We start from the raw sequence: 44,411 nt of genomic DNA, 5'->3' as shown, positions 1-44,411 counted from the left end.
AAATCGGAATCGAGAAACCGGGGCAGGTTGAATCCCGCCGATCCGCCGACGATGAAGGCCAGGGCCCAGCGGCTGAGCCAGGACCAGCGGTCGACCAGGCGAGTCAGGAGCAGCAGGCCGAAGACGGCGGGGATGATGTAGTAGTAGTCCGGAGCCCGGCCGGCGGCGCCGGGCACCACCCCGGACATGAGGGAAGGGAACAGCTTGCCCAGCAGGTTCGGCACCAGGTGGTCCCAGAACCCGATGGCCATCAGGTACGCGGCGGACACGCCGACGAAGAGGTGCTCGGCGAACTTGTAGAAGGGATTGTCCCGGTACAGGAAGCTGAGGATCATCAGCGTGAGGGCCGCGTCGATCCAGAGTTGCAGCGTTACGTCCATACACGGTTCCTCTAGCGCCTGCGGCCCGCCCGGTCCGCACGGCCGATGAAGTAGGCCAGGTTACCCAGCAGGACGAGCAGGACGATCAGCACGTGGGTCACTACCTGGGGTCCCATGCGCATGGTGGCTTCCATGGTCGCGTTCCGGTAGGCCGGGTACCGGTCCACGAGGGCGGATTCGTACTCCGAGGCCCCCTTCAGGCCCCCCATCAGGCCGATCAGTTGCTGGGGATAGTACGGATAGAGCTCCGGCGCCACCACGGCCGTACCGCCTCCCATAACGGGAATCCCCGTGATGTCGCCCGCGAACTGGATCCACTCCTTCAGTCCCGGGTCCCCCGCGGTGAGGCTCAGGATGATGGCGTAGTCCACCATCTCGTCCACATCCGCTGTAATGGGAAGATCGTCGAGCGGCGTGCCCTCGGCGTCGGCGTTGACCAGGGTCCTGAAGTTGACGACCATGGTATTGATCGCGCCGCCCAGGCCCGCCTTGTACCCCAGATTTACGAAATCCCTGCCGTATGTCTTGCCCGGGAACTCCACGGGCAGCAGGTTGTCCGTGATCTTCTTGATTTGTCCCACCCCCTCGGGGAACAGGGTGAAGAAGGACACCTCGTGGCCGCGGGCCATCGTGTGCCGGACGAGGGCCTTCGCCATCGGATCCAGCTCGGGGGCCGTATCGGGACCGTAATCGAAGGAAAGGAATACCCGGGAACCGGCCGGAAGGCGCTCCACCGTGTCGAAGATCGACTGGACGATGGGCGTTGGCGCATCCTGGAAGCGGGGTTTCAGGATCAGGGGGATGCACACTGCCGCGCCGATGAGCAGGAATATGATCCGCCGGTCGATCTGGAGGATGGAGTCCGGGATTCTCAAGGTCACTCGCCCCTCCCCAGGTAGTTGCGTTCAATGCCCAGTATGATGCGCAGCGAAGTCGCGATGACACCCAGGGCGATGCCGATCATGATGGCCCGCTGGCCGGCCGTATTGGGCCAGGCCATGATCCAGTTGGCCAGGTTCGGCAGTTCGAGGAATCCCAGGCTTTCAGGCATCCAGGCCGTCAGCCAGGCCCCCACAGGCGTCCTGCCGAGGAGGATGATCATGGCGGCCGACAGGAGAATGGTGGCTTCCTTCGTGCGCGCCCTGAAGGCCCGGTAGGAGGCCGAGGCGACGAAGAAGGCGAGCAGGGCGAACATGGTGGCCGACAGCGGGTTGTACACCCCGTCGAATACGAAGCGCAGCCAGGAACCCGCCGCAAGGATTTCGCCTCCCATGCCGTCCGGATTGCCCACCTTGAACAGGCCGATCACCAGTGTGATGGCAAAACCCGCCAGGGTCACCACGCTGTAGGGCCAGTCGGTGGACCGGCTGGAAACGCGTTTCAGATGAATCTTGAGCAGGCTGCCCCCGCCGAGGATGAAGGCGAAGACCGTGATGATGGCGAAGTAATCCGAAAAGCTCTCGTAGAGCGTATTGAAGGGCCCGCGCGTCACGAAGTACCCGATGATCAGTACGATGCCGATCACGAAAGTGATGATGAGGGGTACACGACGGCGCATGGGATTTACCTGAACAGCCAGAGGACGACGTCTGCTATGTCCCGCACGGTCTCACTACCGGTCAGGGACTCGGCGGTCGTCAGCAGACTGCCTGCGATAATGAACAGAATGGCGATGCCCTTGCCGGCGTCCTGCCCCTTCAGGCTGCCCAGCATGCGCGGCTCCTTGGACAGGTACGCGCTGGCGGCGAACAGTTCCTCGCCGATCAGCGTATAGTCGCAGGCCGCCACGAAAAACGGAAGTTGAGGAGGCCTCGCCGTTCCCGCGATCTGTATGGCGCCGATAGAGTTGCCGGTTTCCGCCAGGATAAGCGATTCGGCGTAGAAACCGCCCAGGTAGAAGCAGGCGGCCGGCCGTTCGCGGACGATGATGCCGTCGACGGCCGCCGCGTAGGCGAACTGTGCGTCGGACACGTAGTGAATGGCGTCCTCCTGGTACGCGTCGGGCCGTCCGGCGGACAGGTAGGACTGCTGCACCGTCTCGCGGGCCGCGCTCATGACGAGAGACTTGCGCACGGGCACGTGCAGCCTGGAATCGTATCCCGCGATGATGGTGGCCAGATGGCCCAGCAGGTTCATGGACGCGATAGTCTGGACGTCGTCCATGTCGTTCAGGCCGGGCACGTAGAGGATGGGCTTGCCCATTTCCGTGGCCCGGCCCACGGCTTCCTCCACCGTTTCCAGGCCGGCGATTTTACGTATGAACAGGGGCCGGCCGGAAGAGGCGAGGATTACGTAAAGCAGGATGGCGCCCGTCAGGATGACGCCGAGCACCAGGGCCTGGGTCCGGTCCGTGTTGAACCAGCCGGATTCGGCCGTATCCTGCGCGAAGCAGGGCAATGCCGTCGACACCAGGGTGATCACCGCGCACGCCAGGATCGTACGCATCGGCAAGATAAGAGGAAAAGCGTTTCGTGTCATACTGACGGACTCGAAAAAGACAATCAGGCCTCCACGATCTCTACGTTCGCGCGGGGTACGGTAACGATTTCGCCGTTCTCCCGGCGGGCTTCCAGTACCCTTGCCATGGCGCCCGTGGGCAGTCTCACGGGTTGTTCGGTCAAGGACGCCACGGTAACGATTTCCCCGAACCAGTGCTGGCGTATGATGCGCCCAGGTCATCGGCCCTCCGGGCCGCCGTCGCGCGGGCCCGGCCGTTCCGAAGCCCCCAGGATAGGTGCACCTTTCGCAATGATCTCGGGACGTATCACGCCGGCTCTGATCTGCGTCGCCCCGCTCATGGAAGCTTCGCGGCCCTGCAGAGACCGGATGAGTTCAAAGGTGCGTTCGGCCATGGGAAGCCGCCCGAAACCTTCGGTGACTACCATGGTCAGGCCGATTTCCTCACCGCCCGTAACGGCCACGCCGATCTGGTACCCCAGCAGGGCGCCGATATCGTGGTACTGCATGCCTCCGACCACCACGCCGGACGCACCCACTTCAATCAACTTACGCAACGCGTCAAGGGCGATCATGGATCCGCCGCACACGATCTGTCCCGAGCAGCGTTCGTCGATCATCTCCCCGGTGATTTCGGTACCGGGAGAATCGACGATCAGGCGTATAGGCGCGTGCACCTCGCCCCCGATTCCGAAGATCCCCTGGATGTATGCGCCTACCGTTTCGACCACGACGCCTTCACCGGGGAGCAATTCGGTGACCCTTCCATTGATGAACGCGTTGATACGCACCGGAGTCGACGGTTCCCGGATGAGTACCTGGCCGGTCACTTCCGATACCATCTCGATCGTACCCCTTACCGGGCAGCGGGCACTGGACTTGAGCAGGCCGAAGATCCCTTTCGACTCGGCGATCAGCTCACCTTCTTCCACCGCGTCGTCCTGTTGTTTCAGCATGCAGTCCGGTACGTCTTCGGGTGCTATGGCCAGCGCATTCGCGACATTGACGTTGTGCACCGGGCCGGGCAGATAGGTTTCCGCCACCACCGTATCGGGTTCCACCCGGTCCCCGACGCTCACCAACACCTGTCCCCGCAGGGGCAGGCGGCGCGTCTTCGGAACCACGGTCCGGGTCGACACCCGCAGACCCGATGTATAGGCATGGGCCATCAATCCGACTCCGGATAGATGTCGAGCGCGCGGTAGCCCCTCTGCAATGTCTCTGCCCTTTCGGCCGCGTCCGGCGGATGTTGAAGCGGCCTGCGGCGGGTGTCGATGATTACGCCCACCGGGCCATTACGCACCGAACGGGTGACCGCCACGCCTTTGCCGGCGCCGACGTCGAAACCACGGGAGGGCACGACCTCCAGAGTGACCTCGTCCGCCTCCCCGGTTCGGATGGCCGTCAGCTCTCCCACAATAGCATCGTGCATACTCTGGGTGTCATCCGCCGTCACCTTCACCGTCACGCAGGGCGAGCCCGGCGAGCCGTTGCCCACGGGCGCGATGCAGGGGCCGAGGTGGACGAGGCAGTCCCGGTCGAAAACCTCCAGCGCCGCGGTTTCATGGACGGTGGAGAGGACGCCCAGGTGGGGCATCATGAAGATGCTGTCGACCGCCAGGCTCGTGATCCCCTCGGGCTGGAAGGCGTCCACCATCATAAGCGCCGCCTGTGAACGTCCCGGCGCGTGGGAAAGTACGCCTCCGCTGCCGATAATCAGATCCAGATTCATCAGGTCGACCAGTGTCTGGCCGCCGGTCTGCTGTTCGAACGTGTCCGAGATCGTCCGTTTCTGCTGCACGCCTTTCAGTTCCACGGCGAACTGCCTGTGCTGTTCGAAGGCCAGCCGCAGCGCCTCGCGGGCGACGGCCTGTTCGATGACCAGTTCCTCCATGGTCTGCGGGATGCTGGTGGGGCGGATCATCTTGTTGCCGAGCCGGTCCTTCAGGTCGGCGTCGGACATCTCAAAGGGAAGCCACCGCGATATGGCATCCAGTCCCGCTTCCGTCAATACGTTGGAGATGCTGTAGCTCATGCCGAGATTGGCGCTCACCGTCCGGTTGAAGGCACCGCCGAAAACGGAAAACACGTCGGTGGTCGCGCCGCCGATATCCACGCCCATGACGTCAATTTCGGCTCGATCCGCGACCACCCGCACCATCCGCCCGACGGCACCCGGCGTGGGCATGATGGGCACGTGCGTCCACGCCATCAGGTCCCTGTACCCGGGCGCCTGGGCCATCACGTGTTCCATGAACAGGGTATGGATCCGCTCCCGGGCCGGACCCAGGTTCTCCGCCTCGAGCACGGGCCTGAGGTTGTCGACCTGGCTGAGTTCCGTTCGCTCGGCCAGAATCCGGGCGATGTCTTCGCGGGCGTCGGAGTTTCCCGCGTAGATGACCGGAAGACTGTAGGCGGCGCCCAGCCGGGGCCTCGGGTCAGCGGCCGAGATCAGTTCGGCCATTTCGACCACGTGGGACTTCGTACCGCCGTCCACGCCCCCCGAAAGCAGGATCATGTCCGGCCGCAGTTGCCGTATGCGCTCGATGCGTTCGTGGGGCAGACGCCCGTCGTTGGACGCCAGGGTTTCCATGACGATGGCGCCCGCGCCCAGGGCCGCCCGTTCGGCGCTCTCGGCGGTCATACTCTTGACCACGCCGGCCACCATCATCTGAAGCCCCCCGCCGGCGCTGCTCGTCGAGACGTAGATGTCCACGCCGCGGTCACCATCGGCGGGCGACACGATCCGTTCTCCGTCGAGGATCTCGCGGCCGGACTGTTCCTCCACCTCGCGCACCGCGTTGAGCACGCCCCGCGTGACATCCTCAAAAGGCGCTTCCACGGTCGTAGGCGCCTCCCCCCGAACGACGAGGCGGTACGAACCGGAACGGCGCTCGATCAGGATGGCCTTGGTGGTCGTGCTGCCGCAATCGGTGGCCAGGATGACCCCGATATCCGCTGGAAGGGACATGGGCACCGTCTACGTCGCGCGGAACGCGGGGCGCCGGGGCGTCGCCGCGATACTAGGATGCATGGTTGTCCGCCTCGGAAGCGTGATGCTCGATGCGCTGGATCAGGAACTCCACGTTCTCCCGGCGCTCGATGGCCTCGGCGATCCGGTCGTATTCCGACGTGTCCACTACCATGTGGATGAATGGACTCAGAAAGGCCATGAACTGGCCGCCCAGGAAGGAAAGGGGTTTCATGGATTCCAGGAACAGGATCGCCGGCGCGGTAAGTTCACGGGCGACCACGGCCTCGGCGATCCGGTCGAGCAGGGCCTGCTGTTCCGCCAGGAACTCTGTTGATTCACGCAATGTATTGATCACCTTGCTGCGGCTGACGCGGCTGGGGCTGACGTGGCTGCGATTGGCACGACTGCGGATGGCGCGATGCGCCAGGTCAGTCTGGCCGGCATTGCCGCCTCAATTTACCACGTACTTCCGGCCCGCGTGGTTGGCGATCCATTCGCGCAGCGGGATATCTTCGGGAAGGGGCGAGGTAAAGCCGTGACCGCCCGAAGGTCCGTCCCCCAGGAGTTGCCTGCGTATGGGGTCGCAGCGGTCCATGTAGTGACCCACCGTCATGTTGTCCCTCGGACGCAGCCAGCGGTAGCTGTAGCCGTAGAACATCACCTTGCGGGTGATTTCGGAATAGTTGATGCCCGAAGCGTGCCATAGGCGGCGATCGAAAAACACGGCGTCGCCGGCCGCGGCCCGGATCGGAACGGCGCCGTCCGGATCCCGTTCGGCGTCATCGGGTAACTCGATCACGTCGCTCCTGTGGCTGCCCGGAATGGCGTGGAAGTTGCCCCGGTCGTTCGTCGTGCAGTCGCTCAGGAAGAAGGCCACTTTTAGCGACACCCGGGGCCGGGGCGTGGTCTCCAGGTCGATATTCAACCGGCCGCTGTCCTGGTGCCAGCCCAGACGCCGTTTTTTGGGTTTCTGATCCGCCGGCCATGATGGCGATACGATCAAGTGGGAATGGTACAGTTGAATGTGCCAGCCGAGAATGCCCCAGACCTTCGGGAAGGTCTTCGGCCAGTCGAGCAGTTCCAGCAGCAGATCGTCCCGGCCGATGATGTCGAAGTGATTCTTGATGCTGTAGGGCCCGCCTCCCATGTTGGGACGTCGTTCCGCGTCGATGCGGTCTGCGATCCGGTCCAGTGCTTCCACCATGTCGCCCGGCAGCACGTTCTCCACGATGAAATAACCCTGTTCATCGAAGAGGCGCCGCTCTTCGTCCGTCAGGCGATTTTCAAGACAGGAAGGGTCCATGACATACCTCCCGGCACGGTTTCTCGAGAAGGGATTCTGGACGGTATTTTAAGGGATACACGGCGCACAGGTCAACCAAAACGGGAGCAGGTGGATAAACGCGCGGTATCCTGTCACGGCACCTGGTGCTCACACCTCCCGAACTACGAATCTCGCCTGGACCTCGGGACTTTCCCTGTACCCGACGCGTATAGCCCGCGCCCTCACCAGGTACTCGCCGGCGTCAAGACGCAGCGGTTCGGTGTACAACAGCCAGTGGGGGTCGTCCCCGGCCTGCAACGTATAGGCAATAGACGCAGCCTGCGTGGCGCAGTGAAGCTGTACCAGCACGGGGCCGTCAAACGAGCCGCCCGCCGTTACCGGTTCAATTCCGGGACTTTCCGAACATATGGGTATGAAGACTACGGGAGCGGTCTCGGGCTGGCGACCGTCCGGATACCAGTTTCCGACCATCTCGCTCTCGGGAATCCGGCCCATGTCGCCCACCTCGTCGAGCCATGCGTCGAGCGCCCTGCGCATCCGCTCCAGGTCGTTCCCGACATGCGGATCCCCGGCCAGATTGCGTATTTCATGCGGATCCGCCTCCGTGTCGTAGAATTCCTCTACGGGTCTCGGGTACCGGAACAGGGCCGACTGCGCTTCGTCCAGCGCGCCTTCCAGGTGCAACCGCCAGATTTCCTGCATGATCGGATGGCGGTTTCGATAGGGGAGCCAGGAAAGATAGGGCAGGTCGGGACGATAATTCCGGATGTACTTGTATCGGCCATCCCGCACGGCCCTGACCATGTCGTAGGACACGTCGTGCCTGTCGCGGCTGGCGAAGACATACTCGCGCGGCGGTTGGGCCTGTTGCCCGAGAAACGCCCGGCCCTGGACGTGGCCTGGAATCTCCACGCCGGCCAGGGACAGCATCGTGGGTCCCAGGTCGATCGTGCTGACCAGGTCTTCGCATACCCGCCCGCCTTCAAGGTCCGGCCCGCGCGCGATGAGCGGCACGTGTATTCCCGCGTCATAGGGCCAGCGCTTGCCCCGGGGCAGGGGGCCGTGGTCGCTCCAGTTGAAGACGTACGTATTCTCGGCGATCCCATCTTCTTCCAACTGGCCGAGAATGGCACCGAATTCCCGGTCGTTGTGGGCGATATGCGTGTACATGCGGGCAAGGGCCGTCCGGACCACCGGCGTGTCGGGCAGGTGGGGCGGCGGCTCGATGGCATTGGGATCGAACTCGGGTGCTGGGCACTTCTCCGGCCACATCCCGCTTTCGTGGCTGCGCATGAGGTTGAAGACCGCGAAAAAGGGCTGCTCCGGGTCGGGCCGGTTACGCCAGTGGGCTTGCTGGCCAAGGTCGTCCCACGCCGTCAGCGGCGGCTCGAACTGGTAGTCGGTCTTGAAGTTGTTCGTGCAGTAGTACCCCGCCGCCCGCAGGTACTCGGTGAAACACTTGACGTAGTGGGGCACCACCGCCGAATAGGGTGTTGGCATCTCCGGGGTATCGGGGTGAGTATGGGTGGTCCGCATGTGATGCGTGCCGATGGAGGTGGCGTACATCCCGGTTATGATCGCCGAACGGGCCGGAGCACATACGCCTGACGTGGAGAAGCAGTTCGTCCACCGGCATCCCCGGGCCGCGAAACGGTCCACGTTCGGCGTACGGGCCACCGGATCACCGTAGCAGCCATAGTAAGGACCAGTGTCCTCGAAGGAAATCCACAGGATATTGGGTCTGGACCGGGAAGGCACGGGGTCCCTCTCATTCCTTCCGTATGGAGTAGATAAAATTCACCTGTTTAATGACAATTGGCCAGGCACGGTTGACAAAGTCGCCCGCACGGATATCAGCCCGCCCCTGTGGATCACAGTCCGGCTATCGTCTCTTCGGCCAGTTGATCGACGACCGCCTTCAGGTCACCGGTTTCCGCATGGGTCCTGAGTTGCCGGTCCGCGCTGCTTCCCCGCTCGAGCATGACCCGGATGTACTCGATCTCCTCCCGGACCCCGAGGGGATCCACGACGTCGTCCACGATATCCAGCAGTTCCTCGATGAGGAATCGCAGGGGCACTTCCTCTTCCTTGCCGAAGTCGACCAGGTTCCCGTCCAGCCCGTCCTTGATCGCGCGCCACTTGTTCTCGGCCACCAGGTCGCGCCGGTAGTACCGCCATGACTGGTTCTCGCGGCGCAGCGTGATCAACTTGGCCGTCACCGCCCTGACCAGGGCCACGATGGCCACCACTTCGTCGATCTTGGTGATGCAGTCGCAGATCCGCAACTCGAGCGTGGGAAAACGGGGATGGGGCCGCACGTCCCACCAGATCTTTGTGGGCTCGTCCATGCAGCCGGTCTTGATCATCGTCTGGATGAAATGGTCGTACTCGTCGGCCGAGTTGAACCGATCGGGTATGCCGGTCCTGGGCAACTCGGAGAACACGACGCTCCGGTAGGATTTGAGCCCCGTGTTGTCGCCCATCCAGAAGGGGGACGATGAAGAAAGGGCCAGGACGTGGGGCATGAAATAGCTGATCTGGTTCATGGTGTCGATGCGCAGTTCCCGGTCGGGTAAGCCGACGTGGATGTGCATGCCGAAGATGAGCAGGCGGCGGGCGACGTATTGCAGGTCGGCGACCAGGCTGCGGTACCGGTCTTTTTCGGTGACTTCCTGCTCCTGCCAGCGGGAAAAGGGATGGGTGCCGGCCGCCACGATCCGGTGGCCGCTCTTTTCCGCGATGTCGGACACCATGCTCCGGAGCCGGGCTATCTCCTTCCGGACTTCCTTGATGTCCCTGCAGACCTCGGTACCCATTTCCACCTGGGACTGAAGGAATTCCGGCTTGACCTGGTCGCGAAAGACCCGCTTCCCCTTTTCGAGAAACTCGGAGATGTAGGAGGTCAACTCCCGCGACTCGGGGTCGATGATTTGGTATTCCTCTTCAACGCCGAGGGTCATTTCTTCTACGGTCATGGTACGAGCCGCCTCAAGTATCCGGGGTCCGGTCTACGGACCGCTGGTAGTACTACCGCCGGTTATCCTGCTGACTGCTACGGGTTGACTGCTACGCTTTTAGTACTGCGCGCGCGACTTCCGCGATCCGAACCAGACGCCCGCGGCTCCGATCAGCGGGTTGAGCCAGTTGAACCATGCCGGATGGAGGGCGCCCGCGGTGGCCTCCATCATCGAGAGGTCGTCGGGACGCGGTCCCGCCGGCATCTCAACCGGCATCAGGGCCCTCACCACCCCAAGCACGATTACGAGGCCGATCAGGATCGTGGCGGCCCTGGTATCGTGCGCGACCCTGGCACAGACTTTTCCGCCGGCACACGCCCCCACGAAGCCTAGCACGAGCGAGCCTAGCGCCCAGCCGGCGGGTACTTCCCACGAACCCGGCTGGAAGGCGTGCGTGGGTCCCACCGCCACCCACAGCAGCGAGAAGAGTACGAAGAGTACGGCGGCCATGGCAATGTAGCCGACGATGGCCGCGAGGATGTTCCTGAGCATTATGTTCCTCCCGGAAAACGAGTAGTGTCGACCAACGAGACCTGAGCCTGAAGTAGGCACGAGTTTCCAACGAGGTGTGAACTTGTCGGCGCTGGAGGCAGGCCCTCGAACCAGTTAGTCGACGGGGCTATGCGATCGTCACGCTTGATCCTTCTCTTCCATAATCTGAATCAAGTTGCCGCATGTATCGTCGAAGATGGCGGTAACAACACTCCCGGCATCCGTTGGCGGCTGTACGAATCGCACACCCTTTGCCACGAGACGCTCGTGTTCGGCTTCGACGTCGTCGACCGCGAAGCAGGTCCAGGGGATACCGTCCTCCACAAGGGCCTGCTTGAACGGACGCACCGCGGGATGGCCATCAGGCTCGAGCGCCAACTCCGTCCCCTCCGGAGCTTCCTCGGATACCACGGTAATCCAGGCGTATTCGCCCAAAGGAATGTTGTGCTTCAATTGGAAGCCAAGCGTTTCCGTGTAGAAGCGAAGCGCTTTCTGCTGGTCATCTACTACGACGCTGGTCAGGGTGATTCTCATTGCTCGATGCCCTCCTCTGTTGCGTTTGAAGTGTTCTCGTCTGTTGTGCCTTTTACATGATTCATTCCCAGTTTAAAGTCTGGGCTGCGTTTTCAATAAGCAAATCGGGAGGACTATCCGGAACTCAAAACAACGGGCTGTCCCGAGTCAATGGATTCATGTACGGCGTCGATGACCCGCATGTTGCCCAAGCTGTTCTCAGGTGGAATCCGGTGCGGCCGACCGGACTCGAGACATTCGCAAAGGTGCCGCAGTTGATTGGTGAATTGAAAGACCGGGGCGAATCGGATGGTTCTTTCTTCCCCGTCGTTTTTCCTGATTACCAGCGCGACCGGGTGATCTTCGTTGTTCCAGGCCATGTCCATCCGCATGTAGCCGTCCGTACCGTACACCTCGAACTCCTGGGATCCGTAGAACCTGAAAGAAAAGGCGCACTGCGCGCTGATCTCGTCGGGGAACTCGAGTTGCGCCAGGACGGACTCGGGCACCTGGGACCGCTGGCCGTAATGGCCGCGCGCCTGGACACGGTCCGGTTCACTTCCCGCAATGAACCGTGCATGATGGATGCAGTAACATCCCAGGTCGTAGGTGGCTCCTCCGCGCTTCTCCCGGTTGAACCGCCAGTTGTAGTCCGGTCTCAGGTTGCCTGGATCCACTGCCGCGGTAAAGGTACTGCGGATCAACTTGACCCGTCCGATCTCGCCGGCTTCGATGAGCTCCTTCGCCCTGATATGGCACGGGTGGTGGCGGAACTTGAAGGCCTCGGCGAGCAGGACGCCGTGGTCCCGCGCGGTTTCGATCATGGCTTCGCACTCGGCCGCCGTCGAACTGATGGGTTTTTCGCAGAGAATCGCCCTGACCCGGCCTGTCCGCGCGGCCCGGATACTGAGATCCGCGTGTGAATCGCCCCAGGTACAGACGGACAGGATGTCGATTTCCTCTTCCTGCAACATGCGCTCCAGGTCGGTGTAACGCCGGGAGACCCCGAAGGTCTCGCCGAACCGGTCCACCGCCTCCTCCGAGACATCGCAGATCGCGGCGAGTTCCGCTTCGGGCGCCTCCCGGGCCGCCCTGCCGTGACAGTGTGCGATGCCGCCCACTCCTACGATGCCCACGCTGAGGGCCATGATGTTCTCCCGTTCGTTCAGTCCGAACGTTTCAAATCAAATACCATCGCCGCCGGTCCCACCAGAAACAAGGCATAGAGTGGCGCGTTCACGATTTCAAACAACCGCAACATCATTTCGGCCAGCGCCACGAGAAAAGCGACCCCGATCCTGCCGCCGCGCGAGGAGACGGAGGTGGCGGGATCCGTGACCATGAAGAAGGCCATGAGCTGGTACATGGGGCCGGTGATAGGCGCGACTTCCGAGAGGAAAGGGGCTCCGGTTAACAAAGACCGCACGTAAGCAAGCGCGACGAACGACACGGCGTAGGTGAAGGTCACGTGAAACCGTTTCGCCCGCCAGAGGATGACCGATCCCAGCACCCAGATCACGGCCATGGCCCACAGGTCGTTTCCCCACTGCTCGCTCAGGGCGGCCACGGTCCCGGGCGCCGCGAAGAGCACCACGCAGATACCCAGATTGGACGGATTCCACAGGTGACGCCCCCGGTAGCGAAGGACATACTTCGACATGATGGAAAGCAGGCTGGCGATGGCGAAGGGCCACAGGTAAAGCGACCTCAGCAGTATGCCGCAGCTGATCCCGGTGATGTACGCGCTCGCGGGATTGAGCCACCTCCCCGTCAACAGGTGGCCCAGGGCCAGCTCCGCCGCCAGGGCCACGGCGATCGCCGTAAAGAGCTGCGACAGGTCGTGGAGGATACCCACGTACATCTGGCCGAGGACCAGGATCAGGGTAATCAGCCCGGACGACAGGTAGCGTGGATCTATATGGAGACTGCCGCTCCCCTGCGGCCCGTCGCTTCCCAGAGTCTCGACCGCCGCGGCCTTCGATTCGCCCATCATCCCTCCGGTTCCATCACCGTGTGAAGCCGGTTCAGTTCAGGACGTTCCAGCGTCTGTGTCGTCCCGCTCGGCCAGCGGATCTCAACGCGTTCGACCACCGTGGCAGCGCCAAGGCCGAAGTGCCGCCTGCGCTGGCTCTGGGCGGCGAATCCGGCCCCGGCCGTCACGACCTGGAGCTGTTGCCGGCCGTCCCAGAATACCCGTATCTCCGCGCCGATAGCGCTTGCGTTGCTGCGGACGCCCCGCAGTTCGACGGCAATCCACGCGTTCTTCAGCTCGACCTCGTTTCGGTACAGGATCACAGGGCCGTTTTGATTGGCCACCACCAAGTCCAGCACGCCCCGGTTGAAGAGGTCGGCAAAGGCGACCCCCCTGCCGTCGTACCGGTCGTTTACGCCGACGGATTCCGCCACGTCGTAGAAGCGCCCGGTTCCGTCGTTCAGGTACAGCCTGGACCGCTCGAACCCCGAAAGGCTCTGATCGCCCATGGGCGCCCAGTTCCTCACGTCCTGGAAGATGTTGTTGTTGCCCATGGCGACCCGCGACATCTCGTACCAGTAGTCTTCCTCCGGATCGGCCGATACGAAACCGTTGGTGACGAACAGGTCCACGAAACCGTCGTTGTTCAGGTCCCCGAACTGTGCGCCCCAGGCCCAGCCCGCATCGGCAATTTCACCTTCCGCGATGTTGACCATCCGGCCGTTTTCCGCGATCAGGTTGCGGCGGAGATTGTTCCCCTGGAACAGGTAGCCGCGCTTCGAGATATTCGTCACGTAGACATCCGCACGGCCGTCATTGTACAGATCGCCGAAGGCCACGTTCATGCCGCTCTTGGAGGTCTCCTCCAGCGAGGTACCGGCGGGCTGCTCGAAACGCTTCCCTTCAATATTGAGGAGGAGCACCTCGGGACCGTAATCGTTGGCCAGGTACAGATCGGGCCATCCGTCGCCGTTCAGGTCCGCCGCACCGACGGACATGGTCCACCGCGTGCAGTCCGCTCCGTAGGCTTCCGTCACGTCCTCGAAGCGGCCGTTTCCCCGGTTCAGGAAGAGGTAATTGTGGCCGCCATTGTTTGCGTATTCGAAACTCTCCTGCATGATGCGCGTCGTCGTAACCTGCCACAGGTCATGGACTTCCGAGAAATATCCACCCACGTATAGATCGATCAGGCCGTCCCGGTTGAGGTCCGTCCACACGGCGCTGTTGGCGTTCATCCACCGGTCCAGCCCGGCGACGCCGGTCGCGTCCTCGAAGGTGCCGTCGCCCAGGTTTCGGTACAGGCGCTGACGGCCCCACATGTAGATGAAGACGTCCTCGAATCCGTCATTGTCGTAATCCCCCCACACCGAGCCCATAGACACGCCACCGTCCCCGTTCACTTCGGCCAGACCGGCCTCCCCGGCAACCTCCGCGAAGCTTCCGTCGCCCAAGTTCCGGTACAGGACGTTCGGCGAACCCTTCCGGCTGCTGGTCACGTACATGTCCTGCCACCCGTCGTTGTCGAAATCCACGACCGAGACGGATGCCCCGAGAGCCGAGATGTGGGGCATGATTGGGGCGAGCTTCGGATCGAGCTGCGGTTTTGCATGGACGAAGTCAATGCCGGCCGCCGCCGTCGCATCTGTCAACAGGAACCCGTACCGCCCCGGGTTTGCCGCGTCTGTCTCACGTACGTCTGGCTCGCGTACGCCTGTCTCGCGCGACAGCCATCGGTCGAGGAAGAAGGGGGAAATAATCAGAATGATGAACAGCGCGGTAGCCGATGTCCGTATCGTACTGGAGGGGGCTGGTGACATGGCCTGAAGGGACAAGATATTCAGCGGGTGGACAGACGGGTATGGCACGTGAATTCCGAATGGTCCAAGTGCCGATTCAAGGTAGAAGCCTGGCACTGGCCTGTCAAGATGCATTGACACGCCGGACAGGAAGCACTATAAACTCACCGACAGCCTGACCCGCGGGTCGATCGAAGTTTTCACGGCGAATCCTACCCTACTGGAGTGATCAATGAGGACTTTCCCTATGCGCGCCATCCCATCGCTTCTTCTGCTTGCCTGCCTGTGTACCCTTTCGGTGCACGTCCACGCCCAGGCCTCCCTGCTGGACCGGATCCAGGAACGGGGCGAGATCCGGATAGGTACGACCGGCGACTACAAGCCTTTCACCTATCTGAATCCGGAGACCGGTACCTACGAGGGCATGGACATCGACGCGGCGCATCGGCTCGGCGAAGCCCTCGGCGTGAGCGTCCGGTTCGTGCCCACGACCTGGAGCAACCTGACCGAAGATACACTGAACGACCGGTTCGACCTGGCCATGGGCGGCATCACCCGGACGTTGACGCGACAGAAGGACCTGGCCCTCACCGACCCCTATGTCACCATCGGCAAATCGCCGCTCATCCGGAAGGCCGACCGCGAGCGTTTCAAGAGCCTGCAGGACATCGACCGGCCCGGTGTCCGGATCGGCGCCAATTACGGCGGGACCAACGAAGCCTACGTCCGTGCCAACATCAGCCAGGCCACGATCGTCATGTTCGAGAACAACCTGGACGTTCAACCGGCCGTGGCAGCCGGTGACGTGGACGTCATGTTCACGGACAACGTGGAAGCGGTGATCTACGCCAGGCAGAATCCCCTGCTTTACGCCCTCGACCCGGACAAGCCGTTGACCCGCGAGGACCTCGGATACATGACCGTCCGCGGCGACCAGCCCTTCATCAACTACCTGAACCTGTGGCTGTACCAGATGGGGCAGAAGGGTACGCTGGACGGACTGAGGAGCAAGTGGATCGGGGAGTACTGATATAGGGTTTTTAACATAATTGTATTGCGATTTCGCCTTTCCCGTCCTATCTTAGGTGCGGCCTTATTCAAATCCCAAATCCTGAACAAGGAGCGAGTCTTTGGCCGGTGCCCCGGACTATAGCGACGATGTATTTTTTGATGACGTCGACCTGGACGCCCACAGCGCCAGCACGGTCGATTCCGAGGCCATCGAGTTCTTCCCCACCGATTACCGCATCGGACGGACCAAGTACATCTTCGTCACCGGCGGTGTCATGTCCGGCGTGGGCAAGGGCGTCTTCAGCGCCTCCCTCGGACACCTGCTCAAGCACTACGGATTCACGGTCTCCCAGATCAAGATCGACGGCTATCTGAACCAGGACGCCGGCACCATCAACCCCTACCGCCACGGAGAAGTGTTCGTACTCGAGGACGGCACCGAGTGCGACATGGACCTGGGCACCTACGAACGTTTTCTCGACGATAATCTGAACCGGAACAACTACATCACCTCCGGCAAGGTGTACCGGATCATCCTCGACAAGGAACGCCGGGGCGAGTACCTGGGACGGGATGTGCAGGTCGTGCCCCATGTGACGGGCGAAATCAAGAACCTGATCCGGACCAAGGCCCACGAGGGACCCTACGACATCCTGGTCGTGGAGGTCGGCGGCACCGTCGGAGATATCGAAAATATCCATTTCATCGAGGCTGCCCGGGAAATGCTCTACGACGAGGGACGGGACAATGTCCTGTCGGTCCACGTCACGCAGGTGCCCTATAACGAGTCCGCGGGGGAACTCAAGACTAAACCCACGCAGCACAGCGTCAAGGCGCTCCTGCAACTGGGCATCCAGCCCGATATCGTGGTATGCCGTTCGGCCATCCCGCTGAACAAGAGCGTCCGGCAGAAGATCAGCCTCTTCTGCAACATCGCCGAGGATCGCGTGGTCAGCAGCCCCGATACGGATTCCATCTACCGGGTGCCCACCCTGCTCGACCGCCAAGAGACGGTTCAGATCGTTGCCGAGAAGCTCAACGTCAATCTCCCGCAGCGTACCGATCAGCGACCGCAGATGTTCGACATTTATCTCAAGTACTTGTCCAGAAGCCACCCCGAAATACGTATCGCCATAACCGGCAAGTACACGGCCCTGCACGATTCATACGTGAGTATCCTGAACGCCCTGGACCACAGCAAGGTCAGCGTGGGTGTGGATGTCACCACGGAGTGGATCGATACGACGGATTTCTCGGCGGACCAGCCGCTCGACGCGGGCATGCTGGACGACATCTCCGGCATCATCGTGCCCGGTGGCTTCGGCGAGCGGGGCGCCGAGGGAAAGATCCGGTTCATACAGCACGCCAGGGAGAACGGCCTGCCGTTTCTGGGCCTGTGCTACGGATTCCAGCTGGCCGTGGTGGAGTTCGCGCGGAACCAGTGCGGACTGCTGAATGCCGCCCACGCGGAATTCGACGCGGAGGCGGAAACGCCGGTCATCTACCTGCTGCCCGACCAGCGCAAGCTGGCTGGAATGGGGGGCACGATGCGGCTGGGCGGACACGAGGTGAAGGTGAAAGACGGCACCGAAGCCCACCGCTGCTACGGATCGGATACGGCCGTGGAACGATTCCGCCACCGGTACGAATTCAACAACCAGTACAGGGAGCTCATCGAGCACAAGGGCATGGTGTTCTCCGGCATGACCCCCGACGAGCAGATCATGCAGATCCTGGAAATCCCCACGCATCCCTTCTTCGTAGGAACCCAGTTCCATCCCGAGCTGACCAGCCGTCCATACAGGCCTCACCCCTTGTTCAGGGGACTGGTACAGGCAGCTTTGGACTATGTGGATTCAGTGGAAAACCGGCAGGTGGCCATGCAGGCCGGACAGGCGGAATAGCAGGATATGACCCGTCCGGTCGGCCTGGCCGCTAAAGGGAAACGGGCCTAGCTGGCCTGCTTCGCCAGCCTGGACTTGATGCGGTCGGCGGTCCGCCGGTGCATCACGCCGCGCTTGACGGCTTTATCCAACCTGGAATGGGCCTGGCTCAGGAGCCCGGGCGCCGAGTCGGCGTCCGAATTCCCGCGCAGGCGCTTGATGGCGGTACGAAGGGCGGATTTGACCGTGGCGTTACGGTGCTGGCGCACGGCTTCCTGACGTAAACGCTTCTTGGATGAAACGAGGGTCGGCACTTTTACTCCCTTTATGATCTGAATCGCTGTAACACCGAATGGCGGGCTGGCCTATCGCGGCCTGCCTTGACGGTTCGCACAAAACCAGCACCATATTACCTGGCGGGTACCCAAATGTCAAGGTTAAATTGACCGCTTTGGCATGATTGCAAGTATCGGCAATCCCGCCGGAATCCGGAGAGCAAACGAGCTTCCCATGACAGTCCAGGCAGTCCAGCGAACGCAAATCAAAGAAAAGCTCAAGTCGCTGCCCGGCAAACCGGGCGTTTACCTGATGAAAGACGCGCGGTCGCGCATCATCTACGTGGGCAAGACCCGCGCGCTGCGCCATCGTATCCGCGCGTATTTTCAGAAGAACCGCCCCATGGACCCGAAGGCGGTCGCGCTGGCCAGCCGGATCCGCGACTTCGACTACGTGGCCACCGAATCGGAAGCCGACGCGCTCCTCCTGGAAGACCACCTCATCAAGGAACACCGGCCCCGGTACAACGTGATGCTGCGGGACGACAAGTCCTTTCCCTTCATCATGCTGACCAACGAGGCCTTCCCCCGGGTCGTCGTGACGCGCAACGTCCGGCCGGACGGGGCCCGGTACTTCGGACCCTACACCAACGTGAAGGCCATGCGGAGGACCATCGATCTGGTCCGGAAAGTGTTCCCCCTGCGCACCTGCCCGAGCGCGAGGGCCTGGCCCTCCATGGACCGGCCCTGTCTCGACTACTACATCGACCGCTGTCCCGGACCGTGCAAAGGCCATATCGACGAGGAAGGCTACGGCGAGATCATCGACCAGGTGTGCCAGTTTCTCTCCGGCAGGACGAAGGATCTGCTGAAACAACTGAAGGAACGCATGGCGCTGGCGTCGGAGCAACTGCAGTTCGAACTCGCGGGACGCATACGCGACCAGATCATCGCCATCGAGAAGACGACGGTCCGCCAGCGGGCCTTTACGAGCAAGGAAGTGGACCGGGACATCATCGGACTCGCACGAAACGGAAACGACGTGTGCGGGGCCGTACTCCAGGTAAGAGAGGGCAAGCTGCTGGGCAAGGAGCACTTCTTCCTGACGGCGCCCGAGGAGGCCACGGAACCGGAAACGCTGGGGGCCTTTCTGACCCAGTATTACCTCGCCGCGCAGTTGTGGCCCGACGAGATCCTCCTCACCGGCGAGCCGGAGGGTATCGAAGCATTCAGGGAATGGACGGCCCGGAAGCGCGGTTCGAAAGTGGACATCGCCGTGCCCCGGCGCGGCGACAAGGCCGCCATGGTCCGGCTGGCGGTCCAGAACGCGGAACTGCAACTGAACACCCACGCGCTGAAGCGGGCGGAATCCAGAGTCCGCCGCAGCATCCCCGCTTCGGTCGCCTCGCTGCAGGAAACCCTCGGACTTGCCGTGCCGCCGAGGCGCATCGAGACATTCGACATATCCAACATACAGGGCTCGGACCCGGTGGCCTCCATGGTCTGTTTCGTGGACGGACGGCCCCGCAAGACGGACTACCGGAAGTTCAAGGTCAAAGACGTGATCGGCCCCAATGATTTCGCCATGATGCAGGAGGTGGTCGGCCGCCGCTACCGGAGACTGCTCGACGAAAGCAAGCCCCTCCCCGACCTCGTGCTCATCGACGGAGGAAAGGGGCAGCTGTCCAGCGTCCGGCAGGTCCTGAACGAACTGGGCCTGGTCGACCTGCCCGTCATCGGCCTGGCGAAAAGACTGGAGGAAGTCTTCCGGCCGGGACAGTCCGAGCCGATCGTCATCCCGCGGTCCTCACCGGCCCTTAAAATGCTCATGCAGGCCAGGGACGAAGCCCACCGGTTCGCCGTCACTTTCCACCGGCAGCGGCGGGGCAGCCGCATGATCCGGTCCGAACTGGACAACATCCCCGGGGTAGGACCGAAGCGAAAACAGCAGTTGATTCTGGCGTTCGAGTCCGTGGAGAAGATCAGGAAATGCACCGAGGAGGAACTGGCGGCGGTAAAAGGGCTGGGCAAAGAGGCGGCGCGGAGAGTGTACCGGTATTTCCATCCGGAAGTATCTTGAATGGTCCGGTCCGGCCTGTGCCGGGCTGGAAGCGCGGCTTGGCGGTGCACGGAATCAGATTGCGCGGGAGGAGGAAGCTGCTTAGTATGTCTGTAACCGTGTCCGGGTTTAAGTTTGAATAATCCGGCGCGATTTTTGAATACTCCAATGGGTTCAGGTGGGCAGGATGGCAGCCGGATCGTTTTTGATACTTTGACAGATGCCTGACGCCTTCGCATCGGCATCGGGTTCCGGAGGATATATACGTGGGCAAGGTTCTCAGGTCGTACGAGTTGCTGGAAGAACGGATGAAGGAAATCTACTTCGATTTCTACCGGGAGACATACCGGGAGGGCACTGCGCTCGACAACAAGACCAAGGAACTGATCGCCATAGCCGCCTCGCTGAGCGCGGGATGCCAGAACTGCCTGGAAGGTCACCTCAAGAAAGCCATGAAGTACGGCGCCGACGGCGCGGAGATCCGGGAAGCCGTGGCCATCGCCGTGGGTGTGGCGGCCGCCACGATCGTGGACCGCAGCGACCTGGCGAATTTCGAGATGAATTTCAATGAACTGCTCAAGAAAGCGGCCAAGGCCGAGAAGGCGGGCAGCAAGGCCTGAGATACCAATGCCCGGATCGGGTCGGATTCGCCGATCCGGGCACTCGCTTTACGGCGATCCCGGGTGTTGATGCTAATAAGGCACGCGGCTGAACAGAAAACGATCTCTCTGAACTGGAGGAAAGTGTGAAAAGCGTATCTACGACGTTCTTGTGCGCCTTGTTTGCCGCGGCAACCGTCCTTTCCACTGTGCAGGCGCAGACCGGGGACCAGGACCAACAGCCCCTGTCCGACGACGAGCAGAAGATCGTCGCCTACATCATGAAGCAGGTCTCGGAGTCCAAGGCCGGCAAGCCGAACTTCGGCCCGGAAACGGCCATGGCCGTGTACAAAGAACTCGGGATCCAAGTCACCCCGAACATGGTGCCCCGCATCCGGGCGGCCGTCGTGACCGAGTTGAAGGCCATCGAGGCCCGGCTCATGCTGAAGGAAGGCAGCGCCGCACCCGATTTCAACCTGCCGGTCCTGGGCGGCGGCGAGGCCAGTCTTTCCGCCTTGAAAGGGAAGGTGGTCGTAGTGAACTTCTGGGCCACCTGGTGTCCGCCCTGCCTCGTGGAGATGCCGGTGCTGAACGAGCTCTACGAGACGTACAGGGACCGGGGGGTCGAGGTACTCGGACTTTCACTCGACGAAGAGGGGCTTCCGGTCACGAAACCCTTCGTCGAAAGGCTGAACGTATCCTATCCCATCGTGGAAGCGGACCGGAAGACCTACCAGGCGTACGGCAACGTGCTTACCATACCCCACACCTTCGTGATCAATCGCGAAGGCACCGTCACGAAACGGTTCGTCAACAACCAGACGAAAGACGAATTCAAGGCCGCGATCAAGGCGGCGCTGGCGGGGAAGTAGGCGGGGCAGCAGGCAGGGCTGAACCCCGGACTGACTACTGGCCTGTGCGGTGCATTTCAATAGCTTCCATGTTCAGCGAGACGCCCAGGCCGGGCCGGTCGGATACACGGATGCGTCCGCGGTCGATCCGTTCCGCGGGTTCGAGCAATTCGTGTCTCCAGGGCACCTCTCCCCAGGCGTATTCCAGGATCTGAAAACCGGGATGGGCGGCCATGGCCTGAACGCCCGCCGCGATGGTCAACGGCCCGAACGGACCGTGCGGCGCGGTAGGAATCCCCCGGCCCTTCGCCATGGCGGCGACCTTCTTCAGTTCCCACAGCCCGCCCACCACCGTTACGTCCGGCATGATGACGTCCATCAGTCCCCCGTCCAGGACGGGCCAGAACCCCTCCCGGTACATCAGGCTTTCTCCTCCCGCCAGCGGTACGTCGATGTGATCCCGGATGACCCGGTATCCCTCGTGGTCTTCGTCGGGTACGGGTTCCTCGTACCAGTACAGGGCCAGGTCCCTCAGCGCGTCAAAGACCTCGCACCCGCCCCTGGCGGTGAAGTGGCTGTGGCAGTCGATCAACAGGGATACGTCCGGACCGATCGCGGCGCGCACCGCTTCCATGCAGGCAATGCCCTCCCGGGCGTCGGAAGCCCGGTCGATACCTGAGGGCATCCCATCGAAGGGGGCCAGTTTCACGGCGTCGAAACCGTCCGAGACCGCCGCTTCGGCGTTCCGGGCGAAGCCTTCGGGCGTCCGGTCCGTCGTGGCCCGGTTGATGTTGGCGTAGAGGGGGATTTCCTCGTGGCAGCGTCCCCCGATGATGTCGGCCACGGGCACGCCAAGGGCCTTCCCCTTGATGTCCCACAGGGCCTGGTCGAGGGCGCTCAGGGCCATCACCTTCGACCGGTCCACGGGCGAAGGGAGGAGCTCGGCCAGGATGCGTTCGATGGCGCCGGGATCGCGGCCGGCCAGCACGGGTTCGACCTGCTGCAGGAAGTCCACGCTCCCGGCCCTGGCGCCGCCGGGATTCACCTCGCCGTACCCAGTGATCCCCTCGTCGGTATGCACCGACAGAAAGGTCCAGTCGCCCCGGTGGTTCACGTGGACGGAGTGGGTCTTCAGTCCGGTTATCTTCACGATCTAACGCTATATTCTGTCATTGATTACTGCAATGCATTTGTTTATATAACGCCATGGCCGGGCCGGTTTATCCAGTGAACCCGGCCGCGTATCAATGAAAACAGGAATACATTTCCGGACAGGGTCCGGCGGCCGACAACGGAAAGCGGGATTGCATCTCCTGACGGGGATCCGGCAGCGGACAACGGATCGATTAGACGAAGGGAGCGGTATGGGTGCGCAACGCGTAGCGGTCATTACGGGGGCGGGACGCGGCATGGGAGCGGCCATCGCGAAGAACCTGGCCGGCCAGGGGTGGGCCGTCTCGCTGCTGTCCCCCTCTGGAGCGGCGGAATCACTGGCCGGGGAACTGGGCGGCATCGGCGTGACAGGGTCCGTCACGGACGAGGACGACCTGGGGAAACTGGTGGACCTGACCATGGACGCCCACGGACGCATCGACGGGGTCGTCAACAGCACCGGGCATCCGCCTAAGGGCAGTCTCCTGGACATACCGGACGAAGACTGGCACACGGGACTGGACATCGTGTTTCTCAACGTGGTGCGCATGGCGCGCCTCGTCACGTCGATCATGATTGGCCAGGGCGGTGGATCGATCGTGAACATCTCGACCTACGCCGCCTTCGAACCGGAACATTACTTTCCCGTATCGACAGCCTTCCGGGCGGCCCTGGCGAGTTATACGAAGATCTACGCCGACAACCACGCCGGAGACAACATCCGGATGAACAACATCCTGCCGGGGTTCATCAACAGCCTCCCGGAATCGGAGGTCTTCAAGTCGCGCATTCCCATGGGACGCTACGGCACCGTGGAAGAGATCGCGGAAACGGCCGCGTTCCTGCTGTCCCCCGGGTCCGGCTATATCACCGGGCAGAACCTGCGGGTCGACGGGGGCATTACCCGGTCGGTCTGAGCGGGATGCGCATCGTGTGCGGTGTACGCATCGATTTCAGGGCGGATTGATCGGGAATCGAATGGAGTCGGCCGGAGCCGTGGAGCCAGCCGGAGCGCCGGGATCGGCAGATCCGATGATCCGAACAGGGAATATCATGAAGCAGGCCTTCCTGGCGTCTTTTCGCCAGAACGGATTTATCAATCTCGGAAAGGTCCTCTCGGACGAGGAGGTGGATCGTTTTCGCGATCTCTTCGACGAGGACCGCCGCCGGTTCCCCTATTTCTGGCATCCCTACGGCCATCACCAGGAGGCCAACTACGACGCGCTCATCACCTCGCCGGCCTTTGACGGACTGATACGCCATCCCGCCATCTACGGCACCATAGAGGAACTGATGGGCGGTCCGCTCTGTTTCGGAGAAATCGGACTGCGGTCCATGGGACCGTACAAGGGTGAATTTCACCAGCGCTGGCACCGCGACAAGGCCCACTGGTTCGACCATCCCCTCCGCATGGACTACATCCAGCTCATGGCCTATTTCACCGACGTGGACGAGAACACCCACTGCTTCTCCATCTCGCCCGAAGGGATAGACGAGCCCGTCCTGAAGGAAAACGGCGCACAGCTGGAACGGGGGGTCTGCGACCTCCACGGCCCCGCAGGCACCTGCGCCCTGTTCAACGTATCGGTGCTCCACACGGCCACCACGCGCCCCACGCGGGCCGTGCGGAAGACCGCGCAGATCTACTACGGCCACCGGAACCGGGATCCCCTAGCCAACGATTCGGGGATACCCGCCACCTTATGGCGAGACAGCGACGACCCGGAGACCCGGGCCTTCTACGGCGTCCTGAACGAACGCACCAGGCTCTACATGGCGGCTTTCGGAGGGTAGGCGGGGAACGCACGCTTTCAGGCCGGAATACGGGAATGTTACTGGATATTTTCGGAGGGATGTTAAAAAAAGCAACACGTCGCTGATCCGGGTTATCTTCAGACGAACTCCAGTTCCCCGGACGACTTCACGCGGCGGTAGTAGCATCCGGTACGGTACCGCCCATCGCTGTACTTCGTGTGACAGGCTCCGCCGCCCCGGGGCGTCACGAGAAAGACCACGGAGTTCTGCTCGCAGTTCACGCGGATTTCATCGATACCCAGCGCGTTTCCCGAGGTGGCGCCTTTCACCCACAGCTCATTCCGCGAAGTGCTCCAGAACGTGGCAATCCCGGTCTTCTGGGATTCGTCCAGGGCCAGGCGGTTGATGTAGGCCAGGATCAACACTTCCTTCGTAGAGGAATCCTGCACGACTACCGGCAGGACATCCTCCCGGATGCCTGCGATCTGCCTGAGTTTCGAGAAATCGAGGGATTCCTTTGTTCCCTCCTCAAGGCGCCCGGATCCTGATGATGTCGCCATGACTACTCCATGTGTTTATGCCGAAATGAAGAAATCGCCCGATTCTATGGTGGCGCTGGACCGAGCGAGCGATGCGCGTCCGGTCTGTGGCGGCGCGCGGCCAGCCGGCCAAATCGGTTGAATCGCTGCTGAGTTACAGCAGATGATCGTCCGCCGCGTGGCTTGCGCCGACTCCCTTCTGCATGCGCATAAGCTGCTTCTGCCGGGGGGACAGCCCTTCGAACCACTCGTCCCGGAAACCGTCGTGGGGGTCGAGCTGGAAGAGGAGCATGGACTTGCGGTAGTGCCCGAAAAGAGCGTGCCGGTTGCGGTCGGTGGTGTTCGCGCCGCCGCCGTGCCAGCACTGTCCGTTGAAGATCAGCACGCTGCCCGCGGAAGCCTCGGGCTGGTAGACGTGCGGTACCTCCATGCCCTCCGGCGGACCGGCCCATCCGCTCTTGTGCGAACCGGGGACGATGCGCGTGCCGCCGATCTCCCCGTCGAAATCGTCCAGCATCCAGATGGTGTTCATCATCACAGGGGAAACCGGGTTCAGCATGTGCTGCGGTATATCGCTGTGAAAATCCTGGAAACCGTCGCCCGGCCGCACGATGCGGGAACTCAGGCTGCCCAGCACGAGGGTCTTGTCCAGCACCCGTTCCAAAATGGGCAGAACGACGGGATGATCGACAACCAGGAGGAATACGGGGTCCAGGGTAGGCAGGTTCCGCACCAGCAGCGAAGTCCCCCCGCGGTTCTCGTAACCGGCCTCGCCGTGCGCCGCAGCGACGCGGATCAACGCCGCACGAAGCGTGCGTACCTGTGACGCCGACAGCACGCCGGGCAGCATGGTAAAACCGAAAGTGTCGATTTCGGCTACGGCCTGATCGAAGGGAGTCAAGTATTCAACTTTACTTTGTTTGAGAGTTCTTAAAAAACTGTTTAACCATAACAATTGCAGCTTCTTGGGTCTTCACAACTCTAAGATTTGCAGCAAAAGGTCGCCCAGGATGGAGTGTGTCCCACCAACTCTTCTCTCCTTCCTGCCTACCTTTACCCGGATCGTGAATGCCAAAACCATCAATGCACCGGTTCCAAACTGGCAAATAGTGATCTATTAGGAACCTCTCTGCTAATGTAATCCATACTGGCTCAACGGCGAGTGATCTGAATGTGAAATGGGACGCCGTGAGGTCACGGACCTGGTTAATGGATTTCAAGTGTTCTCGTATTCGGCTACGCAAACTTGGATAGTATATGTTTATCGAATCGCCCTTTCTTGAACCTGGAGGTACGGCCCTTCCAACATAAATAGGTCTGCTGCGTGAATCCTTGATAGATTTGTAGATTGTTAATTCACCTGAATAGTATAACGAGTAGATCCCTGGTCCATCTATGTTACGAATGGAGTCTTCACTAAGTGGTAAAGTCCCTTGTTTTTCATAGCTTACCACCAAGCCCATCATAAGGTTCTCATATGTCAATGGATCATACAATTCGAGGTTCATGGTTTACGTAACTCCACAATGGATTCATACAACCGCGATCCTTTAGTCGATTTGCCAGCTCGGACTGAGGAATCGACAATGCTACTTCCGACCCTAGACTTACGAGGTGTATGTATTTCAACTGTATCCAAGCCCCTGGTTTCTGCGATTTTAGACAAGAACCTGTCAGTAGGAATAGTAACCCCCTGCAATATGCTGTTTCCGATTACAACAAGTGCAGTGGTTCCTCGGCGCAGGCACCAGTTCGCACCGTCAATAAACCTAACGCAGTCATTTAAATACCTTGTAGCATAATTTGCCCAGCCCGCACCTCCATAGACACCCTTATCTGGATTCTTGCTTCTCACCTCTTCGATCGTTTCCTTGATTTCCGTATCCAGGATTGTCGAATCGAGATCGATTTGTGCTTGATCTCTAGCGTTCTGCCAATAAGTTCCAAAGTTCAAATCCTCCAATCTTTTTAAGTCCCCTGGACTATGACATAGATCCAGCCAGTAGAGATGTGGCCTTGTATTGCGATTGTAATGGTAGTTGTTGAGGTAGGGTGGTGAAGTGACGAGAAGATGTATGCTCTCCGGTTCAATCTTTTTGAACTCTTCAAAGAACGAGCTGTTTATTACAGTGCCATCACTCCTATTCGATCGATTGCGAGACTTACTATACCAATGGGCATCGTCGGCCATTTGCGAGATCTTACCGGCTATTGTTTCTAAGACTGGAAAATCACTGACATCTGGACGGCCCGCTGCACTTTTCCGTCCAAGACTCGGCTCGTATGAGTAGTTTGAATAGTCAACCATCGTCGCGGCAAAAGCGACTCGAAACAGATTTGAAAACTCTGTGTATTTTTCTTGCTTAATAAAATCTTGGCACAGCAGAACCTTTCGTAGGACATTCGGACTAAAAAAAGGTACCCTTGTGCGAAATCCTTTTGGAGCCGAAGCTTTGGGTTGCCAATTGCCGGTTTCAGCATCATTGGAATACTCCATAAATTCAGAGATAGCAACTTGAAGTTTTTGAAGGTCAATATGATGTGACTCAAGCTTGGTTCTACAAACCATTGCGGCATAGGGATTGATCTCAAACCCTATGGTGTCGTGTCCAGAAAGGTCCGCCTCGACAAGAGTTGTCCCGACTCCAGCAAACGGGTCCAAAACTCTGCTAAAATCCTGCAGGTGTCGTTTAAGTGCGTCTTCAACAAATTGGTGCGAATAACCTGCAATCCATGGCACCCAGCGATGTATAGGCACATCCCTATTCGCCATGAAAGCAGGATCTCTGAATCCTTTACTAACTTTTTTGACAGATGTCTTTCCCATCTAAAACTTTACCCCACCTTGCATACCTTAGCACTTTCCTCATTCGGTGATGTATCAACATCAATCGCTACCCAAGGTCCGCTTCAGATAGGCCTTCAGCCGCTCCCAGGCGTCCAAGGCGGGTGCCTCGTTATTCGGGTCTCGATCCACGTAAAGCCAGAACCCGTGGTTGACGTCGTCGTATATATGCACGTCGTTCTCCACGCCAGCCTGGCGGAGCGCGGCGACGAAGCGTTCCACCTGCTCGGGCGAGGGACCGCGGTCGAGTCCGGCAAAGGTGCCATAGACTTCGTGGTGAATCGCCTGGAGACGTTCGGGATCGTCGAGCAACCGTCCATAGAAGATGGCCGTGGCGTCATGGTTCTCTCCGCCCAGGGCGTAGCTCAGGGCGACCCCGCCGCCGTAGCACCAGCCCATGGCGCCGATCTTGCCGTTCACATCGGACCGTGATCTCAGATAGGCCGCCGCCGCGTCCAGGTTGCGGATGATCTTGTCCATATCGCCCAGGGTTTCCCGCACGAGTGCCATGTTCTCGTCGCGGTTGCTCCCCGTTCGGCCTGAATACAGGTCGGCCGCCAGGGCGACGTAGCCTTCCGCGGCCAGGGCGTCGGCTACCTGCCTCACGCGGTCGACCAGGCCGTTCCACTCATGGATCAGGATGACGGCGCCCCGGGGACCAGGACCTTCCGGTTCGGCCAGGTATCCTTTCGTAGCCTGATCTTCGTCGAAATAGGCCAGGTCGCCGCCGCGAGGCGCGCCTGCCTTGCCGAGGATGGCTTCGGGAATCTGGCCTTCGGCCGTGGGCTCGTACGGTATCTGCTGAGCATGGACTACAAGTGCCGCTACAGTGAGAATCAGAACTCCCGCCAACATGCCTGTACTCTTCATCCAGGGGATACGCATCCTGTTTCTCATGAGTGTTCACTCCTTATACAATGCGGCAACCGCCGCCTGACCACCGGGATGCAACCTCCCTGTCCATTTTGGGGTTTCCATCCAAACCGGCTTGCAATATACTAATCGCGCACACGCGAATCAATCGTGAAATCTTACGTAAAACCACCTGTCCTTATCGAGTGACTGCCCTGCAGGAGAACCCATGAAAAACATGCTGAAAGAGAAGCTGCGCAACGGCGAAGTGACCTACGGCGTATCCGTTGGAACCCCCAGTAACGACATCGTGGAACTGGTGTCGAACCTGGCCTTCGACTGGATCTGGTTCGATGGCGAACACGGCCCGTTGAACGCGGAGATCCTGCATCCAATGATCCAGGCGACCCGGGGCCGGGACGTCACCCCGCTGGTCCGCGTGCCGTGGAACGACATGGTACACATCAAGAAAGCGCTGGACATCGGGGCGGAAGGCCTGATCATTCCCTGGGTAAACAACCGCGAGCAGGCGGAATACGCGGTCAGCGCGGCCATGTACCCTCCCATGGGCATCCGTGGCATGGGCGCCCGCTTCCTGAATACCGCCGGCCTGGATCTGGCGGAATACCTCCGCACCGCCAACGAGGAAACGTTCATCATGGTCCAGATCGAGACGGTCGAGGCGGTGGAGAACCTGGACGACATACTCACCACGCCCGGCGTCGACGCCTTCCTGGTCGGGCCGAACGATCTCGCGGCCTCCCATGGCTACGTGGGCCAGCCGACACACCCCGAGATGGAAAAGGTGGTCAAGGGAATCATGGACCGGGGAAAGGAACTCGGCGTGCCCGGCGGATACGCGTTCATCTCGATGGACATCAACCGGAAGCGCATTGCGGAGGGCTTCCAGTGGATAACCCTCGGAAGCGATATGGGTTTCCTGGCCCAGGCGGCCAAGGCGTCGCTCGCCGAGGTCGGAAGATAGCCACAGCGGACGGATACGCGGGTAGTTCCGGATCAGCCGCCAAGCCGGAGTCAGCCAACGTTCCGGGTCAGCCGCCGAGCCAGGGTTGTCCGACGAGCAGGGTTCAGCCGCCGTTCCGGTCTCTGGAAAGTCGTCTGCGAATGGCCATGGCGTGGGCCGACAGGCCTTCGGCGTCCGCCAGTTCGATGGCGGACGGCCCGAGGCGCTTTTCCGCTTTCTCGTTGACCGCGAAGAGACTGGTGATCTTCAGAAAGTCCCGGACACTCAGGGAGGAATGGAACCGGGCACTGCCTCCGGTGGGCATGACGTGGCTCGGACCGGTGACATAGTCGCCCAGGGCCTCTGATGAATGTTCGCCCACGAAGATCCCCCCGGCATTTCGTATCCGGTCCACCAGCGGCCAGGGTTTCGACACCAGCAGGCACAGGTGCTCCGGCGCGTAGCCGTTCGCCAGTTCGACCGCCTCGTCCAGGTCCGAAACGAGTACGATCCCCCCGTTCCCTGCCAGAGACGACCGGACTATGTCCGCCCGATCCAGCTCCCGCACCTGATCGTCCACCGCGGCCTGGACCGCCACGGCCAGCGCCATCGACGGTGTGATCAGAATGACGGTCGCCATGGGGTCGTGCTCCGCCTGCGCCAGGAGGTCGGCCGCCGCGAGATCCGGACTGGCCGCTTCATCGGCGATAAGCAGCGTCTCGGTGGGGCCCGCGAGCTGGTCGATATCCACGATCCCGTACACCTGGCGCTTGGCCAGGGTCACGTAGATGTTCCCGGGGCCCACGATCTTGTCTACGGGCGCAATAGTCCCGGTACCACAGGCCATCGCCGCGATCGCCTGGGCGCCGCCGATACGGTAGACCGTATCCGCACCCGCCACCGAAGCGGCGGCCAGCACCACGGGCGGCACCGCACCGTTCCTCCCTGGCGGCGTCGCTACGACGACTTCGCCTGCGCCCGCGACCCGGGCGGGGATCACGGCCATCAACAGCGAGGAAGGATAGGCAGCCCCTCCCCCGGGCACGTAGACGCCCACACGCTCGAGGGGCCGGATGATCTGTCCTGTACCGCCTTCTTCGTCCCAGTGCGTCCAGGACCCGGCTGGTTGCCGCTCGTGAAAAGTACGTATGCGGCCGGCCGCCGTTTCCAGGGCATCTCTCAACCCGGAGGGCAGCGATGCGGCCGCCTCGTCGATCTCGCTTTGCGGGACCTCGAAGACGTCCGGTGCGCTTCCGTCCAGCAGCCGGGCGTATCGTCTGACCGCATCGTCCCCGTTTTCGCGAACGTCGTCGATAATCCTGGCTACCGCCTGTTCGGCGCTGAGGGGCTCGCCGAACAACGCCCTGTTCCGTTCCTCGATACCGGGAGTCGACACCGCCTCGTTCAGCGGCCGTCTTTTGAGTATGCCCGCCCCGGCTTCATCGGCGGTCATGATCCGGATGTTCATCGGATACACTCCGGTTACAGCGGTTTTGCTTCGTCGAGCATCACTTCGTCGAAGCGGGTTTCGTCACTTCATCGACGCGATTCTCATCGGTTCTAGCGCGCAGTCCGCAGCCGGGAGTCCCGTCTCCCGCTTGGCACGGTCCACCTCCCGCCGGGCGTCATCCATGGACAGGCCGAAGCAGTTGAGCGAAACCGCCACGACCCGGCAGGAAAACAGGGGCCGGGCAACGGTCTCGTGGACGCGTATCATTTCCTCGTAGGACGGAACAGCCACGGGCAGGTTGCGCATCACGTCCCTCCCCGGCTGGTGGCACAGCACCAGGGCCTGCGGCGCCGCACCGTGCAGCAAGCCGAGCGATACGCCCGAATAGGACGGATGCAGAATCGTTCCCTGGCCCTCGATGACGAGCAGTTCCCGGTGCTTTCGTTCCAGAACGAGTCTTTCCACCGCGCCCGAGATGTAATCCGCGGCCACGGTGTCCACCGCGATACCCGATCCCGAGATCATGATGCCGGTCTGTCCGGTGGCCACGAACTCGGCGTCCCAGCCCGCCTCGCGGGCCGCCCTGTCGATCTCGATCGCGGCGATCTTCTTGCCGATGCTGGAATCGGCGCCCACGGTCAGCACACGCAGGTTGGGAAGGCCGTGGACCAGGTGCCGGCCCACGTCCAGGTCGCCCGGCGGCTGCCGCACGTCCCACAGCCGTACGCCTTTCTGTTCGGCGTGTCGTAAGAATGCCTCGTCTTCATTCAGGAACGTGTGGAGCCCGTTCACCACCTCAAGGCCGTGTTCGATCGCCTCGTGGATGACTGCTCGCCAATCTGCCGGCAGAACGCCGCCCGGCGTCGCGATGCCGATGACCAGCGAGGTCGGATCGTAGGCCAGCGCCTCTTCCAGGGTAGATACGATCGGGATGCCCTGCCCGACCTCGAGCAGGTCTTCCGTCTTTTCCCCGGCGTGTACGCTGTCGAGCACCGCCACGGTTTCTTCGGGTTTGTAGCGGATCAGCGACGCGGCCGTCTTGGAGGAGAACGGACCCAGCAGCCCTTCCGTGAGAATGACCATTCGCCTGGTTTTCATTTCCCGGTCGATCCTCAGCTTATCGATTCCACGCGCCCGGACTCCAGGGACGCCGTGGCGGCGTCCAGCACCTTCATCAGGTCCAGCATCTCGCCGGGCTTGACCGCCAGTTCGCCGCCGCACTCCAGCACGGCGGCGACGTTGCGGTAGTAGTCCACCCAGCTGCCTTTCACAGGGTCCAGGGTCCACTCCGTTATCTCGCCGTCCCGTTCCGCCGCAATCCGGACGCGATTCTCCGGCGCTTCCACCGCGGACTCGATTTCGCCCTTCTTCATCCAGTCCTCCTGGGGGTCCAGGCCGGTCTTGACGAGGGCGCCCCGGGTGCCCAGCACGTACCAGTGTGGCTTTGAAATCGGGGAGAGATTGCTGATTTCAATGCGGTACTCGGCGCCGTTCTCGAAATGCAGGGTACAGGTTACGTGATCCTCGATGTCCCCTTCCCAACGGTGTTTGTGTCCCGTGCAGTGGACCGCCGCGGGACGGGCGGCCAGCAGCTGCAGCCCCTGGTCGATCAGATGGGCGCCCCAGTCGTAGAGCAGACCGCCGCTTTTCGCCCGGCTCGTCCGCCAGCCCCTGGAGGCCCTGAACCGGTGCACCGCCCTTTCGACCAGGAAGGGATCGCCCAGCAGGCCGTCTTCCACCGCCTTGCGCACGGTCAGGTAGCCCCAGTCCCAACGACGGTTGTGGAAGACGCTCAGCATGACTTCGCGACGCCGGCTGACGGAGATCATGTCCTCGGCTTCGGCGGCGTTCATGCACATGACCTTGTCGACGACCACGTGTCTTCTGGCCTCCATGGCCTCTATGGCCAGGGCAGCGTGGCTATCGTGGGGCGTGGCCAGGATGATCAGCTCGATGCGGTCGTCCGCCAGGAGATCGGTCAGGGTCTCCCGGGTGTCCACGGACCAGTCCTGTTCCGCCTGCGCCCGGCGTACCGGGTCCCGGCTGGCGACGGCGACGAGTTCCAATCCTTGGGTCCGCGACACCAGGTAGGCGTGAAACAGCCGTCCCGCCAGTCCATATCCCACAATGGCCGTTCGAATCATAACGCGCGTCCCGTACCGATTCCCCGAGAATCGTTTCCGCTTACGCTTATCGTCTTTCGGCCGCCCAGGACAATCAGACCGACGCGTCCGGCGGTCGCGTGACCGGTCCTGCCGGTTCCGCGGGTGACAATATACGGGATGGGCCGGATGCATGGCAAACGCCAATTGGGCAAGGTCAGATTGTGCGTGACATTCGATCTGCGGCGCGCTAAGTTTCCATTTCGCTTGTCCTTATCCGATACATGCCGTAAATGCGCCAGACGAATCACCGGGATTCCGGGACCTCAAGATGTCGACACCGCGACCGAACGTGCTCTGCATCCTGACCGACGACCAGGGCGTGTGGGCGGCGGGTTGCTACGGCAACCGGGAAATCCGCACGCCGAATATCGACCGGATCGCGGAGACCGGGGTTCGCTTCGACCGGTTCTTTGTGGCCACGCCGGTCTGTTCGCCCAGCCGCGCGACGTTGCTGACCGGCAGGATCCCCTCCCAGCACGGCGTACATGACTGGATCCGGGGAGCCAATGTCGGCGAGGGCGCGGCTTCCTACCTCGAGGGAGAAACCGCGTACACCGATGTGCTCGCGGAACACGGTTGGCGATGCGGCCTCAGCGGAAAGTGGCACCTGGGCAACAGCACTCTGCCCCAGCACGGGTTTTCCCACTGGTTCGCCCACCAGTTCGGCGGAGGTCCATACAACGACGCCCCCATGGTGCGGAACGGCATCCCGGCCAATGAGCCGGGTTACGTCACGAACGTCATTACCGACGATGCGCTGGCCTTCATCGACCGCCACACCAACCGGAAAGACCCCTTCTACCTGAGCGTCCACTACACCGCGCCGCACAGTCCTTGGACGGGCCATCCGCAAGAAATCGTCGATTCCTATGACGACTGCCCTTTCGACTCCTGTCCCCAGGAACCCGTTCATCCCTGGGCCGGCGGCCTGACCCGCGAATGCATGGGTGACCGGGAAAGCCTGAAGGGTTACTTCGCGGCCGTCACGGCCATGGACCTCGACGTCGGCCGCCTGCTGGACCGTCTCGAACAGCACGGCATTCGAAACGATACCCTGGTCATCTTCCTGAGCGACAACGGGTTCAGCCTGGGCCATCACGGTTTCTGGGGGAAGGGCAACGGCACCAGTCCGCTGAACATGTACGAGAACCCCATCCGCGTACCCGCCCTGATCAGCCAGCCGGGACGGGTACCTGAAGGCGTCGTGCAGCCTGCTATGATCAGCGCCTACGATTTCATGCCCACGCTGCTTTCCTACCTGGACCTGCCCGTACCCTGGGAGCGCAACCTGCCCGGACGAAACGCCGTGGACGCCTGGATGGGCCGGACGGACTGCGACGGACAACACGATGCCGGCCGGGACCATGTCGTAGTTTTCGACGAATACGGCGGTACGCGCATGATCCGCACGGAATCGTGGAAGTACGTGCACCGGTATCCCGGCGGACCGAACGAGCTGTACGACCTGGAGAACGATCCGGACGAACGGGCAAACCTCGCGGACGATGCGGGTTACGCAGCCAGATGCGACGAACTGCGCGGCGAACTGACGGGTTGGTTCGAACGCTATGCGGATCCGGACCGGGACGGGCAGACCCGGCCGGTCACGGGGCAGGGACAGTTGCGGCCGATCGGTGGGAACCGGGACGACGGTTCACCCGACTTCGCACCACTGGAAACATGAAGGAGAGATGGATGACAGCCAGCAAAATCGCCGTTACGCTATATACACTGCGCGACTTCGTGCAAACGCCCTCAGAAATCGCGGACACCCTGCACAAAGTCAAGGCCATCGGCTACGACCACATACAGCTTTCGGCCCTCGGGCCCGTCGACCCTGCGGAACTCGGCGCCATGATCCGGGACGCCGGCCTGCGCGTCTGCGCCACGCACGTACCCTTCGAGCGTCTGCAGGAGGAGCCGAATGCGGTCATCGAGGAACACCATCTCTGGGGATGCGAGCATATCGCCGTCGGATCCATGCCGAGGTCCTACTGGGACGATCCGGACGGATTCTCGCGGTTCGCCGTGGACGCGTCGGCCGTGGCGATCAGGCTGAAGAAAGCCGGCATGTCCTTCAGCTACCACAATCACCATACCGAACTCGTGCGCGTGGGCGGCCGGACCGGCCTGGCCATTCTCATCGAGGACAGCGACCCCGCGTTGTGCTTCGAGATCGACACCTACTGGATCCAGTACGGCGGAGGCGATCCCATACACTGGATCGAACGGGTCGGCAACCGGTGCCCGGTCATCCATTTCAAGGACCTGGGCGTGTCGGGACGGGAACAGGTGATGGCCGAGATCGGCGAGGGCAACATGAACTGGCCCGGCATCGTCGCCGCCTGCGAGTCCGCGGGATCCCAGTGGTACGTCGTCGAGCAGGACACCTGCGCCGGCGATCCCTTCGACAGCATTGCCATCAGCTACCGCAACATGGCAGCCATGGGGTTATAGGGCGACTGCCGGACCGATGCGTTAAAATATAAAGGATGCGAGGACCATATGATCCACCTTACCGGCAAGACCGCGCTGATCAGCGGCTCGTCCCGGGGCATCGGCAAGGGCATCGCCCTAGAAATGGCCCGTGCCGGGGCGGACGTCTCCGTCAACTACTTCCGCCACCGGGGCGACGGCGAGTCGGTCGCGGACGAAATCAGGGCCATGGGCAGGCGGGCGATCGTCGTCGGCGCGGACGCGTCGGACCGGGAAGCGGTGGACGGCATGGTGGAAAGAACGGCGACGGAACTTGGCGGTCCCGATATCGTCGTGGCCAATGCCTACTACTCGAAGCGGGAGCCCTTCCTCGAGATGGACGTGGACGAAATGCGCAAAACCTACGAAGTCAGCCTGTTCGGCGCCTTTCACATCGCGCAGGCCGGCGCCCGGAAGATGGCGGCGGCGGGAAAGGGCGGCAGCATCCTTTTCATCAGCTCGGTCATGTCCTTCCTGCCCTTTCCCACGTCGCTGGCCTATTCTTCCGCCAAGGCCGGCATGAATCACATGGCCGCCATCATCGCCCTGGAATTGCTCGAACACCGCATCCGCGTGAACGTGATCGAACCCGGGTGGACCGACACGCCGGGCGAGCGCCAGTACTCGACGGAGCAGGAATTGGAGGAAGGCGGCAAGAGACTGCCCTGGGGCCGGATGGGTACGATCGAGGACCTGGGCAAGGCGGCGACTTTCCTCTGCTCCCACGCCGCGGACTACATCACCGGGGAGGTCATGCGCGTCGACGGGGGGTTCTGGCTCAAGCGCGGAACGGCCTCCATCCAGGAGTGAGTCCAGGCGCGCCCGGTATAGCCCCGCCACAACCTGTCGAGTCCGGACCTGGCCATGCGCTTCCTTGCACGTCCAGGCCAGACCAGGCTAGACTAGGCTAGACCAAGCATGGCCGTGAAACCCATATCCCTCAAAACGGCTGTCCTGGGACTGGCCTTCGCCTGTTGCGTCGCGTTCTGGGGTCAGCACGCCACGGCACAGCTGAACTACAACTACCTGACCTTCCCCCAGATGCCGCTGTGCCTGCTCATCCCCTTCCTGGCCCTGGTGCTGCTGCCTAATGTCCTGGTACGAACCATCGCGCCCGGGGCCGCGTTGACCCGGCCGGAACTCCTGGTGATCTTCGCAATGGGCCTGATCGCGGCCATGGTGCCGGACTGGGGCATGGTCCGCTATCTCATCAGCGTAATCACCGCGCCTTACTACTTCGCGAGCCCGGAAAACCAGTGGGAAGCCCACTTCTTCGCCTACCTGCCGGAGTGGACGGTCATCCCCAACGACCAGGGGCAGGTATCGGACTTCTACGCCGGGCTGCCTTCCGGCGCCCCGATTCCCTGGCAGGACTGGGTCGTTCCCCTCTTCTGGTGGATGTCGGCCCTCGGGACGCTGCTGTTCATCGGCGCCTGCCTGGTCGTGATCTTCCGGAAGCAGTGGGTGGAGTACGAGCGCCTCCGGTTCCCGATGGGCGAGGTAATCGTCCGTCTGCTCGAGACCGACGGAAACACCACCAGTCGCTGGCCGTCGCTCTTCGGCAACCGGCTGTTCCAGACCGGCCTCCTGGCCAGCCTGTCCGTCATGGCGTGGAACATCGCCGGCTTCTGGGATGTGCTTCCCCATATCCCCCTGCCCGGACCGGTGTTTAACGTGGTCATCGATCCCGCCTTCCCGCCGATCGCCATCCGGCTCGTGCCCTACGTCCTGTGCTTCGCCTTCTTCGTTAACGTCGAGATCCTGTTCAGCGTCTGGCTCTTCCAGGTGCTCGGCATCCTGGAAACCGGCCTGCTCAACCGCTTCGGCGTGGTCTCGCCCGCCGAGACGATCGTGCCCCGCGGACTCGTGTCCATCCAGTTCTGCGGCGGCCTGATCATGTTCGCTCTGATCGGGTGCTGGATGGCGAGGCGCCATCTCGGGGACGTCCTGCGGAAATCCCTCGGAAGGACAAGCGACCTGCGGGACGAAAACGAACTGTTCTCCTATAGGACGGCGGTAATCGGCCTTATCCTGGGCCTGGTCTTCATGACCGCCTGGCTGACCGCCATCGGTTTCTCCATCCCCATCGCCCTGCTCTTTCTGTTCTTCCTCCTGGTGTTTTACTTCGGCATCGCGCGCATCCTCGCCGAGGCCGGCCTGATCAACCTCGACCTGCCGATCAACGCCCACGCCTTTACGGTGGGCATGGTGGGTTCGGCCAACCTGTCCGGGTCGACGCTCACCGGTCTCGGACTGACCAACGCCTTTGCCCGAAACTGGCGGACCTTCACCATGGTCGGCCTCTCGCACATCGCCTGGTGGCGGGACTATCTCGGAGCGCACCGCGGGCGGCTCTTCCTGCTGGTTTGCCTCGCCTTCGCCGCGGGCACGGCGATCTCCACGGGATACGTCGTATACGCGGGATACCAGGAAGGCGCGGACAACCTGCACATCAACCTGCGCAACACGGGGAACCTGTTTTTCGACCTGGTGGTGAAGTGGATGAAGAACGCCACGCAGATCACTTCGCTCGAAGTCCTGTTTCTCGCGGCGGGCATGGCGGTGAGCCTGGTGCTGGCGGTCGGCAGGTACCTCTTCTACTGGTGGCCGCTCAATCCCATCGGTTTCGCCATCGGAGCTTCAGCGCCCATACGAGGCCTCGTCTTCACCCTGTTCGTCGCGTGGCTCGTACAGGTGATCCTCCTCCGCATCGGCGGCGTAGGGCTTTACCGGAAGGTCCAGCCCCTGTTCCTGGGAATCCTTGTCGGTTACGTGATCGGGGTCCTGGCAGCCTATGTCGTCGACACCCTGTACTTCCCGGACACACCCCACATCGCGGAGATCTTCTAGACCGTCCCAGGCGCTGCGTCCGACCGGGGCGGCCAACCGGGGATTGAACGGCACGACCGCGCGGGGATGGCCGTTCCGCCCCTACCAGTTGTGCACGTTGTGTCCCTGGCCCGGGAACCAGATGACATCGACGACCAGGGAGAGGGTCACGCCTGCCGCGTATCCCAGGAGAACGCCGATCACGGCCGGCTGCACCTTGCGGTACATCTCGAACCCGCCCAGCCGCATCAGAAGGGATTTGATCAGCCAGATCATGAAAACCGACGTGATCTGGAGATTGATGATATCCGTAACAGCCACGGTGTAACCGATGGGATGCAGGGGCCAGGAAGGTATATGGTAATGCAGGAAGAGGAGTCCTCCCATAATCGCGGCCCCCAGCAGCAGAAAGTAGATTTCCTCGTAGGACATGGTAAAGGGATTGTTGAGCCATGTGACCAGCTGGTTGTAGAAAAGATCGGCTTTCAGGGGAGCGAAATCGTGGGCGCCGGTCCCGGTCGTTCCGGCGTAGATCGTGTACCCGTTGGTGACGACGAACGTCAGCGCCAGCAGGATACAGACCGCGGCGAAGAACCCCTTCTTGACGCCCATGAACCCGTCGGCGGCCTTCAGGCCGTGTATCATCGACGAGAGGCCGATGCCCCGGTGATTGTGAGAGATGGCGTGGGTGAGCCCGAGGGCGGTCAGATTAGCGGGGGACAGATTGCTCGAACCGATGACCGCCACCGTCATTTCGTTCGAATCCACCGGCAGGTCGAGGAAAACGAGTCCGGTCTCGGCGACGATACGGGTCACGCCGATGTAGAGGGCCAGCGTGATCAGCAGGAGGAGGGCGGTCACGTCGAATGACATGCCCATGCGGTTCAACCAGAACGCGAGATAGCAGAGACCGCCGGCCAGTCCAAGCACCGCCATGCGAAATGACACCAGTTCCATGGAATCATCAAGCTCCGCCGATCTTCCGACGGCCTTGAGCCAGACCGCTTTGAGGTGATGGCGCGCGATCCAGAAACCCCAGAGCACGAATACCCAGAAGCCGCCGAAGTGCTGGGTCTGGACGATGAACCCGGCCCCGCCCGCCACACCGGTTGCCGAAATGCCGAGCTGGTTGAGCAGGCTGATTTCCGCAAGCGCCAGCAGATGGAAGATCCAAATGCTCATCAACACTTTCAGATCGGCGAAAAATGCGAAGCACATCATGAAAATGTTGAATTGGACTTCGGTGGGGGGAATCGAAGCCGCCAGCTGGATCTTGGTCCTGAAAGCGGCCCCGATGGGTATGGCCGGTATGCCGCCGAAGTAGCTGGCGCAGTTCCAGGCCAGCAAGGCGAAGGTGATGCCGAAACCCACCTGGAAGTACCGGTCCCGCAAGAACTCCGGCAGCCGGCCGCCGCGGGTCGTCTGGGCGATGAGCATCACGGGGATGTGCACCGCGGGAAACGCGAGGCGCTCGTGTTCCACCCAGTGTCTGCGGAAGATCACCGCGATACAGGCCATGACCACGAACAACGCCGCCAGCATGCACATCCACCATAAAAGGGGAATGATCCAGTCGATCCACAGGTGCAGCGTCTGGCCCGTGCCCTCGTAGAAACCCCGTGCCGCTCCCCGATCGTCGCTGACCACCAGCCAGTTCGGGAGGTGGGGGAAGAAGGATTCCGCCCAGCGGTTTTCCTGCGTGGCGTAGTAGTGGGGGGAAGCCAGGATGCCAAGAAAGTAATCCACGAAGGCCTTGCCCGGGATGGTCGACGAGACCAGGCAGAAGACGAAGAGCACGGACAGCTCGCCCGCCGAGAACGCCAGGCCGGGCCGCCACCGTCGAAGCGGGATCTGTATGCAGAAGACGACGAGCAGGAAGGAAATGAGCGCGGCGATCGAGATGTGGCTGAGCGTGAGCCGGGGCCCGTGCATCACGTAATTCGTGTGAGGCGTCCAGACCGCGATGAACATGGCCAGCGCGATCCCGATGATCAGCGCGCGGGGCGTCAGGCCCCCGGCGGCGCGGATGGAGGGTTTTTCAGGGGCAGATTCGAACGGCATTGAGGGAAGCAGGTTCCTGTTCAAGGCGTGTTTCCGGCGACCCTGCGCTCACGGGTCGCACCGCTGATTCGAATTTCCAATATATCTCGGTTCCGTGGGATTCGGCTATGGTTTTATCCTGATCGAAACCCCGGAGCCGGGTCTGGTAGACCTGGTGTGCGTGCCGTCTTTTTTCTATTGCCTTGCGGCCCCTCTTCATCTAATTTGCGCTAATGTGTTTTGTCTGTGAAATCCGGCCGATTCACTATCTGGTTTCAAGAGGATAATCTATGTCGACAACCGGTGTTACGCTGAAGGCCAGCGGTTTCGGTCAGACGCGCCGTAGAGACGCCTGGTGGGCGCAGCAGTTGGTGACATTGGGCGTATTCTCCGCCTTCGTCGTCTACTCCACGTGGGCTGCTTTTCAGGGCGAGTTCTACGCCTGGGGCCCCTATCTCTCGCCCTTCTATTCGCCCGAGATCTTCGGCAGTTCGTCCCATGCCCTGTTCGGACCCCGCCCGGACTGGTGGCCGGCCCTGCTCCCCTTTTCGCCCGCCTTTCTGATCCTGTGGGCGCCGGCCGGATTCCGGATCACCTGCTACTACTACCGGGGCGCGTACTACAAGGCCTTCTGGGCCGACCCGCCGTCCTGCAGCGTTTCCGAACCGAGAAAGAAGTACCGGGGAGAGCAGTCCTTTCCACTCATAATGCAGAACGTGCACCGGTATTTTCTCTACCTGGTGTTCATCATCTGGATCTTCCTGGTCCAGGACGCCTGGAAGGCCATGTGGTTCACGGACTCGGCGACCGGTGAAACCACATTCGGCATCGGTGTCGGAACCCTCGTATTGACCTTGAACGTAATCCTGCTGGGCGGCTACCAGTTCGGCTGCCACTCCCTCCGCCACCTGATCGGCGGGAACCTGGACCTGCTCTCGAAAGCGCCCGTGCGGCATGCGAGTTACAACTGCGTTTCGTGCCTGAACAGAAAACACATGACCTGGGCCTGGCTCAGCCTGGTCTGGGTAGGCTTCGCGGATATATACGTACGCCTCGTGGCCATGGGCGTGTGGACGGATTGGAGAATCCTTTAATGGCGGAACACCAGAATCATGAACACGACGTGCTGGTGATCGGCGCGGGCGGCGCCGGACTCCGCGCGGCGATCGAGGCGTCGGCGGCCGGGGTGTCTGTGGGGCTCGTCTGCAAGTCCCTGCTGGGCAAGGCCCACACGGTCATGGCCGAAGGCGGTGTGGCCGCGGCGCTCGCCAACGTGGACGACCGGGACGGCTGGAGCGTCCACTTCGCCGACACGATGCGGGGCGGCCAGTACCTGAGCAACTGGCGCATGGCCGAGTTGCACGCCCGGGAAGCGCCGGACCGCGTCCGGGAGCTGGAAGCCTGGGGCGCCCTGTTCGATCGGACGGCCGACGGCCGCATCCTCCAGCGCAACTTCGGGGGTCACAAGTATCCGCGCCTTGCCCACGTGGGTGATCGCACCGGTCTCGAGATGATCCGCACCTTGCAGGATTACGGGATCCACCAGGGCATGGAAGTGTACATGGAACACGCCATCGTGGCCCTTTTGAAGGACGGCGACCGGGTCGTCGGCGCCTTCGGATACGACCGGGAGCGCGGGCGCTTCCGCGTGTTTCGCGCGAAGGCGGTCGTCCTGGCCACGGGCGGCATCGGCCGGGCCTTCAAGATCACGAGCAACAGCTGGGAGTACACGGGAGACGGCCACGGACTGGCCTACGACGCCGGGGCCGCGCTGCTGGACATGGAATTCGTGCAGTTCCACCCGACGGGCATGGTCTGGCCGCCGAGCGTGCGGGGCATCCTGGTCACGGAGGGCGTCCGCGGCGAAGGCGGGATCCTGACGAACAGCGAAGGCAACCGGTTCATGTTCGACGACATCCCCGACCTCTACAAGAACTCGACGGCGGATAACCCTGAAGAGGGCTGGATCTATACGCAGGGGGACAAGGAAGCCCGCCGGCCGCCCGAGCTGCTGACGCGAGACCACGTGGCCCGGTGTATCGTGCGGGAAATCCGGGAGGGCCGTGGATCGCCCCACGACGGGGTCTACCTCGACATTTCGTGGATCAGGGAGAAGCTGTCCAACGCCGAAGAGCATATCAAGCGCAAGCTGCCGAGCATGTACCACCAGTTCAAGCAACTGGCCGATATCGACATTACGAAGGAGGCCATGGAAGTGGGTCCCACGACCCACTACGTGATGGGAGGCGTGCTCGTGGACGCCGACACGCAGATGTCGTCCGTGCCCGGTCTCTTTGCGGCCGGAGAATGCGCGGCGGGCCTGCACGGCGCCAACCGGCTAGGCGGCAATTCCCTTTCCGACCTGCTGGTCTTCGGCCAGCGCGCCGGCTTATACGCCGCGGAGTTCGCACGGGAGAACGGCGATGGCGCTATCGACGACGGTCAGGTCGAGGCAGCCGTTGGAGAGACCCTGGCGCCCTTCGACCGCGAGCAAAGCGGCGAGAACCCCTTCGAGATTCAGTACGAGTTGCAGGAACGGATGCAGGAACTCGTCGGCATCGTGCGCAACGAAGGCGATATGCAGCGGGCCCTCGAGGTCATCGACGATCTGCGTCAAAGGGCCGGCAAAGTCTCCGTCGTCGGCAACCGCGAATACAACCCGGGCTGGCACACCGCGCTGGATCTGAAGTTCCTGCTGATCGTATCGGAGGCGGTAGCCCGCGCCGCGCTGGAGAGGAAGGAAAGCCGGGGCGCCCACTTCCGCGAGGACTACGAGGACAAGGACGAGACGTTCGGCGGAGTCAACATTACCCAGCACAAGAACGACGACGGCGAAATGGTGATCAACCGCGTTCCGGTCAACCCGCTCCGGGAGGACCTGGCAGCGATCATCGAGGAGAATAAGTAATGGCGACGGCCAACTTCCGAATCTGGCGGGGCGATGGCGAGAGCGGCGGTTTCGAGGACTATTCCACCGAGGTCGACGAAGGCATGGTCGTACTGGACGCGGTGCACCAGATTCAGGCGGAATCGGCGCCGGATCTCGCGGTCCGATGGAACTGCAAGGCCGGCAAGTGCGGTTCCTGCTCCGCGGAGGTCAACGGCAATCCCAGGCTGATGTGCATGACGCGCATGAGCGATCTGCCCGAGGAAGAAACCATCACCATCGAGCCGATGAAGGCTTTCCCTACTATCCGTGACCTGGTGACGGACGTGTCCTGGAACTTTCAGGCCAAGATGAAGATCAAGCCCTTCAAGCCCCGCGAGCCGGACGACGCGGACGGCACCTGGCGCATGGACCAGGACGACATCGAGCGGGTGCAGGAGTTCCGCAAGTGCATTGAGTGCTTTCTGTGCCAGGACGTCTGCCACGTGCTGCGGGAACACGACCTGCACGAAGAGTTCATCGGCCCGCGCCTCATGGTGCACAACGCCGCCCTGGAAATGCACCCTCTCGACACCGAGGACCGGCTCAAGGACCTCAAGGACGACCAGGGCATCGGCTACTGCAACATCACCAAGTGCTGCACCCACGTCTGCCCCGAAGAAATCACCATCACGGACAACGCCATCATTCCCCTGAAGGAACGGGTCGTCGGCGAGTTTTACGATCCGCTCAATCGGCTGCTGCGCATCTTCAAGTCGAAGGACAGCGACGAGCCAGCCTAGCAGTCAGTCTTTTCTGAACGACCCAGGACCAAGCCTTCCAGGATTCCCTCCAGTCTTGCCATGCGTTCCCTCAGGTCCGCCTGGCCCTGCTCCAAGGCTACAAGACGGTGAT

The 44,411-nt window shown here is 61.9% G+C and carries 42 protein-coding genes; 15 read left to right on the top strand and 27 right to left on the bottom strand.

Going from position 1 to position 44,411, the window contains the following annotated elements; all coding sequences use genetic code 11:
- The 16 genes from OXG98_09010 to OXG98_08935 form a co-directional block, all read right to left on the bottom strand.
- The coding region (locus OXG98_09010; protein MCY3772146.1) for a hypothetical protein at positions 1 to 380 on the bottom strand (380 nt) is incomplete at its 3' end.
- Between the two features lie 11 nt (positions 381 to 391).
- On the bottom strand, positions 392 to 1,261 hold the full coding sequence (locus OXG98_09005; GenBank protein ID MCY3772145.1) for a hypothetical protein: 870 nt from the start codon (positions 1,259 to 1,261) through the stop codon (positions 392 to 394).
- A complete protein-coding gene (locus OXG98_09000) occupies positions 1,258 to 1,938 on the bottom strand; it encodes a hypothetical protein (protein ID MCY3772144.1) in 681 nt (226 codons plus the stop codon). Before OXG98_09000 ends, OXG98_09005 begins: the two co-directional genes overlap by 4 nt.
- A 5-nt stretch (positions 1,939 to 1,943) precedes the next feature.
- Positions 1,944 to 2,801 (bottom strand): hypothetical protein, encoded by an 858-nt coding sequence (locus OXG98_08995; protein MCY3772143.1) that lies wholly within the window; start codon positions 2,799 to 2,801, stop codon positions 1,944 to 1,946.
- Between the two features lie 80 nt (positions 2,802 to 2,881).
- Positions 2,882 to 3,010 (bottom strand): hypothetical protein, encoded by a 129-nt coding sequence (locus OXG98_08990; GenBank protein MCY3772142.1) that lies wholly within the window; start codon positions 3,008 to 3,010, stop codon positions 2,882 to 2,884.
- Positions 3,011 to 3,055: 45 nt separating this feature from the next.
- A complete protein-coding gene (locus OXG98_08985) occupies positions 3,056 to 4,006 on the bottom strand; it encodes a hypothetical protein (GenBank protein MCY3772141.1) in 951 nt (316 codons plus the stop codon).
- A complete protein-coding gene (locus OXG98_08980; protein ID MCY3772140.1) occupies positions 4,006 to 5,808 on the bottom strand; it encodes a glutamate mutase L in 1,803 nt (600 codons plus the stop codon). Before OXG98_08980 ends, OXG98_08985 begins: the two co-directional genes overlap by 1 nt.
- A 52-nt stretch (positions 5,809 to 5,860) precedes the next feature.
- Entirely contained in the window at positions 5,861 to 6,154 is a 294-nt protein-coding gene (locus tag OXG98_08975) for a hypothetical protein (protein ID MCY3772139.1), read from the bottom strand.
- A gap of 108 nt (positions 6,155 to 6,262) precedes the next feature.
- The gene (locus tag OXG98_08970; GenBank protein MCY3772138.1) at positions 6,263 to 7,114 is read right to left on the bottom strand and encodes a phytanoyl-CoA dioxygenase family protein; all 852 of its coding nucleotides are present in this window, start codon (positions 7,112 to 7,114) and stop codon (positions 6,263 to 6,265) included.
- A gap of 129 nt (positions 7,115 to 7,243) precedes the next feature.
- Positions 7,244 to 8,854: a sulfatase-like hydrolase/transferase gene (locus OXG98_08965; GenBank protein ID MCY3772137.1), complete on the bottom strand. Its 1,611-nt coding sequence runs from the start codon at positions 8,852 to 8,854 to the stop codon at positions 7,244 to 7,246.
- Between the two features lie 113 nt (positions 8,855 to 8,967).
- Entirely contained in the window at positions 8,968 to 10,071 is a 1,104-nt protein-coding gene (locus tag OXG98_08960) for a carboxylate-amine ligase (protein ID MCY3772136.1), read from the bottom strand.
- 99 nt (positions 10,072 to 10,170) lie between these two features.
- Positions 10,171 to 10,605 (bottom strand): hypothetical protein, encoded by a 435-nt coding sequence (locus OXG98_08955; GenBank protein MCY3772135.1) that lies wholly within the window; start codon positions 10,603 to 10,605, stop codon positions 10,171 to 10,173.
- 138 nt (positions 10,606 to 10,743) lie between these two features.
- Positions 10,744 to 11,139, bottom strand: coding sequence for a VOC family protein (locus OXG98_08950; GenBank protein ID MCY3772134.1), 396 nt, complete (start codon positions 11,137 to 11,139; stop codon positions 10,744 to 10,746).
- A 113-nt stretch (positions 11,140 to 11,252) separates the two neighbouring features.
- Positions 11,253 to 12,266 (bottom strand): Gfo/Idh/MocA family oxidoreductase, encoded by a 1,014-nt coding sequence (locus OXG98_08945; GenBank protein ID MCY3772133.1) that lies wholly within the window; start codon positions 12,264 to 12,266, stop codon positions 11,253 to 11,255.
- A gap of 17 nt (positions 12,267 to 12,283) precedes the next feature.
- Positions 12,284 to 13,111, bottom strand: a complete 828-nt coding sequence (locus OXG98_08940; protein MCY3772132.1) for a hypothetical protein — start codon at positions 13,109 to 13,111, stop codon at positions 12,284 to 12,286.
- On the bottom strand, positions 13,108 to 14,955 hold the full coding sequence (locus tag OXG98_08935) for a CRTAC1 family protein (GenBank protein MCY3772131.1): 1,848 nt from the start codon (positions 14,953 to 14,955) through the stop codon (positions 13,108 to 13,110). The genes OXG98_08940 and OXG98_08935 overlap by 4 nt, the downstream gene beginning before the upstream one ends.
- 178 nt (positions 14,956 to 15,133) lie before the next feature.
- On the opposite strand from OXG98_08935, the gene OXG98_08930 reads away from it, so the two are divergent.
- Both OXG98_08930 and OXG98_08925 read left to right on the top strand, forming a co-directional pair.
- The gene (locus tag OXG98_08930; GenBank protein ID MCY3772130.1) at positions 15,134 to 15,916 is read left to right on the top strand and encodes a transporter substrate-binding domain-containing protein; all 783 of its coding nucleotides are present in this window, start codon (positions 15,134 to 15,136) and stop codon (positions 15,914 to 15,916) included.
- Between the two features lie 217 nt (positions 15,917 to 16,133).
- Positions 16,134 to 17,801, top strand: coding sequence for a CTP synthase (locus tag OXG98_08925; GenBank protein MCY3772129.1), 1,668 nt, complete (start codon positions 16,134 to 16,136; stop codon positions 17,799 to 17,801).
- A gap of 47 nt (positions 17,802 to 17,848) precedes the next feature.
- Here the strand turns inward: OXG98_08925 and rpsT are convergent, their stop codons facing one another.
- Entirely contained in the window at positions 17,849 to 18,094 is a 246-nt protein-coding gene (gene rpsT, locus OXG98_08920) for a 30S ribosomal protein S20 (GenBank protein MCY3772128.1), read from the bottom strand.
- Between the two features lie 196 nt (positions 18,095 to 18,290).
- Here rpsT and uvrC point away from each other — a divergent pair, with 196 nt between their 5' ends.
- The 3 genes from uvrC to OXG98_08905 all read left to right on the top strand — a co-directional run bounded on the left by uvrC (position 18,291) and on the right by OXG98_08905 (position 21,585).
- A complete protein-coding gene (gene uvrC, locus OXG98_08915; protein MCY3772127.1) occupies positions 18,291 to 20,135 on the top strand; it encodes an excinuclease ABC subunit UvrC in 1,845 nt (614 codons plus the stop codon).
- Positions 20,136 to 20,380: 245 nt separating this feature from the next.
- The gene (locus OXG98_08910; GenBank protein ID MCY3772126.1) at positions 20,381 to 20,734 is read left to right on the top strand and encodes a carboxymuconolactone decarboxylase family protein; all 354 of its coding nucleotides are present in this window, start codon (positions 20,381 to 20,383) and stop codon (positions 20,732 to 20,734) included.
- Between the two features lie 125 nt (positions 20,735 to 20,859).
- Positions 20,860 to 21,585 carry a TlpA disulfide reductase family protein gene (locus OXG98_08905; protein MCY3772125.1) on the top strand — a complete coding sequence of 242 codons (726 nt, stop codon included), beginning with the start codon at positions 20,860 to 20,862 and terminating at the stop codon, positions 21,583 to 21,585.
- Positions 21,586 to 21,619: 34 nt separating this feature from the next.
- Here OXG98_08905 and OXG98_08900 read toward each other — a convergent pair whose 3' ends face one another.
- The gene (locus OXG98_08900) at positions 21,620 to 22,714 is read right to left on the bottom strand and encodes a mandelate racemase/muconate lactonizing enzyme family protein (protein ID MCY3772124.1); all 1,095 of its coding nucleotides are present in this window, start codon (positions 22,712 to 22,714) and stop codon (positions 21,620 to 21,622) included.
- Between the two features lie 214 nt (positions 22,715 to 22,928).
- On the opposite strand from OXG98_08900, the gene OXG98_08895 reads away from it, so the two are divergent.
- Positions 22,929 to 23,633, top strand: coding sequence for an SDR family oxidoreductase (locus OXG98_08895; GenBank protein MCY3772123.1), 705 nt, complete (start codon positions 22,929 to 22,931; stop codon positions 23,631 to 23,633).
- Positions 23,634 to 23,769: 136 nt separating this feature from the next.
- Positions 23,770 to 24,510, top strand: coding sequence for a phytanoyl-CoA dioxygenase family protein (locus OXG98_08890; GenBank protein MCY3772122.1), 741 nt, complete (start codon positions 23,770 to 23,772; stop codon positions 24,508 to 24,510).
- 98 nt (positions 24,511 to 24,608) lie between these two features.
- Here the strand turns inward: OXG98_08890 and OXG98_08885 are convergent, their stop codons facing one another.
- The 5 genes from OXG98_08885 to OXG98_08865 all read right to left on the bottom strand — a co-directional run bounded on the left by OXG98_08885 (position 24,609) and on the right by OXG98_08865 (position 28,752).
- Complete coding sequence (locus OXG98_08885) at positions 24,609 to 25,031, bottom strand: phosphoribosyl-AMP cyclohydrolase (protein MCY3772121.1); 423 nt, start codon at positions 25,029 to 25,031, stop codon at positions 24,609 to 24,611.
- Positions 25,032 to 25,164: 133 nt separating this feature from the next.
- Complete coding sequence (locus OXG98_08880; GenBank protein MCY3772120.1) at positions 25,165 to 25,911, bottom strand: phytanoyl-CoA dioxygenase family protein; 747 nt, start codon at positions 25,909 to 25,911, stop codon at positions 25,165 to 25,167.
- 10 nt (positions 25,912 to 25,921) lie between these two features.
- Positions 25,922 to 26,518 (bottom strand): Eco29kI family restriction endonuclease, encoded by a 597-nt coding sequence (locus tag OXG98_08875; GenBank protein ID MCY3772119.1) that lies wholly within the window; start codon positions 26,516 to 26,518, stop codon positions 25,922 to 25,924.
- Positions 26,515 to 27,837: a DNA methyltransferase gene (locus tag OXG98_08870; GenBank protein ID MCY3772118.1), complete on the bottom strand. Its 1,323-nt coding sequence runs from the start codon at positions 27,835 to 27,837 to the stop codon at positions 26,515 to 26,517. The genes OXG98_08875 and OXG98_08870 overlap by 4 nt, the downstream gene beginning before the upstream one ends.
- Before the next feature lie 60 nt (positions 27,838 to 27,897).
- The gene (locus tag OXG98_08865) at positions 27,898 to 28,752 is read right to left on the bottom strand and encodes a dienelactone hydrolase family protein (protein ID MCY3772117.1); all 855 of its coding nucleotides are present in this window, start codon (positions 28,750 to 28,752) and stop codon (positions 27,898 to 27,900) included.
- A 184-nt stretch (positions 28,753 to 28,936) separates the two neighbouring features.
- Here OXG98_08865 and OXG98_08860 point away from each other — a divergent pair, with 184 nt between their 5' ends.
- On the top strand, positions 28,937 to 29,692 hold the full coding sequence (locus OXG98_08860; protein MCY3772116.1) for an aldolase/citrate lyase family protein: 756 nt from the start codon (positions 28,937 to 28,939) through the stop codon (positions 29,690 to 29,692).
- A gap of 103 nt (positions 29,693 to 29,795) precedes the next feature.
- Here the strand turns inward: OXG98_08860 and hisD are convergent, their stop codons facing one another.
- The 3 genes from hisD to OXG98_08845 all read right to left on the bottom strand — a co-directional run bounded on the left by hisD (position 29,796) and on the right by OXG98_08845 (position 33,265).
- Positions 29,796 to 31,139, bottom strand: coding sequence for a histidinol dehydrogenase (hisD, locus tag OXG98_08855; protein ID MCY3772115.1), 1,344 nt, complete (start codon positions 31,137 to 31,139; stop codon positions 29,796 to 29,798).
- A 63-nt stretch (positions 31,140 to 31,202) separates the two neighbouring features.
- Positions 31,203 to 32,219, bottom strand: coding sequence for a DUF1611 domain-containing protein (locus OXG98_08850; protein ID MCY3772114.1), 1,017 nt, complete (start codon positions 32,217 to 32,219; stop codon positions 31,203 to 31,205).
- A 14-nt stretch (positions 32,220 to 32,233) separates the two neighbouring features.
- Entirely contained in the window at positions 32,234 to 33,265 is a 1,032-nt protein-coding gene (locus OXG98_08845; GenBank protein MCY3772113.1) for a Gfo/Idh/MocA family oxidoreductase, read from the bottom strand.
- Positions 33,266 to 33,554: 289 nt separating this feature from the next.
- Here OXG98_08845 and OXG98_08840 point away from each other — a divergent pair, with 289 nt between their 5' ends.
- The 4 genes from OXG98_08840 (at position 33,555) to OXG98_08825 (ending at position 38,611) form a co-directional block, all read left to right on the top strand.
- Complete coding sequence (locus tag OXG98_08840) at positions 33,555 to 34,970, top strand: sulfatase-like hydrolase/transferase (protein MCY3772112.1); 1,416 nt, start codon at positions 33,555 to 33,557, stop codon at positions 34,968 to 34,970.
- 11 nt (positions 34,971 to 34,981) lie between these two features.
- Positions 34,982 to 35,743, top strand: coding sequence for a sugar phosphate isomerase/epimerase (locus OXG98_08835; protein MCY3772111.1), 762 nt, complete (start codon positions 34,982 to 34,984; stop codon positions 35,741 to 35,743).
- A 48-nt stretch (positions 35,744 to 35,791) separates the two neighbouring features.
- Positions 35,792 to 36,571, top strand: a complete 780-nt coding sequence (locus OXG98_08830) for an SDR family oxidoreductase (GenBank protein MCY3772110.1) — start codon at positions 35,792 to 35,794, stop codon at positions 36,569 to 36,571.
- A gap of 108 nt (positions 36,572 to 36,679) precedes the next feature.
- A complete protein-coding gene (locus tag OXG98_08825; protein MCY3772109.1) occupies positions 36,680 to 38,611 on the top strand; it encodes a hypothetical protein in 1,932 nt (643 codons plus the stop codon).
- Between the two features lie 81 nt (positions 38,612 to 38,692).
- Here OXG98_08825 and OXG98_08820 read toward each other — a convergent pair whose 3' ends face one another.
- Positions 38,693 to 40,651 carry a hypothetical protein gene (locus tag OXG98_08820; protein ID MCY3772108.1) on the bottom strand — a complete coding sequence of 653 codons (1,959 nt, stop codon included), beginning with the start codon at positions 40,649 to 40,651 and terminating at the stop codon, positions 38,693 to 38,695.
- A gap of 269 nt (positions 40,652 to 40,920) precedes the next feature.
- Between OXG98_08820 and OXG98_08815 the strand changes: the two genes are divergently transcribed.
- From OXG98_08815 to OXG98_08805, 3 genes are read left to right on the top strand one after another with little or no spacing between them, the layout of a single operon-like run.
- Positions 40,921 to 41,724, top strand: coding sequence for a succinate dehydrogenase (locus OXG98_08815; protein ID MCY3772107.1), 804 nt, complete (start codon positions 40,921 to 40,923; stop codon positions 41,722 to 41,724).
- Positions 41,724 to 43,538, top strand: coding sequence for a fumarate reductase/succinate dehydrogenase flavoprotein subunit (locus OXG98_08810; GenBank protein ID MCY3772106.1), 1,815 nt, complete (start codon positions 41,724 to 41,726; stop codon positions 43,536 to 43,538). Before OXG98_08815 ends, OXG98_08810 begins: the two co-directional genes overlap by 1 nt.
- The gene (locus OXG98_08805; protein MCY3772105.1) at positions 43,538 to 44,299 is read left to right on the top strand and encodes a succinate dehydrogenase/fumarate reductase iron-sulfur subunit; all 762 of its coding nucleotides are present in this window, start codon (positions 43,538 to 43,540) and stop codon (positions 44,297 to 44,299) included. Before OXG98_08810 ends, OXG98_08805 begins: the two co-directional genes overlap by 1 nt.
- Positions 44,300 to 44,411 lie beyond the last annotated feature (112 nt).

It is taken from the genome of Gemmatimonadota bacterium (assembly GCA_026706345.1).
GTDB lineage: Bacteria > JAAXHH01 > JAAXHH01 > JAAXHH01 > JAAXHH01 > JAAXHH01.
The sequence above is the reverse complement of the archived record's forward strand: the minus strand, read 5'-3'. Positions and strand labels throughout refer to the sequence as shown.

Bases quoted from the DNA above. Each gene is read 5' to 3' on its own strand.
- OXG98_08970 (MCY3772138.1), bottom strand. From the start codon at position 7,114: ATGGACCCTTCCTGTCTTGAAAATCGCCTGACGGACGAAGAGCGGCGC.
- OXG98_08945 (MCY3772133.1), bottom strand. From the start codon at position 12,266: ATGGCCCTCAGCGTGGGCATCGTAGGAGTGGGCGGCATCGCACACTGT.
- OXG98_08940 (MCY3772132.1), bottom strand. From the start codon at position 13,111: ATGATGGGCGAATCGAAGGCCGCGGCGGTCGAGACTCTGGGAAGCGAC.
- OXG98_08860 (MCY3772116.1), top strand. From the start codon at position 28,937: ATGAAAAACATGCTGAAAGAGAAGCTGCGCAACGGCGAAGTGACCTAC.
- OXG98_08865 (MCY3772117.1), bottom strand. From the start codon at position 28,752: ATGAGAAACAGGATGCGTATCCCCTGGATGAAGAGTACAGGCATGTTG.
- OXG98_08895 (MCY3772123.1), top strand. From the start codon at position 22,929: ATGGGTGCGCAACGCGTAGCGGTCATTACGGGGGCGGGACGCGGCATG.
- OXG98_08825 (MCY3772109.1), top strand. From the start codon at position 36,680: ATGGCCGTGAAACCCATATCCCTCAAAACGGCTGTCCTGGGACTGGCC.
- OXG98_08980 (MCY3772140.1), bottom strand. From the start codon at position 5,808: ATGTCCCTTCCAGCGGATATCGGGGTCATCCTGGCCACCGATTGCGGC.
- OXG98_08805 (MCY3772105.1), top strand. From the start codon at position 43,538: ATGGCGACGGCCAACTTCCGAATCTGGCGGGGCGATGGCGAGAGCGGC.
- OXG98_08840 (MCY3772112.1), top strand. From the start codon at position 33,555: ATGTCGACACCGCGACCGAACGTGCTCTGCATCCTGACCGACGACCAG.
- OXG98_08820 (MCY3772108.1), bottom strand. From the start codon at position 40,651: ATGCCGTTCGAATCTGCCCCTGAAAAACCCTCCATCCGCGCCGCCGGG.
- OXG98_08890 (MCY3772122.1), top strand. From the start codon at position 23,770: ATGAAGCAGGCCTTCCTGGCGTCTTTTCGCCAGAACGGATTTATCAAT.
- OXG98_08870 (MCY3772118.1), bottom strand. From the start codon at position 27,837: ATGGGAAAGACATCTGTCAAAAAAGTTAGTAAAGGATTCAGAGATCCT.
- OXG98_08985 (MCY3772141.1), bottom strand. From the start codon at position 4,006: ATGGCCCATGCCTATACATCGGGTCTGCGGGTGTCGACCCGGACCGTG.
- OXG98_08845 (MCY3772113.1), bottom strand. From the start codon at position 33,265: ATGATTCGAACGGCCATTGTGGGATATGGACTGGCGGGACGGCTGTTT.
- OXG98_09000 (MCY3772144.1), bottom strand. From the start codon at position 1,938: ATGCGCCGTCGTGTACCCCTCATCATCACTTTCGTGATCGGCATCGTA.
- OXG98_08950 (MCY3772134.1), bottom strand. From the start codon at position 11,139: ATGAGAATCACCCTGACCAGCGTCGTAGTAGATGACCAGCAGAAAGCG.
- OXG98_08850 (MCY3772114.1), bottom strand. From the start codon at position 32,219: ATGAAAACCAGGCGAATGGTCATTCTCACGGAAGGGCTGCTGGGTCCG.
- OXG98_08810 (MCY3772106.1), top strand. From the start codon at position 41,724: ATGGCGGAACACCAGAATCATGAACACGACGTGCTGGTGATCGGCGCG.
- OXG98_08830 (MCY3772110.1), top strand. From the start codon at position 35,792: ATGATCCACCTTACCGGCAAGACCGCGCTGATCAGCGGCTCGTCCCGG.
- OXG98_08930 (MCY3772130.1), top strand. From the start codon at position 15,134: ATGCGCGCCATCCCATCGCTTCTTCTGCTTGCCTGCCTGTGTACCCTT.
- OXG98_08885 (MCY3772121.1), bottom strand. From the start codon at position 25,031: ATGGCGACATCATCAGGATCCGGGCGCCTTGAGGAGGGAACAAAGGAA.
- OXG98_08875 (MCY3772119.1), bottom strand. From the start codon at position 26,518: ATGAACCTCGAATTGTATGATCCATTGACATATGAGAACCTTATGATG.
- uvrC (MCY3772127.1), top strand. From the start codon at position 18,291: ATGACAGTCCAGGCAGTCCAGCGAACGCAAATCAAAGAAAAGCTCAAG.
- OXG98_08835 (MCY3772111.1), top strand. From the start codon at position 34,982: ATGACAGCCAGCAAAATCGCCGTTACGCTATATACACTGCGCGACTTC.
- OXG98_08955 (MCY3772135.1), bottom strand. From the start codon at position 10,605: ATGCTCAGGAACATCCTCGCGGCCATCGTCGGCTACATTGCCATGGCC.
- hisD (MCY3772115.1), bottom strand. From the start codon at position 31,139: ATGAACATCCGGATCATGACCGCCGATGAAGCCGGGGCGGGCATACTC.
- OXG98_08960 (MCY3772136.1), bottom strand. From the start codon at position 10,071: ATGACCGTAGAAGAAATGACCCTCGGCGTTGAAGAGGAATACCAAATC.
- OXG98_08815 (MCY3772107.1), top strand. From the start codon at position 40,921: ATGTCGACAACCGGTGTTACGCTGAAGGCCAGCGGTTTCGGTCAGACG.